The 55,807-nt window shown below is 67.4% G+C and carries 54 protein-coding genes and 1 pseudogene (2 of these 55 only partly in view); 28 read left to right on the top strand and 27 right to left on the bottom strand.

Features of this window, described 5'->3' with window-relative positions; translation table 11 throughout:
• Together lysA and RNZ50_19920 are read left to right on the top strand one after the other, a co-directional pair.
• Window positions 1-1,111: the 3' portion of a diaminopimelate decarboxylase gene (gene lysA / locus RNZ50_19915; GenBank protein MDT8857259.1), read on the top strand. Its footprint begins 155 nt before the window's first position; the window shows 1,111 of its 1,266 coding nt (coding positions 156-1,266); its start codon lies off the left edge, out of view; the stop codon is at window positions 1,109-1,111.
• Between the two features lie 31 nt (window positions 1,112-1,142).
• Complete coding sequence (locus tag RNZ50_19920; protein ID MDT8857260.1) at window positions 1,143-3,671, top strand: TIGR02302 family protein; 2,529 nt, start codon at window positions 1,143-1,145, stop codon at window positions 3,669-3,671.
• 18 nt (window positions 3,672-3,689) lie between these two features.
• Here RNZ50_19920 and RNZ50_19925 read toward each other — a convergent pair whose 3' ends face one another.
• Window positions 3,690-4,511 carry a zinc-ribbon domain-containing protein gene (locus RNZ50_19925; protein ID MDT8857261.1) on the bottom strand — a complete coding sequence of 274 codons (822 nt, stop codon included), beginning with the start codon at window positions 4,509-4,511 and terminating at the stop codon, window positions 3,690-3,692.
• Window positions 4,512-4,658: 147 nt separating this feature from the next.
• On the opposite strand from RNZ50_19925, the gene RNZ50_19930 reads away from it, so the two are divergent.
• The 4 genes from RNZ50_19930 to RNZ50_19945 are packed head-to-tail and all read left to right on the top strand — an operon-like array spanning window position 4,659 to window position 7,289.
• Entirely contained in the window at window positions 4,659-5,330 is a 672-nt protein-coding gene (locus RNZ50_19930; protein ID MDT8857262.1) for an ATP-binding cassette domain-containing protein, read from the top strand.
• 23 nt (window positions 5,331-5,353) lie between these two features.
• Complete coding sequence (locus RNZ50_19935; protein MDT8857263.1) at window positions 5,354-6,226, top strand: cell division protein FtsX; 873 nt, start codon at window positions 5,354-5,356, stop codon at window positions 6,224-6,226.
• Window positions 6,227-6,955 (top strand): lysophospholipid acyltransferase family protein, encoded by a 729-nt coding sequence (locus RNZ50_19940; protein ID MDT8857264.1) that lies wholly within the window; start codon window positions 6,227-6,229, stop codon window positions 6,953-6,955. It abuts the gene before it with no gap.
• A 4-nt stretch (window positions 6,956-6,959) separates the two neighbouring features.
• Window positions 6,960-7,289, top strand: coding sequence for a TfoX/Sxy family protein (locus RNZ50_19945; protein MDT8857265.1), 330 nt, complete (start codon window positions 6,960-6,962; stop codon window positions 7,287-7,289).
• A gap of 4 nt (window positions 7,290-7,293) precedes the next feature.
• Here RNZ50_19945 and sugE read toward each other — a convergent pair whose 3' ends face one another.
• The 3 genes from sugE to RNZ50_19960 form a co-directional block, all read right to left on the bottom strand.
• Window positions 7,294-7,611, bottom strand: a complete 318-nt coding sequence (sugE, locus tag RNZ50_19950) for a quaternary ammonium compound efflux SMR transporter SugE (GenBank protein ID MDT8857266.1) — start codon at window positions 7,609-7,611, stop codon at window positions 7,294-7,296.
• Window position 7,612: 1 nt separating this feature from the next.
• Entirely contained in the window at window positions 7,613-8,572 is a 960-nt protein-coding gene (locus RNZ50_19955; protein ID MDT8857267.1) for an acetyl-CoA carboxylase carboxyltransferase subunit alpha, read from the bottom strand.
• 289 nt (window positions 8,573-8,861) lie between these two features.
• Window positions 8,862-9,821, bottom strand: coding sequence for an L-malyl-CoA/beta-methylmalyl-CoA lyase (locus RNZ50_19960; GenBank protein MDT8857268.1), 960 nt, complete (start codon window positions 9,819-9,821; stop codon window positions 8,862-8,864).
• Between the two features lie 262 nt (window positions 9,822-10,083).
• On the opposite strand from RNZ50_19960, the gene dgcN reads away from it, so the two are divergent.
• From dgcN to RNZ50_19980, 4 genes are all read left to right on the top strand, one after another.
• Window positions 10,084-11,085, top strand: coding sequence for an N-acetyltransferase DgcN (dgcN, locus tag RNZ50_19965; protein MDT8857269.1), 1,002 nt, complete (start codon window positions 10,084-10,086; stop codon window positions 11,083-11,085).
• Window positions 11,086-11,238: 153 nt separating this feature from the next.
• Window positions 11,239-11,793, top strand: a complete 555-nt coding sequence (locus RNZ50_19970) for an RNA ligase family protein (GenBank protein ID MDT8857270.1) — start codon at window positions 11,239-11,241, stop codon at window positions 11,791-11,793.
• An 80-nt stretch (window positions 11,794-11,873) separates the two neighbouring features.
• On the top strand, window positions 11,874-12,836 hold the full coding sequence (gene dgcA, locus RNZ50_19975) for an N-acetyl-D-Glu racemase DgcA (protein MDT8857271.1): 963 nt from the start codon (window positions 11,874-11,876) through the stop codon (window positions 12,834-12,836).
• Window positions 12,837-12,838: 2 nt separating this feature from the next.
• The gene (locus tag RNZ50_19980) at window positions 12,839-13,702 is read left to right on the top strand and encodes a D-amino-acid transaminase (GenBank protein ID MDT8857272.1); all 864 of its coding nucleotides are present in this window, start codon (window positions 12,839-12,841) and stop codon (window positions 13,700-13,702) included.
• Window positions 13,703-13,830: 128 nt separating this feature from the next.
• Here RNZ50_19980 and RNZ50_19985 read toward each other — a convergent pair whose 3' ends face one another.
• Window positions 13,831-14,661 carry a calcium-binding protein gene (locus RNZ50_19985; GenBank protein MDT8857273.1) on the bottom strand — a complete coding sequence of 277 codons (831 nt, stop codon included), beginning with the start codon at window positions 14,659-14,661 and terminating at the stop codon, window positions 13,831-13,833.
• 168 nt (window positions 14,662-14,829) lie between these two features.
• Window positions 14,830-15,573: an N-formylglutamate amidohydrolase gene (locus RNZ50_19990; protein ID MDT8857274.1), complete on the bottom strand. Its 744-nt coding sequence runs from the start codon at window positions 15,571-15,573 to the stop codon at window positions 14,830-14,832.
• 230 nt (window positions 15,574-15,803) lie between these two features.
• Between RNZ50_19990 and pyk the strand changes: the two genes are divergently transcribed.
• The 4 genes from pyk (at window position 15,804) to rplT (ending at window position 18,201) form a co-directional block, all read left to right on the top strand.
• Window positions 15,804-17,249, top strand: a complete 1,446-nt coding sequence (pyk, locus tag RNZ50_19995) for a pyruvate kinase (GenBank protein MDT8857275.1) — start codon at window positions 15,804-15,806, stop codon at window positions 17,247-17,249.
• A 26-nt stretch (window positions 17,250-17,275) separates the two neighbouring features.
• Window positions 17,276-17,500 carry a hypothetical protein gene (locus RNZ50_20000; protein ID MDT8857276.1) on the top strand — a complete coding sequence of 75 codons (225 nt, stop codon included), beginning with the start codon at window positions 17,276-17,278 and terminating at the stop codon, window positions 17,498-17,500.
• A gap of 116 nt (window positions 17,501-17,616) precedes the next feature.
• Complete coding sequence (gene rpmI / locus RNZ50_20005) at window positions 17,617-17,817, top strand: 50S ribosomal protein L35 (GenBank protein MDT8857277.1); 201 nt, start codon at window positions 17,617-17,619, stop codon at window positions 17,815-17,817.
• A 12-nt stretch (window positions 17,818-17,829) separates the two neighbouring features.
• On the top strand, window positions 17,830-18,201 hold the full coding sequence (gene rplT / locus RNZ50_20010) for a 50S ribosomal protein L20 (GenBank protein ID MDT8857278.1): 372 nt from the start codon (window positions 17,830-17,832) through the stop codon (window positions 18,199-18,201).
• A 65-nt stretch (window positions 18,202-18,266) separates the two neighbouring features.
• Here rplT and RNZ50_20015 read toward each other — a convergent pair whose 3' ends face one another.
• Window positions 18,267-18,815, bottom strand: coding sequence for a hypothetical protein (locus tag RNZ50_20015; protein MDT8857279.1), 549 nt, complete (start codon window positions 18,813-18,815; stop codon window positions 18,267-18,269).
• Window positions 18,816-19,102: 287 nt separating this feature from the next.
• Here RNZ50_20015 and RNZ50_20020 point away from each other — a divergent pair, with 287 nt between their 5' ends.
• The 5 genes from RNZ50_20020 (at window position 19,103) to RNZ50_20040 (ending at window position 26,901) form a co-directional block, all read left to right on the top strand.
• Window positions 19,103-20,527: a sodium:alanine symporter family protein gene (locus RNZ50_20020; GenBank protein ID MDT8857280.1), complete on the top strand. Its 1,425-nt coding sequence runs from the start codon at window positions 19,103-19,105 to the stop codon at window positions 20,525-20,527.
• Between the two features lie 189 nt (window positions 20,528-20,716).
• Window positions 20,717-21,283, top strand: a complete 567-nt coding sequence (locus RNZ50_20025; GenBank protein ID MDT8857281.1) for a hypothetical protein — start codon at window positions 20,717-20,719, stop codon at window positions 21,281-21,283.
• A gap of 64 nt (window positions 21,284-21,347) precedes the next feature.
• On the top strand, window positions 21,348-22,430 hold the full coding sequence (gene pheS, locus RNZ50_20030) for a phenylalanine--tRNA ligase subunit alpha (GenBank protein ID MDT8857282.1): 1,083 nt from the start codon (window positions 21,348-21,350) through the stop codon (window positions 22,428-22,430).
• A 287-nt stretch (window positions 22,431-22,717) separates the two neighbouring features.
• The gene (gene pheT, locus RNZ50_20035; protein ID MDT8857283.1) at window positions 22,718-25,135 is read left to right on the top strand and encodes a phenylalanine--tRNA ligase subunit beta; all 2,418 of its coding nucleotides are present in this window, start codon (window positions 22,718-22,720) and stop codon (window positions 25,133-25,135) included.
• A 176-nt stretch (window positions 25,136-25,311) separates the two neighbouring features.
• Complete coding sequence (locus RNZ50_20040; GenBank protein MDT8857284.1) at window positions 25,312-26,901, top strand: GMC family oxidoreductase N-terminal domain-containing protein; 1,590 nt, start codon at window positions 25,312-25,314, stop codon at window positions 26,899-26,901.
• An 80-nt stretch (window positions 26,902-26,981) separates the two neighbouring features.
• Here the strand turns inward: RNZ50_20040 and RNZ50_20045 are convergent, their stop codons facing one another.
• The 8 genes from RNZ50_20045 to RNZ50_20080 form a co-directional block, all read right to left on the bottom strand.
• Window positions 26,982-27,659, bottom strand: coding sequence for a DUF1523 family protein (locus RNZ50_20045; GenBank protein ID MDT8857285.1), 678 nt, complete (start codon window positions 27,657-27,659; stop codon window positions 26,982-26,984).
• An 11-nt stretch (window positions 27,660-27,670) separates the two neighbouring features.
• Window positions 27,671-27,937, bottom strand: coding sequence for a hypothetical protein (locus tag RNZ50_20050; GenBank protein ID MDT8857286.1), 267 nt, complete (start codon window positions 27,935-27,937; stop codon window positions 27,671-27,673).
• A complete protein-coding gene (locus RNZ50_20055; protein ID MDT8857287.1) occupies window positions 27,934-29,295 on the bottom strand; it encodes a DUF6638 family protein in 1,362 nt (453 codons plus the stop codon). The genes RNZ50_20050 and RNZ50_20055 overlap by 4 nt, the downstream gene beginning before the upstream one ends.
• Window positions 29,296-29,578: 283 nt before the next feature.
• Window positions 29,579-29,884, bottom strand: a complete 306-nt coding sequence (locus tag RNZ50_20060) for a hypothetical protein (GenBank protein MDT8857288.1) — start codon at window positions 29,882-29,884, stop codon at window positions 29,579-29,581.
• A complete protein-coding gene (locus RNZ50_20065; GenBank protein ID MDT8857289.1) occupies window positions 29,881-31,809 on the bottom strand; it encodes an ATP-binding protein in 1,929 nt (642 codons plus the stop codon). The genes RNZ50_20060 and RNZ50_20065 overlap by 4 nt, the downstream gene beginning before the upstream one ends.
• Window positions 31,810-31,823: 14 nt before the next feature.
• Window positions 31,824-32,039, bottom strand: a complete 216-nt coding sequence (locus tag RNZ50_20070; GenBank protein MDT8857290.1) for a hypothetical protein — start codon at window positions 32,037-32,039, stop codon at window positions 31,824-31,826.
• A 9-nt stretch (window positions 32,040-32,048) separates the two neighbouring features.
• Complete coding sequence (locus RNZ50_20075; protein ID MDT8857291.1) at window positions 32,049-33,179, bottom strand: hypothetical protein; 1,131 nt, start codon at window positions 33,177-33,179, stop codon at window positions 32,049-32,051.
• Window positions 33,180-33,188: 9 nt separating this feature from the next.
• On the bottom strand, window positions 33,189-34,262 hold the full coding sequence (locus tag RNZ50_20080) for a hypothetical protein (protein ID MDT8857292.1): 1,074 nt from the start codon (window positions 34,260-34,262) through the stop codon (window positions 33,189-33,191).
• A gap of 126 nt (window positions 34,263-34,388) precedes the next feature.
• Between RNZ50_20080 and RNZ50_20085 the strand changes: the two genes are divergently transcribed.
• Complete coding sequence (locus RNZ50_20085) at window positions 34,389-35,675, top strand: acetylornithine deacetylase/succinyl-diaminopimelate desuccinylase family protein (GenBank protein MDT8857293.1); 1,287 nt, start codon at window positions 34,389-34,391, stop codon at window positions 35,673-35,675.
• Window positions 35,676-35,785: 110 nt separating this feature from the next.
• Here the strand turns inward: RNZ50_20085 and panC are convergent, their stop codons facing one another.
• Together panC and panB are read right to left on the bottom strand one after the other, a co-directional pair.
• Window positions 35,786-36,640: a pantoate--beta-alanine ligase gene (panC, locus tag RNZ50_20090; protein MDT8857294.1), complete on the bottom strand. Its 855-nt coding sequence runs from the start codon at window positions 36,638-36,640 to the stop codon at window positions 35,786-35,788.
• Window positions 36,637-37,473: a 3-methyl-2-oxobutanoate hydroxymethyltransferase gene (gene panB / locus RNZ50_20095; protein ID MDT8857295.1), complete on the bottom strand. Its 837-nt coding sequence runs from the start codon at window positions 37,471-37,473 to the stop codon at window positions 36,637-36,639. Before panB ends, panC begins: the two co-directional genes overlap by 4 nt.
• Before the next feature lie 163 nt (window positions 37,474-37,636).
• Here panB and RNZ50_20100 point away from each other — a divergent pair, with 163 nt between their 5' ends.
• The gene (locus tag RNZ50_20100) at window positions 37,637-37,978 is read left to right on the top strand and encodes a cupin domain-containing protein (protein ID MDT8857296.1); all 342 of its coding nucleotides are present in this window, start codon (window positions 37,637-37,639) and stop codon (window positions 37,976-37,978) included.
• Window positions 37,979-38,206: 228 nt separating this feature from the next.
• Here RNZ50_20100 and RNZ50_20105 read toward each other — a convergent pair whose 3' ends face one another.
• From RNZ50_20105 to RNZ50_20115, 3 genes are all read right to left on the bottom strand, one after another.
• Window positions 38,207-38,896 (bottom strand): L,D-transpeptidase, encoded by a 690-nt coding sequence (locus RNZ50_20105; protein ID MDT8857297.1) that lies wholly within the window; start codon window positions 38,894-38,896, stop codon window positions 38,207-38,209.
• Between the two features lie 145 nt (window positions 38,897-39,041).
• Window positions 39,042-41,225, bottom strand: a complete 2,184-nt coding sequence (locus tag RNZ50_20110) for an esterase-like activity of phytase family protein (GenBank protein MDT8857298.1) — start codon at window positions 41,223-41,225, stop codon at window positions 39,042-39,044.
• A 91-nt stretch (window positions 41,226-41,316) separates the two neighbouring features.
• Window positions 41,317-42,522 carry a M24 family metallopeptidase gene (locus RNZ50_20115; GenBank protein ID MDT8857299.1) on the bottom strand — a complete coding sequence of 402 codons (1,206 nt, stop codon included), beginning with the start codon at window positions 42,520-42,522 and terminating at the stop codon, window positions 41,317-41,319.
• 404 nt (window positions 42,523-42,926) lie between these two features.
• On the opposite strand from RNZ50_20115, the pseudogene RNZ50_20120 reads away from it, so the two are divergent.
• Window positions 42,927-43,923, top strand: a pseudogene (locus RNZ50_20120) (P1 family peptidase).
• On the opposite strand, the gene RNZ50_20125 reads toward RNZ50_20120, so the two are convergent.
• Genes RNZ50_20125 through pgsA form a run of 3 tightly spaced genes read right to left on the bottom strand, consistent with a single transcriptional unit; the run spans window position 43,910 to window position 45,265 of the window.
• Window positions 43,910-44,353, bottom strand: coding sequence for a molybdenum cofactor biosynthesis protein MoaE (locus tag RNZ50_20125; GenBank protein ID MDT8857300.1), 444 nt, complete (start codon window positions 44,351-44,353; stop codon window positions 43,910-43,912). The pseudogene RNZ50_20120 and the gene RNZ50_20125 overlap by 14 nt on opposite strands.
• Before the next feature lies 1 nt (window position 44,354).
• On the bottom strand, window positions 44,355-44,603 hold the full coding sequence (moaD, locus tag RNZ50_20130; GenBank protein ID MDT8857301.1) for a molybdopterin converting factor subunit 1: 249 nt from the start codon (window positions 44,601-44,603) through the stop codon (window positions 44,355-44,357).
• Complete coding sequence (pgsA, locus tag RNZ50_20135) at window positions 44,600-45,265, bottom strand: CDP-diacylglycerol--glycerol-3-phosphate 3-phosphatidyltransferase (protein MDT8857302.1); 666 nt, start codon at window positions 45,263-45,265, stop codon at window positions 44,600-44,602. Before pgsA ends, moaD begins: the two co-directional genes overlap by 4 nt.
• Window positions 45,266-46,083: 818 nt before the next feature.
• Between pgsA and RNZ50_20140 the strand changes: the two genes are divergently transcribed.
• The gene (locus tag RNZ50_20140; GenBank protein ID MDT8857303.1) at window positions 46,084-46,539 is read left to right on the top strand and encodes a cytochrome c; all 456 of its coding nucleotides are present in this window, start codon (window positions 46,084-46,086) and stop codon (window positions 46,537-46,539) included.
• A gap of 3 nt (window positions 46,540-46,542) precedes the next feature.
• A complete protein-coding gene (locus tag RNZ50_20145) occupies window positions 46,543-47,202 on the top strand; it encodes a cytochrome b/b6 domain-containing protein (protein MDT8857304.1) in 660 nt (219 codons plus the stop codon).
• Here the strand turns inward: RNZ50_20145 and uvrC are convergent.
• The 4 genes from uvrC to RNZ50_20165 all read right to left on the bottom strand — a co-directional run bounded on the left by uvrC (window position 47,186) and on the right by RNZ50_20165 (window position 51,169).
• A complete protein-coding gene (gene uvrC / locus RNZ50_20150) occupies window positions 47,186-49,069 on the bottom strand; it encodes an excinuclease ABC subunit UvrC (GenBank protein ID MDT8857305.1) in 1,884 nt (627 codons plus the stop codon). The two genes, RNZ50_20145 and uvrC, sit on opposite strands and share 17 nt — an antisense overlap.
• Window positions 49,070-49,381: 312 nt before the next feature.
• Window positions 49,382-50,170: an SDR family oxidoreductase gene (locus RNZ50_20155; GenBank protein ID MDT8857306.1), complete on the bottom strand. Its 789-nt coding sequence runs from the start codon at window positions 50,168-50,170 to the stop codon at window positions 49,382-49,384.
• A gap of 5 nt (window positions 50,171-50,175) precedes the next feature.
• Complete coding sequence (locus RNZ50_20160) at window positions 50,176-50,364, bottom strand: hypothetical protein (GenBank protein MDT8857307.1); 189 nt, start codon at window positions 50,362-50,364, stop codon at window positions 50,176-50,178.
• Between the two features lies 1 nt (window position 50,365).
• Complete coding sequence (locus RNZ50_20165; GenBank protein MDT8857308.1) at window positions 50,366-51,169, bottom strand: S49 family peptidase; 804 nt, start codon at window positions 51,167-51,169, stop codon at window positions 50,366-50,368.
• An 88-nt stretch (window positions 51,170-51,257) separates the two neighbouring features.
• On the opposite strand from RNZ50_20165, the gene RNZ50_20170 reads away from it, so the two are divergent.
• The 4 genes from RNZ50_20170 to fdhF all read left to right on the top strand — a co-directional run.
• On the top strand, window positions 51,258-52,142 hold the full coding sequence (locus RNZ50_20170) for a LysR family transcriptional regulator (GenBank protein MDT8857309.1): 885 nt from the start codon (window positions 51,258-51,260) through the stop codon (window positions 52,140-52,142).
• Between the two features lie 92 nt (window positions 52,143-52,234).
• Window positions 52,235-52,708 (top strand): formate dehydrogenase subunit gamma, encoded by a 474-nt coding sequence (locus RNZ50_20175; protein MDT8857310.1) that lies wholly within the window; start codon window positions 52,235-52,237, stop codon window positions 52,706-52,708.
• On the top strand, window positions 52,705-54,234 hold the full coding sequence (locus tag RNZ50_20180) for an NADH-ubiquinone oxidoreductase-F iron-sulfur binding region domain-containing protein (protein ID MDT8857311.1): 1,530 nt from the start codon (window positions 52,705-52,707) through the stop codon (window positions 54,232-54,234). The genes RNZ50_20175 and RNZ50_20180 overlap by 4 nt, the downstream gene beginning before the upstream one ends.
• On the top strand, window positions 54,231-55,807 hold the 5' portion of the coding sequence (gene fdhF / locus RNZ50_20185) for a formate dehydrogenase subunit alpha (protein ID MDT8857312.1). The gene runs 1,300 nt beyond the window's last position; the window shows 1,577 of its 2,877 coding nt (coding positions 1-1,577); it begins with the start codon at window positions 54,231-54,233; the stop codon falls past the right edge of the window. Before RNZ50_20180 ends, fdhF begins: the two co-directional genes overlap by 4 nt.

A 55,807-nucleotide genomic window follows, 5' to 3' on the forward strand; every position in this document is an offset into this window, starting at 1 on the left:
GCATCTGGTCTGCTTCGCCATCAAGTCACTGTCCAACATCGCGGTGCTCAAGACGCTGGGCGACCTTGGCGCCGGGATGGACGTGGTTTCGGGCGGCGAATACCTGCGGGCCAGGGCGGCGGGCGTGCCGGGCGACCGCATCGTGTTTTCCGGCGTCGGCAAGACCCGTGCCGAAATGCGGCTGGCGCTGGAAGGCGGCATCCGCCAGTTCAACGTCGAAAGCGAACCCGAACTCCGCGCGCTGTCCGAGGTCGCCACGTCCATGGGCACCACCGCGCCCATCGCGCTCCGCGTCAACCCCGATGTCGATGCGAAAACCCACGCCAAGATCGCCACCGGCCGCAAGGAAGACAAGTTCGGCATCCCGATTGGCCACGCCCCCGCCGTCTACGCCGAGGCCGCCCGCCTGCCGGGGATCGAGGTCGTCGGCATCGACGTTCACATCGGCAGCCAGCTGACCGAGCTTGCCCCGTTCGAGCAGGCCTTCGCCAAGATCGCAGACCTGACCGCCCTCCTGCGCGCCCAGGGACACGACATCCGCAGGCTGGATCTCGGCGGTGGCCTCGGCATCCCCTACACCCGCTCGAACGAGGCGCCGCCGCTGCCGCTCGACTACGGCGCGCTGATCAAGCGCACGCTGGGCCATCTGGATTGCGAGATCGAGATCGAGCCGGGTCGCCTGATTTCCGGCAATGCGGGCATCCTCGTCGCCTCGGTGATCTACCTCAAGCATGGCGAAGGGCAGGATTTCCTGATCCTCGATGCCGCGATGAACGATCTGGTCCGCCCCTCGATGTATGACGCGCATCACGACATCATCCCGGTCACCGAACCTGCGCCGGGGCAGGAGATGCAGCCCTTCGACGTGGTCGGCCCGGTCTGCGAGACCGGCGACACCTTCGCCCGCGCCCGCCCGCTGCCCCCCTTGGGCGAAGGCGACCTGCTGGCCTTCCGTTCCGCCGGAGCCTACGGCGCGGTCATGGCCTCGGAATACAATTCCCGGCCGCTGATCCCCGAGGTGCTGGTGAAGGGTGATCACTTCGCTGTCATAAGGGCGCGACCGACGTTTGACGAAATCCTGAACCGCGATACCATTCCCGAATGGCTGTGATCCGGACACGGCCCGCAACCGGGCGAGGCGCATGACCCAGACCGACCTCCCGACGGCGCTGCGCCGCCTGATCTGGCCGTTGCGCCTGACGCGTGCGGGGATGTGGGCCGAACGGCTGACGCGTGCCTTCTGGCCGCTGTGGACGGTGCTGATCGCCCTCTTGGCCGCGCTGTCTTTCGGGGTGCAGGACCACTTGCCGCTGGAGGCGGCGTGGGTCGGCCTCGTGCTGGCCTCGCTCGGGGCCGTCTGGGCGCTGGTCGCGGGTTTCCGCGGCTTTCATGCGCCCACCCGCACCGAGGCGCTGGCCCGGCTCGATGCCGCGATGCCCGGCCGCCCGATTTCCGCGCTGACCGACATGCAGGCGATCGGCGTCACCGATGCCGCCTCGCGCGCGGTGTGGCTGGCGCATCAGGGCCGCATGGCGGCGCGCGCCGCCGCCGCCCGCGCGGTCGCGCCCGACTTGCGGCTGGCCCGCCGCGACCCCTATGCGCTGCGCTATCTGGCGCTGACCGCCCTGGTGATGGCGCTGCTGTTCGGCTCGATCTGGCGGGCGGGGTCGGTGGTGGGCCTTGCCCCCGGCGGGGCGGCCGCGCTGGCCATGGGGCCGACGTGGGAAGGCTGGGCCCAGCCCCCGGCCCATACCGGCAAGCCCGCGCTCTACCTCAACGACATCGAGGCGGCGGCGCTCGATCTGCCCGCAGGCACCCGCTTCGAGATCCGCTTCTACGGCGAGGTCGGCGCGCTGACGCTGGCCGAAACCGTCTCGGCCCGCACCGAACCGCCGCCCGCCTCGGACCCGGCGCAGACCTTCGATCTGGTGCAGTCGGGCGAGGTTGCCATCGGCGGCCCCGGCGGGCGCAGCTGGCAGGTCATGGCGCTGGCCGACGCGCCCCCCACCGTCACCTCGACCGGCGAGGTGGAACGCGAGGCCGACGGTCAGATGAAACTGCCGTTCTCTGCGAAAGACGACTACGGCGTGACCGGCGGCACCGCGCTGATCGCGCTCGACCTGCCCGCCGTGGACCGCCGCTACGGCCTTGCCGCCGAGCCCGAACCGCGCGAGCCGGTGACGCTCGATCTGCCGCTGCCGATCTCGGGCAGCCGCGCCGATTTCAGCGAAACGCTGGTTGATGATCTGTCAAAGCATCCCTTCGCCAACCTGCCCGTCAGCGTGACCCTGACCGCCACCGATGCCACCGGCCAGACCGGCACCGCCGCCCCGCTGCACATCACCCTGCCCGGCAAGCGGTTCTTCGACCCGCTCGCCGCCGCGCTGATCGAGATGCGCCGCGACCTCTTGTGGGCCCGCAGCACCGCGCCAAATACGGTTCAGGTGCTCAAGGCCGTCAGCAACCGCCCCGAAGGCTTCATCCGCAACGAACGCGCCTACCTGCGCCTGCGCGTCGTGATGCGGCGGCTGGAGGCCGAGGCCGCCACCCTCACGCCCGAGGTCCGCGACGAACTGGCCGAAGCCCTGTGGGAAATTGCCCTGCTGGTCGAGGAGGGCGACCTCGCCTCGGCGCTGGCCGCGCTGCGCCGGGCGCAGGACCGGCTTGACGAGGCGATCCGCAACGGCGCCGACCCGTCGGAAATCGAAGACCTGATGGCCGAAATGCGCGACGCGCTGAACAAGTATCTGCAGGAACTGGCCGAAGAGGCGCAGCGCAACCCCGACCAGCAGATGTCCGAAAACATGCAGGGCATGGAAATGTCGGGCGACCAGTTGCAGCAGATGCTGGACGAGTTGCAGAAGCTGATGGAAGAAGGCCGCATGGCCGAGGCCGCCGAGCTGATGGAAATGCTGCGGCAGCTGATGGAAAACATGCAGGTCACGCAAGGCGAGGGCGGTCAGGGCGGCGGCAGCCCCGGCCAGCAGGCGATGCGCGATCTGGCCGAGACCCTGCGCGACCAGCAAGACCTGTCCGACGACGCCTTCCGCGAGCTGCAGGATGGCCAGCCGGGCCAGAATCCGGGCCAGAATCCGGGCGAACAGCCGGGCGAACAGGGCCAGCCCGGGCAACCCGGCCAGCAGCCCGGCCAGCAGCCCGGCAGCGGCGGCCAGGGCCTGGCAGAACGCCAGCAGGAACTGCGCGACCGTCTGGGCCAGCTGAACGACGACGCCCTGCCGGGGCAGGGCAGCGAGGCGGGCGAGGCCGGGCGGCAGGCGCTCGACGAGGCCGGGCGCGCGATGGACGAGGCCGAACGCGCGCTGCGGGACGGCGACATGTCGGGTGCCCTCGACCGTCAGGCCGAAGCCATGGAAGCCATGCGCGACGGCCTGCGCAATCTGGGCGAGGCCCTGGCCGAAGACCAGCAGCGCGAAGGCGACGCGGCGCAGGGCGAGGCGTTCGGACGCGCCGACCCCAACAGCAGCCGCGACCCGCTGGGCCGCGAGCCCGGCGATTCCGCGCGCATCGGGTCAGACCGCAACCTGTTGCAGGGGGAAGATGTCTATCGCCGCGCGCAGGATCTGCTGGACGAGATCCGCCGCCGCTCGGGCGACCAACTGCGCCCGGAAGTCGAACGCGACTACCTCAAGCGGCTGCTTGACCTGTTCTGACCCCGCGCCGCCCGGGCGTCAGCCCTCGGACCCGCTGAGCCCGCGCACCGTGCCGGTCGCCTGCTGCATCACCCCGTCAAGCCACAGCCGCGCCGCATCGACCGCCGCCACATAGCCGTCAAGCGTCGGCGCGCTGGCCGGAAGCTGGGCGCTGATGCGCGGGGCCATGGCATAGGTCAGCGACAGCACCACCGCAACGATCATCATCAGCACGAAGCCGCTGCGAAAGCCGCCGCGCCCCGGCTGGGGTTCCGGCGGCAGGCTGTCGCCGTCGCGCCGCCGTTCGTTGCTGGCGCGCAGGGTGGAGTTGATTTCCTCGATGTCGGGCAAGAGGTCGCGCCGCGTCGCGGGGCGGGCGGCGGCAGGCGGCAGGATGTCGGGATCGACGCCCTTCATCTGGGCGATGCGCCGCCGGGCCACCGATGCCGCCGTATCCGGTTCGGGTTCGGCAAGGCCAAGGTCGGCCTGGGTCTCGACCGGGCGCGGGTCTTCCGCACGCCGCACCGCGACCTCGCGTTCCGCCTCTTCGCGCAGCACGGCCAGCAGGCTTTCGTCCAGCGCGCGGCGCGGTGCGGCGGCAGGGGCGGGCGGTTCGGGGTCCGGTTCCGCCACGACAGGGGGCGGGGGCGGCGGGGCGGCCAGTGCCGCCGTCACCGCGGGCGCCGGAAACTCGGCGGTGCCGAACAGCTCTTCCTCGGCGGTGCGGGCGGCTTCTTCCTCGGGGGCGATCTGGAACCAGGCATGTCCGCAATTGGAACATTGCACGTCCCGGCCCTCGTCCGGTATCGCGCCGTCATCAACTTCGTATTGTGCATCGCAATTCGGGCAGATCAGCCGCATTCGTCCCCACCCCGGCAATTCCCTCGCCGTCTTGTAGCAACGAAACCGCGCATATCCAAGTGTTTGTGCTAGACAGGCCCGTCAGCCGATTGAAACTGCCGCGTCACTGGGCGAGACTGCCCGAAACCGTCCCCGGGGAGTCCGCCATTGATCGCTTTCGACAACGTCGCCTACAGCTACGGCGGGGGGGAACTGCTGTCCGAGGTATCGCTGCGTCTGGCGCCCGGGTCGTTCCACTTCCTGACCGGGCCGTCGGGGGCGGGCAAATCGACCTTCCTCAAGCTGTGCTACGCCGAACTGCTGCCGTCCGCGGGCCGCGTCACGCTGTTCGACCGCGAGGTGCGCAGCGTTGACCGCGACGAAGTGGCGCGGATGCGCCGCCGGATCGGCGTGGTGCATCAGGATTGCCAGTTTCTCGACCACCTGCCGCTGGCCGCCAACGTCACCCTGCCGCTGACCGTCTCGGGGCGCGAGGGCGAGGCGCGCGATCTGGGCGACCTGCTGACCTGGGTCGGGCTGGCGCAGCTTGCCGATGCCCTGCCGCCGCAGCTTTCGGGCGGAGAGCGGCAAAGGGCCGCGGTCGCCCGCGCCGTGATCATGTCGCCCGACGTGATCCTGGCCGACGAGCCGACCGGCAACCTTGACTGGGAAATGTCGCTCCGCCTGCTGACGCTGCTGGTCGAACTGAACAAGATGGGCAAGACCATCCTGATCGCCACCCACGATCTGAACCTGATCCGCACCGCCAAGGCGCAGGTGGCGGCGCGGGTGCTGCGCATCAAGAACCGCCGCATCCAGCTTGCGGGGGCCGACCTGTGATCCGCGGCATCCTCGACGACCTGATGAAACCCGACCGCCACGCCGACCGGGTGGTGCCGCCCGCAGGCCCCACCGCCTGGCTGACCGGATTCACCGCCGGCACCATGACCTTCCTAGCGGTGTTCGCGCTGGCGCAGGCGCTGGCCTCGGGGCGGCTGGCCGACCGCTGGTCGGATGCGCTGGCCCGCACCGCCACCATCCGCGTTGCAGCCGCCCCCGACCAGATCGACCGCCAGACCCGCGCCGTGCTGGATGTGCTGGGCACCACGCCCGGCATCGCCGCTGCCCGCGCCCTGACCGACGCCGAACAGCGCGCCCTGCTGGAACCCTGGTTCGGCCCCGACCTGCCGGTGGATGCCCTGCCAATTCCCCGCCTGATCGAACTGACCGAGGAAGGCGACGGCTACGACGCCGAGGGTTTGCGCCAACGCCTCGCCGCCGAGGCCCCCGGCGCGGTGCTGGACGATCACACCCGCTGGCGCCTGCCGCTGGCGGTGGCCGCCAGCCGGTTGCGCCTGCTGGGCGGGGTTTCCATCGTGCTGATCCTCGCCACCATGGCGGCGATGATCACGCTGGCGGCCAATGCCAGCCTTGCCGCCAATGCGCAGGTGATCCGCGTGCTGCGGCTGGTGGGGGCGCGCGACGCGTTCATCGCCCGCGCCTTCGTGCGCCGCTTCACCCTGCGGGCACTGTCGGGCTCGGCTGCCGGGGCGGCGGCGGGGATGCTGGGCATGGCCTTCCTGCCCTCGGCCGATGCGGCGGGCGGCTTTCTGACCGGGCTCGGCTTTCAGGGCGCGGGTTGGCTTTTGCCGCTGCTTCTGCCAGTGCTGGCGGCAATCGTGGCGTTCTTCGCCACCCGAACCGCCGCCTTCCGCAAGCTGAGGGAGCTTCACTGAATGCGCTACGCCCTGCAATGGATCCGGTCGCTGGTATTCCAGATCCAGCTTTACATCGTGATGTTCTTCATGACGGTCGGTTACGCCCTGCCCGCGCTGATCTGGCCCGCCGCCTCGCTGGGCTGGATGCAGCATTTCGGCCGCTATGCCCGCTGGTCGGCCGGCTGGATGGTCGGCCTGCGCACCGAGGTGCGGGGGCCGCTTCCGACCGGGGGGGTGCTGATCGCCTCGAAGCACCAGTCGTTCCTCGACTCCATCACGCTGGTCGCCATTCTGGACACGCCGCGCTTTGTCATGAAGAACCAGCTCGCCAAGGTGCCGATCATGGGCTGGCACGCGCTGCGTGCGGGCTTCGTCGCGGTTGACCGCGGCAAGCGCGGCTCGGCCATCAAGAAGATGACGGCCGATGTCGCCGCCGGGGCGCAGACCCCCGGCCAGTTGATCATCTACCCGCAGGGCACCCGCGTCGCCCCCGGCGTGCAGCTGCCCTACAAGCTTGGCACCGCCGTGCTCTATCACCAGCTTGGCCAGACCTGCATTCCGGTCGCGACCAACGTCGGGGCCTTCTGGCCGCGCCGGGGCATCTACCGCAAGCCCGGGGTGGCGGTGGTCGAGTTCCTGCCGCCGATCCCGCCGGGCCTGCCGGGGCACGAGTTCATGACCGAACTGGAACGGCGGATCGAAACCGCCTCCGACCGCCTGCTGGCCGAGGCCGGCTGGAAGGGCTGACCCGATGGCGACGCATCCCGACACCATGACCTACATCTGCGACCAGTTGCAGGGCGCGGGCAGGATCCGCGCGGTCAGGATGTTCGGCGAATACGCGGTCTGTTGCGACGACAAGGTGGTGGCGCTGATCTGCGACAACACGCTGTTCCTGAAGGCCACACCGGGGGCACGGGCGCTGATTCCGGACGCCGATCTGGCCCCGCCCTACCCCGGGGCCAAGCCCTGCCTGCGGGTGGACGACGCGATCAACGACGCAGCACTGCTGGCCCGAACCATCGCGGCCATCATGGCCGACCTGCCGCCCCCCAAACCGAAGAAGCCCAAGGCGCGCTGACCGCTCAGGCCAGCTTCAGCGCCACGATCCCGGCCACGATAAGCCCGATTCCCGCCAGCCGCAGCAGCGTCACCGGCTCGCCGAACAGCACCACGGCCAGCGTCGCGGTGCCCAGCGTGCCGATCCCGGTCCACACCGCATAGGCGGTGCCGACCGGCAGCGTCTTCATCGCCTCCGCCAGCAGCACGAAGCTGATCACCGCCCCCACCAGCGTCAGCACGCTCGGCCACAGCCGGGTGAACCCGTCGGTGTATTTCAGCCCGATGGCCCAGCCCATCTCGAACACGCCCGCCAAAGCCAGGATGACCCAGGGGTTGCCCACCTCAGGCCGCCAGACCCTTGGAGCCCATGTCGATGAACTTCTGCCGCCGGTCCTTGATCAGAAAGTCGGGCTTTCGGCCCATCAGCTCGCGCAGCATGATCTCGATGGCGCGGCCCACGGCCTCGATGGTCTCGCGCGGGGCGCGTTGCGCGCCGCCCATCGGCTCCTTGATGATCCGGTCGATCACTCCCAGCTTCTGCAGGTCCTGCGCTGTCAGGCGCAGCGCCTCGGCGGCCTCGCGCATCTTCTCGGCATCCTTCCACAGGATCGAGGCGCAGCCTTCCGGGCTGATCACCGAATAGATCGAATGTTCCAGCATGGCGATGCGGTTTGCCGTGGCAAAGGCCACCGCCCCGCCCGATCCGCCCTCGCCGATCACCACCGCAATCAGCGGCACGCCGATTTCGAGGCACTTCTGCGTGCTGCGTGCGATGGCTTCGGCCTGCCCGCGTTCCTCGGCGCCCTTGCCGGGATAGGCGCCGGGGGTATCGACCAGCGCGATCACCGGCAGCCGGAACCGGTCGGCCATGTCCATCAGCCGGATCGCCTTGCGATACCCCTCGGGTCGCGCCATGCCGAAATTGCGCTCGATCCGGCTTTTGGTGTCATTGCCCTTCTCATGGCCGATCACCATCACCGGAATGTCGTTGATCCGCGCCAGCCCCCCCATCACCGCATGGTCATCGGCAAAGTTCCGGTCACCCGCCAGCGGCGTGAATTCCTGGAACAGTGCGTCGATGTAGTCCTTGCAATGCGGCCGGTCGGGGTGACGCGCCACCAGGCATTTCCGCCAGGGGGTCAGTTCCTTGTAAAGGTCCTTCAGCAGCGTCTCGGCCTTGCGGTCCAGCGCCGCCGCCTCTTTCTCGACATCCATCTCGCGGTTGGCCCGCGCCATGGCGCGTAGTTCCTCGGCCTTGCCTTCGATTTCGGCAAGGGGCTTTTCAAATTCGAGGTAGTTCATGGGGCGCGCTCCGCGTGACGACAGGGCGTATATGCCCTCGGAGGGGGGATTTTGCAACTCCGCAAGATTTGCGCTGACGCCGCATGATGGGTATCGGGCCGCAGGATGGGGGAAGGCCCCGCCGGGCCGCACCGAATTTTCGTAGAAAATTCGCCCTCCCGCAGGAAACCCGAATTTTCCACGAAACTTCCCCCCTCCCGGAACGGCAACGCCCCAAGGCAAGCCTTGGGGCGCGCGTCCTCCCGAGGGTGCGGCATGGGGCCTCCTCTCCCCTTGCCGCGCGGGTATCTCAATGGCTGGCGATCATCTCTGCCTGCCGCACGATCACTTCTGCCTGCTTGATCGACGCTATGTCAACGAGTCGTCCCTTGAACACCGTCGCGCCTTCGCCGCGCGCCTTGGCGGCATCCATCGCGGCCAGGATCTCGCGCGCCTCGGCCACCGCGGAATCGGACGGGGTGAAGACCTCGTTCGCCAGCGCGACCTGCCTGGGATGAATGGCCCATTTCCCCACCATGCCCAGCGTGGCCGACCGCCGCGCCTGCGCCCGGAAGCCCTCGTCGTCGGAAAAGTCGCCGAACGGCCCGTCGACCGGCAGCACGCCATGCGTCCGGCAGGCCGCAACGATCGCCGCCTGCGCCCAGTGCCACGGGTCCGGCCAGTGCTTCACGCCCTCGCGGATCATGTAGTAGTTTTCCTGCGTGCCGCCGATGCCGGTGGTCTGCATCCCCATGCTGGCCGCGAAATCCGCAGCGCCAAGGCTCATCGCCTGCAGCCGCGGGCTCGATGCCGCAATCTCCTCGACATGCGCGATCCCGGCCGCCGATTCGATGATCACCTCGAAGCTGATCGGCTTGGTGCGCCCCTTGGCCCGCTCCACCGCCGTGACCAGCGCATCGACCGCGTAAACATCGGCCGCGCAGCCGACCTTGGGGATCATGATCTGGTCCAGCCGGTCGCCCGCCTGTTCCAGCAGGTCGACCACATCGCGATACCACCACGGCGTGTCCAGCCCGTTGATCCGCACCGACAGGGTCTTGTTGCCCCAGTCAATCTCGGAAATCGCCGCGATAACCTGCGCCCGCGCCTGATCCTTGTCGGTCGGCGCCACCGAATCTTCCAGATCAAGGTTGATCACATCCGCCGCCGAGGTCGCCATCTTGGGAAACAGCGCCGGGCGCGACCCGGGGCCGAACAACTGGCAGCGGTTCGGGCGGGCGGGCGGGGCGGGTTGCAGGCGAAAGCTCATGTCAGGAATCCGGGCAATGATGTTTCGTGATTTACACGCATTGCGATAGATTGTTGCGTGCGCCATTTCAAGCCCCGTTTTGCACCGCAGCAACCGGCGCGGCATTGCGGCGAAACCCTGCACGACTGCGCCCGTTTCTTCGGCAATTCTTGACAGCGGCCGCAGATTCTTGCGCCGAACCCGGCAAACCGCGCACATAAACCCAAGACTTCCCCGCCAACCTGACGCATCCTGCGCCGATACCCAACATCCGGAGCGCGCCATGATCCCGACCCCCTACCTGCTGTTTCTCGGCGATGCCCCCGACGCGCTGGCCGCCAAGGTGGCGCAGGGCATCAAGGACTGGCGCCCCGAATACGCCGTGGGCCAGTTCCGCATGGAGGGCTGCCGCGCCGACCTCGGCCTGCCCGACCTGACGCTGGCCGAGGCCAGGGCCGCCGGGGTGAAGACCCTGGTGATCGGCGTTGCCAACCGGGGCGGCGTCATCAGTCAGGCGTGGAAAAAGGTGCTGGTCGCGGCGCTGGAGGAGGGCTTCGACCTCGCCTCGGGCCTGCACAACCTGTTGCGCGACGAGCCCGACCTTGCCGCCGTCGCCACCGCTTGCGGGCGCACCCTGCATGACGTGCGGGTGCCGACCGTCGATTACCCGATCGCCAACGGCCAGAAGCGCAGCGGCAAGCGCATGCTCGCCGTCGGCACCGACTGTTCGATCGGCAAGATGTATACCGCGCTCTGCATGGATGCCGAGATGCGCCGCCGCGGCCTGAAGGCCACCTTCCGCGCCACCGGCCAGACCGGCATCCTGATCACCGGCGACGGCGTGCCGCTCGACGCGGTGATCGCCGATTTCATGGCAGGCTCGGTCGAATGGCTGACCCCCGACAACGACCCCGACCACTGGGATCTGATCGAGGGCCAGGGCAGCCTGTTCCACGTCTCCTATTCCGGCGTCACGCTGGCGCTGATCCACGGCGGCCAGCCCGACGCGCTGGTGATCTGCCACGAGCCGACCCGCACCCACATGCGCGGCCTGCCCGGCTACACCCTGCCATCCATCGAGGCGGTGCGCGACATGGCGCTGGCCCTGGCCCGCGTCGCCAACCCCGCCTGCGTCGCCATCGGCTGCGCCATCAACACCCAGGCCATGCCCGAAGCCGAGGCGCTGGCCTACCTGGCCGAGGTCGAAGCCCGCACCGACCTGCCCGCCACCGACCCCTTCCGCTTCGGCGCGGGCAAACTGGTGGATGCGATGATGGCGGTGTGAGGCGGGGGCTCTGGCTGTGGCTGCTAGTCTTGGTGGTCTGTCAAGAGCCCATAGCTGCCCTTCCGACAGTTGTGCTATCGCTTCCATATGAAAAAATACGGACGCACCTTTCACCTTCCCATTTCACCCGGCGCGACGAGTGACGACAAAATTATGCCCTCCCTCAGCGGGCTGATGGTGGATGATCTCGTAGTGACCGAGAAGATGGATGGGGAGAACACGACCATCCATCGAGCCGGATCACACGCGCGAAGCCCCGATAGCCGCTATCACCCTTCCCGCGATTGGCTCAAGGCGTTCGCGGCAGGCATCGCGCCTTACTTGACCGAGGTCGAGCGCATCGTGGGGGAAAATCTCTATGCCCGTCACTCTGTCGCCTACGACACGCTGCCCTCATACTTTCTCGGCTTTGCATGGATTATCGGTGACGAAGTGCAGGCATGGGATTTGACCTTGGCTCGGTTTGAGGAACTGGGCATCCGTCCCGTCCCCACATTATATCGCGGCCCCTACCGGAATGGTCTGTTTGATGATCTTGCGAAGTCGCTCGACCTAAGCAGCCAAGAGGGTTTCGTTGCTCGGATAGCTGGTGCATTTGTGGAATCGGCAATGCCAGAAAGAATGGGCAAATACGTCAGGGAGGGGCATGTCCAATCGGACGTTCACTGGATGAAGGCCGAACTCATCCCGAACCGACTAGCAGATTGAGCGGCAGCTTCGTCCGCACATCAGACGAAGACAGCCTGAAACACGCGCAGAAACGATGCCCCCCCCCGAAAGGCCCGCCCATGATAACCGTCACCCCCGACACCTTCCGCCTCGCGCAGGTCTTCACCATCTCGCGCGGCAGCCGCACCGAGGCTCGGGTGCTGACCGTCCGCATCACCCGGGGCGGCGTCACCGGCTGGGGGGAATGCGTGCCCTACCTGCGCTATGACGAGACGCCGGAAAGCGTCACACAGCAGATCGCGGCGCTTGACCCCGGCATCACGCGCGAGGCGTTGCAGGAGGCCCTGCCCGCAGGGGCTGCCCGCAACGCGGTCGATTGCGCGCTGTGGGATCTGGCGGCGAAGCAGGCGGGCTGCCGGGTCTGGCAACTGGCGGGCCTGCCCGAACCCGTGCCGCAGATCACCGCCTACACCCTGTCGCTCGATACGCCCGAGGCGATGCGCGCGGCCGCAGCAAAGCACGCCCACCGCCCGATCCTCAAGATCAAGCTCGGCACCCCCGACGACATGCCCCGGCTGGAGGCGGTGCGGGCCGGCGCGCCGCAGACGAAGATCATCATCGACGCCAACGAGGGCTGGACGGCCGAGATCTACGCCGACCTCGCCCCGCACCTCCTGCGGCTTGGCGTGGCGCTGGTGGAACAGCCGCTGCCCGCCGGGGCCGACGACATGCTGGCCGAGATTGCCCGCCCCCTGCCGGTCTGCGCCGACGAATCCTGCCACGACCGCCATTCCCTGCCCGCGCTGAAGGGCAAGTACGACATGGTGAACCTCAAGCTCGACAAGACCGGCGGGCTGACCGAAGGGCTGGCGCTGAAGGCCGCCGCATTGGCCGAAGGCTACGGGCTGATGGTCGGCTGCATGGTCGGATCATCGCTGGCGATGGCCCCGGCAACGCTTCTGGCGCAGGGTGCGGCCTACACGGACCTTGACGGCCCGCTGCTTCTGGCCGAAGACCGCGAACACCCGCTGGCCTTCGACGCGGCCGGTGTCCACCCTCCAACCGCAGCACTCTGGGGATAAGCATGAGCCGCACCGTCTATGTGAACGGGACCTATTTGCCCGAAGAAGACGCCACGATCTCGATCTTCGACCGTGGCTTCCTGATGGCCGATGGCGTCTACGAGGTGACCTCGGTGCTGGATGGCAAGCTGATCGACTTCGCGGGCCATGCCCTGCGGCTGGCGCGCAGCCTGAAGGAACTGGACATGGCCGCCCCGGTCGGCGACGACGACCTGCTGGCGATCCACCGCGAACTGGTGGCGCGCAACGGTATCACCGAGGGGCTGGTTTACCTGCAGGTCACCCGCGGCAGCCCCGGCGACCGCGACTTCGCCTTCCCCGACCCGGCCACCACGCCCTCGACTCTGGTGATGTTCACCCAGTCCAAGCCCGGGCTGGCCGACAACCCGGTGGCGCGCAAGGGCATGAAGGTGATCTCGATCCCCGACATCCGCTGGGGGCGGCGCGACATCAAGACGGTGCAACTGCTGTATCCGTCGATGGGCAGGATGATGGCCAAGCACGCGGGCGTCGATGATGCCTGGATGGTCGAGGACGGTTTCGTGACCGAAGGCACCTCGAACAACACCTACATCGTCAAGGGCAACCGCATCGTCACCCGCAACCTGTCGAACGACATCCTGCACGGCATCACCCGCGCCGCCGTGCTGCGCTTTGCCGCCGAGGCGCAGATGGAGGTCGAGGAACGCCCCTTCACCATCGACGAGGCGAAAGATGCCGACGAGGCGTTCATCACCTCGGCCTCGGCCTTCGTGATGCCGGTGGTCGAGATCGACGGCGCGCCCCTGGGCAGCGGCACCCCCGGACCGGTCGCCACCCGCCTGCGCGAGATCTACCTCGACGAGGTCCGCAAGGCCGCCGTCTGACGGCACCGGGGCGGGCACCCCCGCCCGGTTGCGTCCTCACGCGGTGACCGGCTCCGGCGTGACCCGCAGGGCGGCGGGATCCGCGCCGACGCCCCGCAACGACGGCGCGGCCCTGACCGCGACGGCCGCTACTGCGGCCGCAGCACCATCAGCCCCGGGTCGAAGGTCTGCGTGTTGGCCAGCACGGCCACCAGCTGATCCTTGACGAACAGGCTCAGGGTGTCGGCCTCCGGATCGGCTTCATGACGCAGGTCGGCCTCGGTCACTGTGCCCAGTTCCCCGGTGTCATAGTAAAGGTACAGAATGTCCGCCGCCGGATCGAAATCCTCGATCAGCACGGCCGCGTCGTCGGGCTGGTTGGTCCAGACCCCGAACTGGTCCGCCCCGATCCCGCCGTTCATCGTGTCGCCATCATCGCCGAACAGGCTGTCGTTCCCGTTGCCGCCTGCAATCTCGTCGGGCGCGAACACCGACGCGTCGATATCCTCGGCCACCAGCAGATCGTTGCCGGATCCGCCGGAAATCTGGTTCTGCCCGAGGAAATCAAGGATTGCGTCGTTGCCGTCGCCGCCGCGGATGGTGTCATTGCCCGCATCCGGATCGGTCGCAAGGTCGGCCCGCGGGTCGTAGATGTCATCGCCGCCTTCAAGGTTGACCACATCGTCGCCCGGCCCGCCGGTGACCCGATCATTGCCCTCGCCGCCCCACAGCGTGTCGTTGCCGTCGCCGCCGGTGGCACGGTCGTTGCCGTCGCCCATGAAGATCAGGTCCGCGCCGCCGCTGCCGTTTGCAAGGTCGTCGCCGCCTTGTGCCTCGATCCGGTCGTCGCCATTGGTGCCGGTCAGATCGTCCATCCCATCGGTTCCCTCGATCCGCCGCCCGGCCCCATCCTCGGACGTGTCATCGTTGCTTTCAGTGATGAGCAGCGCCAATGGCACCAGGCACAGCAGAAGAAGCATTCCCACAATCCGTCTCCCTGCAAAGTCGAGCCTGTCAGGCCCGGAAAGAATCAACACGCTTTCGTCACAACCTTGTTTCAAATCACTCTTCTGTCAAACGTCCCGCCACATTGTCGCCGCAATGGCGGCAATCCACGGCGGCGGACGGAATTGTCTGCAGCGGCCGGTTCAGTCCTGAAGGCCGTCCAGCACCCCGGTCAGAATCGGTGCCAGCCGGGCGGCCCAGGCTTCCTGCGCGGCAGGGTCCGCGATCAGGTCGTTGCGCAGCTCGATCAGGGTGTTGTGCCGCCCGGGCTGCAGGGCGTGGCGGTCGATGGCATCGCCCGGCAGATGCCCGGCATAGGGTTCGTTGTCACCGATGCAAAGATCGGCCTCGGCCGCCAGCCGCGCGATCAGCGGGCGCGACAGCCGGTCGTCCAGATGCGAATACAGCACGCCCACATGCCACGGCCGCACCCCGCGACCGCGCAGGCACGGCGTGAAGGAATGCACCGCCAGTATAACCGTATCGGCCTGCCTTGCTGCCAGCCGGGCATAGGCCGCGTGATAGGGGCGATACAGCGTCTCCAGCCGCCGCTCCACCTCGGCAGCGTCGATGCCGCGGTTGGCGGGAATGATGGTGCCGTCGTAAAGCTGCATCACCAGCGTCGGGTCCAGCTCGCCCCGGTTCGGGTCGATCACCAGACGGCTGAAATCCGACAGGATCGCCGGGGCATCAAGATGTTCGGCCAGCGCCCGCGTCAACCCGGCCGCCCCCACGTCCCAGGCGATGTGGCGCGCCATGTCGGCGGCGCCGATGCCCAGCGAGCCGCCGCCGACATCGTCGGGCACCCGGTTGCTGGCATGATCGCAGGTCACCAGCCAGCGCGAGGGCCGGTCTTCGCCAAGTATCTCGAACGGGGGTCGGGTCACGCTGTCACACCTCTGTCACCGGGTCGCTGCATCCCTGTGTAGCCGCTCGCCCGGCCGAGGGGAATCGCCCGCCACCCCGGCAGCCGCGCATTTTCGCGCACGGCCGCGATTTTTCTACGAAAAATCCCGCTCCCCACCCCGGCACTCCCGCAGTTGCCCCTCACGGTCTTTTCCGCCATAAAACCAGCGGCCCACCACGACACCCGAAACAACAAAGGAAACGAGGCAGCATGAGACGCCTTCGGAATGTAAAGATCGTGGCCACCCTGGGCCCGTCCTCCCGCGATTACGCTACCATCCGCGCCCTGTTCGAGGCGGGCGCCGACGTGTTCCGGCTCAACATGAGCCACGGCACGCATGACGACATCCGCGCCCGCCACGCCATCATCCGCCAGATCGAGGCCGACACCGGCCGCCCGATCGCGATCCTGGCCGACCTGCAGGGGCCGAAGCTGCGGGTCGGCACCTTTGCAGGAGAGTCGGAAGAGCTGATCCCCCATGCCGCCTTCCGCATGGACCTTGACCCCGCGCCGGGCGATGCAACCCGGGTCAACCTGCCCCATCCCGAGATCTTCGCCGCCCTCGAACCCGGCGCCTCGCTGCTGGTCAACGATGGCAAGATCCGCCTGCGGGTCGAAAGCTGCGGCCCGGATTTCGCCAATTGCAGCGTCGAGGTCGGCGGCACGATTTCCAACCGCAAGGGCGTGAATGTGCCCGACGTGGTGCTGCCGCTGGCCGCACTGTCGGAAAAGGACCGCAAGGATCTGGAGTTCGCCTGCGAGCTTGGCATCGACTGGCTGGCGCTGTCTTTCGTGCAGCGCCCCGAAGACGTGACCGAGGCGCGCGCGCTGGTCAACGGCCGTGCCGCCATCCTGTCGAAGATCGAGAAACCCGCCGCCGTCAAGGCTTATGACGCGATTCTGGCCGTATCGGACGGCATCATGGTGGCGCGCGGCGATCTGGGGGTGGAACTGCCGGTGCAGGCGGTGCCGCCGATCCAGAAGCGGCTGATCCGGGGCGCCCGCGCTGCCGCCAAGCCGGTGATCGTCGCCACCCAGATGCTGGAATCGATGATCGAATCGCCGGTGCCGACCCGGGCCGAGGTGTCCGATGTCGCCACCGCGATCTACGAGGGCGCCGATGCCATAATGCTCTCGGCCGAATCCGCCGCCGGTTCCTATCCGGTCGAGGCGGTGACCACGATGCACAATGTCGCCATCTCGGTCGAAGGCGATGCCACCTACCGCGAGGTGATCGAGGCGTCCCGCAAGGTGGTGCGCACCACGGTCGCCCACGCCATCGTCTCGGCCGCGCGCGAGATTGCCGAGTCCACCAACATCAAGGCGATCTGCTGCTTCACCCAGTCCGGCAACACGGTCAGCCTGGTGGCCCGCGAACGGCCGCGCGTGCCGATCCTGGCGCTGACCCCGCTGGTCGGCACCGCCCGCCGCCTGTGCCTGACCTGGGGCGCGCATTGCGTGATGACCGAGGAGCAGGACCGCTTCAAGGGCGCGGTGATCTCGGCGGCGCGGGCGGCGCGCAACGGCGGCTTCGCGATGTCGGACGAGTTCATCGTGGTGATCGCCGGCGTGCCGTTCAACGTGCAGGGCACCACCAACATCCTGCGTGTCGCACCCGGTGACGAGCGGTTGATTTCCCGGTCCGATCCGGAATAATCGCGCCAGATCCTGCGGAGGGGCCGATGGACACCGATCTCATGCTTGTCGTCGGCCTTTTCGTCGGGGTGCTGGCGGTGCCGTCGATCGCCTCGGCCTTCTCCGAAGGGCGCGCGCCACGGGCCGGGGCGGTGCTGGTGCTGATTTCGGGCACGCTGATCGTGCTTGCCCTGTCGCGCAAACCCGGCGGCTACACGGTGGACGAGATTCCGAAAACCATCTACAGCGTCATCGGCCGCCTGCTGAACTGACGCCTTTTCCCTTGCCTCTGCGGCCGCGCCTGCCTATACGGCACGCTCGATCCCCGCGCGACCGGCCATTGTGGCATGCCGAGTCGCGCCAGAACCACTCGAATGAGGAGATGGAAATGCCCAAGATGAAGACCAAGTCCGCCGCGAAGAAGCGCTTCAGCTTCACCGCAACCGGGCGCGTCAAGGCCGGCCCGGCCGGCAAGCGCCACGGCATGATCAAACGCTCGACGAAATTCATCCGCGACGTGACCGGGACGATGATCCTGTCGCCCAGCGATGCGAAGATCGTCAAGAAATACATGCCCTACGACCGGTAAGGAGAAGCTCAGATGTCCCGCGTCAAATCCGGTGTGGTCACCCACGCCCGCCACCGCAAGGTGATCAAGGCTGCCAAGGGCTATTACGCCGCGCGCAGCACCAACTTCCGCACCGCGACCCAGGCCGTCGACAAGGCCAACCAGTACGCGACCCGCGACCGCAAGACCCGCAAGCGCAACTTCCGCGCCCTGTGGATCCAGCGGATCAACGCCGCCGTGCGCCTGTTCGACCCGGCCTTCACCTACTCGCGCTTCATCAACGGTCTGGCTCTGGCTGGCATCGAGGTTGACCGCAAGGTTCTGGCCGATCTCGCCGTGCACGAGCCCGAGGCGTTCAACGCCATCGCGGCGCAGGCCAAGGCGGCAATGCCCGCCGCCGCCTGATCGCTGGCCCATCGCAACGACCCCGAACCCCGCGTGTCCGCCACGCGGGGTTTTACTTTGCGCCGTCACACCCCGTCGTATTCGTCAATCTCCGAATGGCGCAGCCGGTATATGCGATGCCCGCTGATCGTGCTCAGCAGGGCAGCCACATCGGCCTCGTCAAGCCGGGGCCTGGTCAGTGCCAGCTGGCTGACCGGCCAGGCCGCGGCCAGGATCGGGTCGCCAAAGGTCGGGGCCGCCCCGGCGTCGATGGCGGCCTGATTGCGGAAATAGAAGAACTGGCACTGCGCGATATAGGCCGCCGCCTCCGACACCTTGACCTGCATCGGCGAGATCATCACGTCAAAGGCGGCATGAACCGATTCATGCACCACCAGCGCCTCGCGGTCGGGGTCGCCCAGCGCCACCGTGAAGCTGAACGTGAAGCGGTTGCGCTTGTAGTTGTAAACGGCCCGGTTGCCGCCGCCCGTGACGGTGACGATCGATATCTTCGAGGCCGCCAGCGCATTCACCACCAGCGGAAACGATGTCGGGCCGATCAGCACAGAGCCGAAGCCGAAGGCGATCCGGGCCACTTCCGGCAGCCGCAGAACGTCCGTCACAAGGTCGGTCATCGCAATATCTCCCACAATGGGCATTCAGCGTGAAATGCGGGTCGCGCCAGGTCTGCGCGCGGCCGCGACCCTAGCACGGCGACCCCGATTCCTGCCAGACAACGCAGCGCCACCCGCCGGGCGACCCGGCGCAGCCCTGCAAGGCAGCCGCCTTCTGCCCATGCATCGGGCAAATAGTCCCCCGCGCCCGGGCACAACCGCAAATACCTGTTGCCGAAAACCCGATCGCTCTGCAGCCTGTGCCGCAGGGCCATCAAAAAAGGCCGGGAACCGGAACTGGGGACAATATGACAGCAACCATCGACTTCATGAACACGATCTTCTGGGGCTACGTCCTGATTTACGGCCTGCTGGCGGTCGGCGTCTATTTCACCATCCGCCTGCGCTTCCAGCAGATCCTGAAATTCGGCGAGATGTTCCGCGTCGTCACGCAGGCCTCGTCCACCGACAAGGAAGGCATCACCCCCTTCCAGTCGCTGTGCACCAGCCTTGCCAGCCGGGTCGGCACCGGCAACATCGCGGGCGTCGCCGTGGCGCTGACGCTCGGCGGCCCCGGCGCGATCTTCTGGATGTGGATGGTCGCGCTGGTCGGCATGGCCACGGCCTATGCCGAATCCACCCTTGCGCAGCTTTACAAGGTGCATGACCGCAGCGACGACACCTCGTCGGTCTATCGCGGCGGCCCGGCGTTCTACATCGCGCGCGGGCTGGGAATGCCGTGGCTCGGCGGGGTGTTCTCGGTCTGCCTGATCCTGTCGTTTGGGCTGGTGTTCAACGCGGTGCAGGCCAATTCCATCGCCGATGCGATGATCGGCGCCTTCGGCATCCCCAAGCTGGTGACCGGCCTCGTGCTGGCGGGCCTGACCGCCATCGTGATCTTCGGCGGCATCCGCAAGATCGCCGCGGTGGCGGAATATGTCGTGCCGTTCATGGCGGGCGCCTACCTTCTGGTCGCGCTGTATGTCGTGGTCACAAACCTGACGCTGATCCCGGGCATGTTCGGCCTGATCCTGACCAACGCCTTCGGTCTTGACGAGGCGGTGGGCGGCATCACCGGCGGCATTGCCGCCGCCATGCTGAACGGCGTGAAACGCGGCCTGTTCTCCAACGAGGCGGGCATGGGTTCTGCGCCCAACATCGCCGCCGCCGCCCGGCCCAACCCGCACCACCCCGCCAGTCAGGGGCTGGTGCAGGCGCTTGGCGTGTTCATCGACACGCTGGTGATCTGCACCTGCACCGCGATGATGATCCTTCTGTCGGATGTCTACATCCCCGGCGGCGAACTGACCGGCACGCAGCTGACGCAGGCCGCCCTTGCCACCCATGTCGGCGCGTTCGGCCCCTACTTCATCGCCATCGCGATCTTCTTCTTCGCCTTCACCTCGATCATCGGCAACTACGCCTATTCCGAAATGGCAATGTCGTTCCTTGGAATCGGCAATCGCACCGGGCTGATGGCCCTGCGCGGCATCGTGCTGGTGATGGTGGTCTGGGGGGCGTTGCAGGCGGTGGCGACGGTGTTCAACCTTGCCGACGCCTCGATGGGCATGATGGCCACGATCAACCTGATCGCGATTGTCGCCCTGTCCGGCACGGTGGTGCTGCTGACGCGGAACTACTTCGCCCAGCGCGAGGCCGGGCTGGAACCCAAGTTCCACATCTCCGACCACCCGCAGATTGCCAGGGGCGTCGATGCCGACATCTGGAAGTGACCCCCACCCCCGCGCGGCGCGCCCGCGCGGGGTCCGGCTGCTGCCTTTGCCTGCATTTCTGCGGCACCCGCCCGCACGGACCTGTTGCCGGAAATCGGCGCCTTGCCACACTCGCCTCCGGCGTGTGCACGGGCCAGCCGACAGGATGCGGCCGCCCTCACCGACAACCATTTCAGAAGGGAAATCCGCGTGTTCAACAAGACCCAGATGATTGCCGCCCTGAATGCCCTTGCCAGCCCCGCGACCCTGCAGACCGCGATTGCCGGTCTGCAGATGTATCATGCGCCAAACCATCTGGAGGTGACGCATGTCCGCCCGCCCAATCAGGGCTACGGATCGTCGTTCTTCATGAAGCGCAAGATGGTGACCACGGTCGAGATGCGCCCGAACGTCTGGACCAAGGTGCCGGCGCCAACCAACGTCACCTCGCCCGACATGTCGTTCGGCGCGCTGGAACCGACCACCCGCGCCGACGAGGCCAGGATCATCGGTCACCTCAAGACCTGCGATTCCGGGGCAGTGGCAGCCGACCGCGATGATTTCGTGTTCTTCACCGACGTGCCCGAACCCTATGTCGGCTTCGACTTCCCCGCCGGTGCCAGCCTGCCGGTCGAGGCGGGCTATCTGTGCTTCGTGATCGGCCGCGCCGGGCCGAACCTGAAACTGCGCTCGGTCTATTCCTGCACGCAGACGCGCTATCTGTCCAAGGCCGCCAGCGTGATCCGGCGCGCGGGCAACGGCATCTGGTCCGCCTGACGCCCGTCCACTTGCATTCGCCGGCCGGGCTGGGTAGCACAGGCCCGACAGTGCGGAGATGACCATGGACGCTTTCGACACCCTGCGGGGCAAGTATCTGACCGCCGTCGGCGCGGCCACGGACGAGGCCGCGCTGGAGGAGGTGCGTCTGGCCGCCCTTGGCAAGAAGGGCGAGATCAGCCTGAAGATGCGCGAGCTTGGCCAGATGTCGCCCGAGGACCGCCAGGCCGCCGGCGCCGCCCTGAACCGCCTGAAGGACGAGATCGACGCCGCCCTGCGCGCCGCCCGCGCCGCCCTGGCCGATGCCGCCCTGAACGAACGCCTGCGCGCCGAATGGCTCGACGTCACCCTGCCCGGCCGCCCGCGCCGCATGGGCACCATCCACCCGGTTTCCCAGGTCATGGAGGAGTTGACCGCTATCTTCGCCGACATGGGCTTCGCCGTGGCCGAAGGCCCGCAGGTCGAATCCGACTGGTTCAACTTCGACGCGCTGAACATCCCGCCCGAGCATCCCGCCCGACAGGAACACGACACCTTCTTCATGCACCGCGCCCCCGGCGACACCCGCCCGCCGCATGTGCTGCGCACCCACACCAGCCCGGTGCAGATCCGCGCGATGGCCGAGCAGGGCGCGCCCATCCGCGTCATCGCCCCCGGCCGCGTCTACCGGATGGACATGGACCAGACCCACACGCCCATGTTCCACCAGGTCGAGGGGCTGGCGATCGACCGCGACATTTCCATGGCCAACCTGAAATGGACGCTGGAAGAATTCTGCCGCGCCTTCTTCGAGGTGCCTTCGGTCGAACTTCGTTTCCGCGCCAGCCACTTCCCCTTCACCGAACCCTCGGCCGAGGTCGACATCCGCTGTTCCTGGGAAAACGGCCAGCTCAAGATCGGCCAAGGCGACAAGTGGATGGAGATTCTGGGCTCCGGCATGGTGCACCCCAAGGTGCTGTCGGCGGCGGGGGTCGACCCCGCCGAATGGCAAGGCTTTGCCTTCGGCATGGGCATCGACCGCATCGCCATGCTGAAATACGGCATCCCCGACCTGCGCGCGTTCTTTGAATCCGACCTGCGCTGGCTGCGCCATTACGGCTTTGCCGCGCTCGACATGCCCGATCTTGCAGGCGGCCTCAGCCGCTGACCCGGCCCCGGAAGCTGCCCTCAGGCCGATCCGCCCACCAGCACCAGGAACACCAGCCCGGTCAGCCCGAGAATCAGGCACAGACGCAACACGCGCTGGGGCTTTCGGCCCTCGGGTATCCTCAACCAGTCATTCATCTGATCAGCTTACCCCAAACCGCCCCGCGAGATAAGGCCGCCGCCCGGCATTCCGGCCATCAGGCTGTTTCTCGGCAGGAAACCGCCACCCTTTCCCTTTGCGCCCGTTTGCGCTAAGCCCGGGCCAGATTTTTCCACAAGGGCCCGCCGATGAAATTCACCCTGTCCTGGCTGCGCGATCACCTTGAAACCTCGGCCCCGCTCGATGACATCCTCTTTGCCCTGACCGACCTTGGCCACGAGGTCGAAGGCGTTGAAAACCCTGAAACAACGCTTGGCGCCTTCCGCATCTGCCGGGTGGTCGAGGCCCAGCCCCACCCCAATGCCGACCGTCTGCGCCTGTGCCGCGTCGAAACCTGGCCCCACGGCCCCGAGGCGCCTTCGGAACTGGTGCAGGTGGTCTGCGGCGCCCCCAACGCCCGCACCGGCCTGATCGGCGTCTTTGCACCCGTGGGCACCCATGTGCCCGGCACCGGCGTCGATCTGAAACCCGGCGTGATCCGTGGCGTCGAATCGAACGGGATGCTCTGTTCCGAACGCGAACTGATGCTGTCCGACAATCACGACGGCATCATCGACCTGCCCGCCGATGCGCCCTTGGGCGTGCGCTTCATCGACTATCGCGGCATCAACGACCCGATGATCAACGTCAAGATCACCCCCAACCGCCCCGATGCGCTGGGCGTGCGCGGCCTTGCCCGCGATCTGGCGGCGCGCGGCGTGGGCACCCTGAAACCGCTGCCGATCCCCGAAATCAGGGGCGGCTTCCCCAGCCCCGTCACCGTCAGCATCGCGCCGGAGCTGAAGGCCAAAGGCTGCCCGCTGTTCGCCGGGCGCACCATCCGCGGCGTGACCAACGGCCCCTCGCCCGACTGGCTGGCCGCGCGGCTCAAGGCGGTCGGCCTGCGCCCGATCTCGGCGCTGGTCGATATCACCAACTTCTTCACCTTCGGCCTGAACCGGCCCCTGCATGTGTTCGACGTGGCCAAGGTCCACGGCCCCCTGCGCATCCACCCCGCGACGGGGGGCGAAACCCTGCTCGCGCTGGATGGCAAGACCTACACGCTGCGCCCCGGCATGATGGTCATCTCCGACGACAACGGCCCGGAGTCGCTGGCCGGCATCATGGGCGGCGAGCCATCGGGCTGCACGCCCGAAACCACCGAGGTTTTCCTTGAATCGGCCTGGTGGGACCCGATCACCATTGCCACCACCGGGCGCGCGCTGCGCATCAACTCCGATGCGCGCTACCGCTTCGAACGCGGCGTCGATCCGGCCTTCACCCTGCCCGGGCTCGACCTTGCAACGCAGATGATCCTCGACATCTGCGGCGGTCAGGCGTCCGATCTGGCGATGGATGGCGCGGTGCCCGAAACCACGCGCGCCTACCGCTTCGATCCGGCCCGCGTCGGCAGCCTCGTCGGGATGGAAATCCCCGAATCCGATCAGCGCGCCACCCTGACCGCACTGGGCTTCACGCTGGATGGCGACATGGCGACCCCGCCGACCTGGCGCCCCGACGTGCTGGGCGAGGCCGATCTGGTGGAAGAGATTGCCCGCGTCGCCTCGCTGTCCAAACTGCAAGGCAAGCCGCTGCGCCGCGCCGTGCAGGGCGTGCCGCGCCCGATCCTGACGCCGCTGCAAACCCGCGAACGCGCAGCCCGCCGGATGCTGGCGGGGCTGGGCTACAACGAATGCGTCACCTACAGCTTCATCGACGCCACCGCCGCCACCCTGTTCGGCGGCGGGTCCGATGCGGTGCGGGTCGAAAACCCGATCTCTTCCGAAATGACCCACCTGCGCCCCGACCTGCTGCCCGGCCTGCTGCGCGCCGCCGCCCGCAATCAGGCGCGCGGCTTCATGGATCTGGCATTGTTCGAGGTCGGCCCGGTGTTCCACGGCGGCGAACCCGGCGAACAGCAGGTGCAGGCCACCGGCCTCCTGGTCGGCAGCAGCGCCGCGCGCGACACCTTCGCCTCGCGCCGCGCCTTCGATCTTTACGACGCCAAGGCCGATGCCGAAGCGGTGCTGGCGACCCTTGGCGCCCCCGCCCGGGCGCAGATCAGCCGCAAGGTCCCCGGCTGGTATCATCCCGGCCGATCCGGCGTGATCGGGCTTGGCCCCAACACGCTTGCCACCTTCGGCGAGTTGCACCCCCGCGTGCTTCAGGCATTGGATGTCAAAGGCCCCGCACTGGCCTTCACCATCATGGTCGCCGCCGTGCCCGCCGCCAAGGTCAAGACCCCGCTGCGCCCGGCGCTGGCGATCCGCGACCTACAGGCGGTTGACCGCGATTTCGCCTTCGTGGTCGATCGCGGGGTCGAGGCGCTGACGCTGGTCAACGCCGCACAGGGCGCCGACAAGGTGCTGATCGAAAGCGTGCGCGTCTTCGACCAGTTCACCGGCGACAAGGCCGAGGCGCAGATGGGCCCCGGCAAGAAATCGCTGGCGATCACCGTGCGCCTGCAACCGCAAGACAAGACCCTGACCGAAGCCGAGATCGAGGCCGTTTCCGCCCGCATCATCGACAAGGTCGCGCGTGCCACCGGCGGCACCCTGCGCGCCTGACCAGACGCCCCCGCCCGGCATGGCGGGGGAACCATTTCCAATTCGTTAACACGGGAAGTTTTCCCGTTTCATTTCAGTCTTTTGCTACGATTTTCACGCGTGAAAACCGCGCTGCCACGTCACGATTGCCCCCCGCCCCGGCCTTCGCCTAAGCTGCCCCCGAAAGGGGCCCTCCCATGGAATTCGACTACGTCATCGCGGGCGGCGGCTCGGCCGGCTCCGTCCTCGCCGCCCGCCTGTCGGAAGACCCCGGCATTTCGGTCTGCCTGATCGAATCCGGCGGCCCCGGCCAGAGCCTCTTGATCCGCGCCCCCGCCCTCGTCGCCGCGATGGTCTCGGGCCGGCCAAAGCTGCACAACTGGGCCTTCCACACCCCCCCCCAGCCCGGCCTGAACAACCGCCGCGGCTTCCAGCCCCGCGGCCGCGCCCTGGGCGGCAGTTCCGCCATCAATGCCATGCTCTACGTCCGCGGCCACCCGTCCGACTACGACGGCTGGGCCGACCTCGGCGCCACCGGTTGGGACTGGCAGTCCGTCCTGCCGTGGTTCATTCACTCCGAAAACAACGCCCGCGGCCCCGACCCGCTGCACGGCTCCGCAGGCCCGCTTCACGTCGCCGATCAAAGCGCCCCCCGCGCCATCTCGCGCGCCTTCGTCGCGGCCTGCGAAAGCCTGCAGATCCCGGTGAACCCCGACTTCAACGGCGCAGACCAGACCGGCGCCGGCCTCTACCAGGTCACCCAGTTCCACAGCGGCCCGCGCCGGGGCGAGCGTTGCTCCGCCGCCGCCGCCTGGCTGCACCCGGTTCTGTCGCGCCCCAACCTGACCGTCCTCACCCGCACCTGCGTCGAGCGGATCATCCTGCAAGACGGCCGCGCCACCGGCCTGATCCTCCGCCGCCGCACCGTCACCGCCCGGCGCGAGGTAATCCTGTCGGCCGGCGCCTTCGGCTCACCCCAGCTTCTGCTCCTGTCCGGCATCGGCCCCGAGGACGAGTTGCGCGCCCATGGCATCCCCGTCGCCCACGCCCTGCCCGGCGTCGGGCAGAACCTGCAGGATCACCTCGACTACACCCTGTCGCACCGATCGCTGCGCCGTGATGTCGTCGGCCTCAACCCCCGCGGCCTCGCCCGTCTTGCCAAGGCCGGCCTGCGCTGGCGGAGAACCGGTGCGGGCCTGTTCGCCTCGCCGATGGCCGAGGGCGGCGCGTTCCTCGCCTCGCACCCCGGCCAGCCACGCCCCGACCTGCAACTGCATTTCGTGATCGGCATCGTCGACGACCACATGCGCCGCCTGCACCTGGCGGACGGGTTCTCGGCCCATGTCTGCGCGCTGCGGCCCCACAGCCGCGGCACCGTCGGCCTGCAGGACGACAATCCCGCCAGCCCGCCCCGCATCGACCCCGGCTTCCTGTCCGACCCGCGCGACCTTGAAACGCTGCGGGCCGGCGCCCGGATCACCGAAGCGGTTCTCGCCGCCCCTGCCCTCGCCCCGTGGCGCGGCGCCAGCCTTTACCCCCACGACGGGTCGGATGCTGCCCTCGACGCCGACATCCGGGCCCGCGCCGACACCATCTATCACCCGGTCGGCACCTGCCGGATGGGGCTGGACGAGATGGCGGTGGTCGACCCGGCACTGCGGGTCCATGGCCTTCAGGGCCTGCGCGTCATAGATGCCAGCGTTATGCCCCGCCTGATCGGCGGCAACACCAACGCCGCCACCCTGATGATCGCCGAACGTGCCGCCGCGTTGATCCGCGGCGGCTGACCCCCGCATTCACCTTTGCCCATATATCCCCGTCGGAGGCTCCTGCGGCGGGGCAAGCCCGGCGTGGCAGATCGGCGGCGTCAGCGCCGCGTCGGCCCGCCCCAGCTGCGCAGCCAGGCCCGGAACCGCCCGGCATTGGTGCGCGCGCCCTTGCGGGCGGCATCGGCACGATCTTCGACCGCATCGAAGGCGTCGCCCATTTCCTCAAGCGCGGGGTCGATGGTGCGTTCGCGGAACTGCATCCACATCCGCCGCAGCATGAACAGCGCGATGGCGAGACAGGTCAGAACGAGGATGCTGACCCAGTTGACCAAGGTCACATCCGGCCCTTCGACCGGCTTCACCTTGACCGCATTGGGATAGATCGACAGCCAGGCCACCCGCCAGCCGTAATGCGTCACCGCCACCCATTCCGGCGCATCCTTGGTCGATTGCAGGTTCGACGCTTCGGCCTGAAGGTTCGAGCTGTCGTATTTGAAATAGGGCGGCCAGATCCAGCCGGTGTCCTCGTTGCGATAGACCATCACCTTGTCGTCCGGGCCGACCGTCTCGATGAAACGGACATCCCGCGTCGAAGACGATTCGGCGGTGCCCGCGTCGGGGGTGGCAAAGAACATCCAGTTCTCGCCCACCGTGGTCACGCGGTTGTAGGTGTTGGTGATCCGCATCACGTCGCGCTGTGGCAGGGTGTAGTGCAGGAAACCCCCGACGATCAGCAGCAGGGTGATCCGGAAACCCCATTTGATGTAGACCCACATGAGCCGCACTCCTATTTATAATTCACCAGATATATGGTGACGCACACAACCACCGTCGGAATGACGTAGACGAGCCAGATCAGCTGCTTGCGCAGGCCCCGTTCATAGTCCCTCATGCCTGCGGCGATATAGGCATCCCGGTCGCCTTCCACACCCCCGTCGTCGAACTCATTTTCCAGCTTTTCCCGCCGGACGGACCTCGAATAGACCGAAATCAGCAGGTAAACCACTGTCAGCCCCAGAAACCCGAACACCACCAACTGGATGATCCCGATCATCTTTTTGCCTTTCGTACGCCCCCCCACGGCCCGACCAGATCCACCATTCGGGGGGCTGGTTTCAGGTCGGGGCGGTCGGCCTCGTCCATGCCCGGCTCGGGCCCGAACAGGGCGGCGCGGGCTCCCTGCTTGTCTACCTGATATTCCCGCGCGAGAAAATCGGCCACATAGCCGCGCTTTCGGTCGGACCATGCCGCATAGCTTGCGTAGAACAGTTCCTTGTGCGTGATGAACATCTGCCGCACGTCCAGCGGCGAAAGCTCGGCCAGCAGCATGTTCACCAGATCGCGGTCGGCGTGGGGCCTTGAGCGCAGCGTGTAGAAATACGCCGGATGTTCCGAGGTGATGCGCGGCCAGTCACCGCCGCCTTCCACCCAGCGCAAGAGCGACGCCAGCCCCAGAAACTCCTCGGGCAGCGCCGATCCCAGCCGGTGCGCGATCTTGCGCAGGTCGGCCCGCGTCGCCGCCCCCAGATCGAGGTTCAGCGCGTCGGCGGCATCGACCAGGATGAAATCCATCTTCTGGCGCAGCACCGCCGCCGAATCCATGCCGCGCACCTGCACGATGGGTTCGACCAGTTCGGAGCGCGCCAGCCAGTCGGCAATCTGGTTGCGCTGCGCCAGATCCATCACCGGCGAGATCGGCACCGCGCCAAGGCTGGCGCGCGGCAGGGTGGAAATCACGCCGGGAAAGCGGGCAGCGCGGAAGATGTAGACCCCGCCGAAATGGCTGGTCCAGAAATTGGCCTGCTCGAAGCTCATCACCGGCAGGGCAATCGGCACCCGCGTCACGTCGCCGGTCTTTTTCGCCAGACCGATCATCTCGGCAATCAGCAGGTCGTCGCGCCAGCCGTCGGGCTCGGCGCGGAAGCGGTCGATCAGCCCGGCCAGCTTCTGCGCATCGCGGACATGCGCGCCGATGGTGTCGGCCTCGATGGTGATCTTGCGGATGTCGAACAGCCGTGCGGGGGTGGAGACCTCGTAGACCGAATTCGCCAGTTCGCCCGCCACCGCATCGCGCGCCGTCAGGGCGAAAAGCTGCGCCTCGTTGGTTTCGATGAACTGCCGAAGGATGCCGCGCGAGGTCGAGAACTTGACGTTCAACAGCGGCGCCGCCTTCTGCGCCGTGGTCAGCAGGATGAACTGCCGGTTGCAGCCGTTGGGGTTCAGGTAAAGGTCATCACCGAATTCGTCGCCGATCTCGGGGGAATAGCCGGAAATGTCGATGTGGAAATCGGTCTGCGTGGTGGTCTTGCCGGTCAAGTGCTTCAACGCGCGGTTGTAGCGTTCGACCAGCGCCGGGGAGGACACCTCGATCAGGTTGCCAAACATCAGGCCTGCGGAGATGAGGCGTTTCATGGGGTCTCACTTGGCGTTTTTTTGCTTTTCCGAAGCCTTAAGACCAAAAGCAAAGTTAAGGGAGGGCCACTGTAGTAAACCCAATATAGCGCAACTCGCTCTCGACGAAACGGAAGGTAGCCACTGGCAGAAAAAAACCACAGCAGTAAAAAAAGGCAGAGTTCTATAAGAAGCATCTGCGTGAACGCTTGCTGAAAGCGGGCAAGCAATTCGTTCCGAGATGGCATTACTCCGGAAAGTAAAAACAGGAGCAGCATGGCGGCCCACAAGACAAACATTTTCGCTAACCCTCTTGAGATGGTTGACCTTTGAATCTATGCATCATGCTTCCCAAAAGGAAAATCAGGAAAAGGTATGGCCCATTGTTAAAAATTGTTATCATTGCGGCAAGCACTGAAATGGTAGGGCCAATCTCCAACTCAGGAGCTGACGGAAAGACAAGTTTGCTGCACAAAAACAGAACTGCCGCACCTAAGACGAACCCAGCCGCACGTTTCCAAGAAATGGCCAGTTTGCTTGAGGCATAAAATCGTTTGAAGTAGACTGCGCCAAGCAGAATTATGAGCCAAAGTATGGCTTTGATCGTCAACCCTTCCCCTCCAGATACCGCCGCTTCGCCTCTTCCTGCCGCCCGAAGTCGCGGACCATCCCCGCAATCGCCGCCTCGTCCGACTTGTCGGCGTAGCGGAATTCGCTGTCGGCGTAGCGGTTGATTTCCTGCACCACCATCTCGACGGTGATCGGACGCGCCAGCGCGCGGATCATCGCCAGTTTCTCGTCATAGGGCTTGAACAGGAACAGGTCGGGGCTTTCCATCCAATCGTCGGGCAGTTCGAAATCCATCGCGCGCACCTTCACTGCGTCGGTGATGTTCTTGATGGCGCGGCCCGTAAAACGGTCGTCGGCAAGGTGGATCGCTTTCAGGTAGGCCCCCAGCCGGGCAATGGTGTCGAGCGGGCCGACCTCGCGCGCCACCTGATCCCAGACGCGCAGCAACCCGTCTTCTTTCGGGCGGGCGTGCGATTCGAAGCTGGCGGCGACGGCCCGCTTGATCTCCTGACTGGCGTAAAGCTCGTGCTCGCCCAGCGGGATCGCGTGGTTGCGGCCCAGCAGCAGCGCCAGGATGTCGATGTAATCCTCTCGGGAAATCGGGCCGTCGACGAGAAACCGCGCCCCCGCCCGTTGGCGCAGCGCATCGTCGACGTTTTCGGGGAAGTTGGAGAACATGCCGAAGGTGCAGTTGCCGCGCACCACGGTGTTGGCGCCGGCGAAAGCCTCCATGAACACCGCCGTCACCTCTTGCTGGCCGGCCGAGGATTGCCGGTCGCCGCGCTTGCCCGCGATCTGGTCGATGTCGTCGATGGTGCCGAAGCCGATCACCGCAGGGTCAAGCACGTTGGTGATGAAGGCCTTCGCGTTCTGTCCCGACTTGCCCTGATAGCTGTCGATCTGGTCGATGCCGAAGTTCTGGTAGCGGAAGGGATAGCCCGCGCCCTTGCAGTAATCGTTCAGCAAGCCGGCCATCATCTGGATCAGCGTCGTCTTGCCGGTGCCGGGCTTGCCGTCGCCCATGAAGGTGAAGATGAAGCCGCCGAGTTCGGCAAAGGGGTTCAGCTTGCGCTCGAAATCATAGGCCATCAGCATCTTGGCCAGCCGCATCGACTGATACTTGGCGATGTGGTTGCCGATCACCTCGGTCGGTTTCTTGAAGGCCATCGTCAGGGGGGTGCCCCGGGCGGCGCGGGCGGGCTTGAACCCGGCGAGCGTCAACTGGTCGGCCTCGACGCGCCAGCTTGCCGCCGCAAAGCCGCCCAGACGCGGTGCGGTTTCGGCGCGGGCGGCGACCTTGGCCATCAGCGCCTCGGCAAAAGCGGCGACGGTCGCCACCAGACGGGGTTCGTCGGCGGCATGGGCCGCGATGTCCTGATCCAGTTCCCACAGCACGCCCTGCAGGGCGAGGGGGGCGTTGTCGGTCAGCACCTCGTCCACCGTGCCGATCTCGACCGTGGTTTCGCCCAGATGCGGGGCCAGCAGAAAGGCCGTGGCATTTGCCAGCACATGCAGGCAGACCAGCGCCTCGGCCGCCAGCAGCTCGGAAAACTCGGCCTTGCGGGCATCGGGCAGGCGGCTTTCGAGATTGGCCTTCTTCAGCTCGGCCAGCCCCGCGCCTTGCGCAAAGGTTTCGCCCATCGCCAGCGCGATTGCCAGCGCCCGGCGCAGGGCGTGCAGCACCTGCGCCTGCAGGGGCGAAACCAGCCCGTCGCCCGTCGCCTCGACCCGCTCGACCAGTCGCACGCCGCCAGGGCGGGTGGTGGGGCGGGTGACAAGCCCGGGCGTAGTGGAGCGGAAGCCGCGCCGCGCCCCGATGCCGGGAGAGCGTTCGGGGGCCGCGCTGTCCACCGCCTTGCCCAGCCGGGGTGCATGGTCGAAGCCCGACAGCAGCCCCAGCGCGGCGTCATAATGCGCGCGGATGCTGGCCTCGCGCAGTTCCATCGTGTCGCGTGTGCCGGTCATCGTTCCCCCCTGTGTCAGATGGCGTCAGGGCCGCCCGGAATCAGGCATTTCGGCACCAGACCGCCACAGGTCAGCGGCTTGCCAGAGCCGCGCGGCGCGGGGCTTTGCGTGGGGTGGGCGCAGAACGGCACGGCAATGCGCTGCGGGGCCACCTCGCGCGCGCCGGGGCGGAAGGCGTTGGCCCGGGTGACCTTGTATTCGGTGCGGTGGTAGGTGCAGCGTTCGTTCATGGCTTGTCCTTAGCGTTGCGAGATCACACGGCCGCCGCTGCCGACCACGAATTTGCGCACATCATGGAACCCGGCGGGGTTCCGTTCGGCCAGCACCTGAAACGGACGTTCCGGCAATATGACCATGCGTTCGGTTTTCGTCGCCCCGGTCTCCGCGCCGCGCCCCGCGAAAGGGTCCAGCGCGAAGATCTGGCGTTCGACCGTGCCGAACCAGCCGAACTTCTGCGCCTCTGCGCGCTCGGATACAAGGTCTTCCACCGTCCAGACCAGCGCCCAGTCCTCGCCCACCGGGGCGGCGGCACTGGCCAGCACCTCGGAAATGGGCCCCGATTGCAGGGTGAAGCTGTGCGAATACATCGGCCCGATGTGGATGCGCCGCAGCCGCTTGGGGTGCAGGTCGGTGAAATCGGCGTCAAAGCCCTGCGCGATGGTCACAAGCTTCAGCCCGCCCAGCGATTGCGCCATCAGATGCGCCTGCGCCTCGGGCCAGCGCCGCACGTCCTTGGGCAGCGCGGTGCGGGCGGTATCCTCGACTTCCAGCAGGTAGATCACCGGCAGGTTGATCTGGCTGTCATAGACCGCCCAGTGGATCAGGTAGCGCCGCCGCCCGCCCTCCTCGCCCAGCCATTGCAGGTCGGGGTCGTTGCGCGCCCAGAACAACCCGCCCGCCTGCAACGCCTGATAATAGAGCCGCTGTGACAGCGCGAATTGCAGCCTGGTCGGGATGGTCAGGTCACCGACGATCTGCCGGATCATCCGGTCCTTCAGTTCCGTCTCAGACGCCATGCCCGCCAGATGCCGTTCGGCCTGCTGCGCGTCATTGGCCATCACCATCAGTTCCTGCGCAACAGGAAAGCCGCTTTCGTGCCGATCAAAGGTCAGCCGCCCCGGCAGCGGCCCCTCGATCCGCCCGGTCATCATGTATTTCAGGCTCAGCGCGCGGAAGGTCGCCGCCACCTGCGCCAGATAGACGCCCAAGAGCCGCGCCTCCAGCCGGGTCAGCCGCCCTTCGACCTCAAGCTCGGCCGCGACGCGGGCCAGATGGCCGGTGATCCGCTCGAACTTGGCAAAGTAGCGCCGCGCCACGGCGGTGTCGTAAAGCTGGGCGTGATCCTGCGTCAGCGCCGCCCTGGCATCCACTTCGGCCACTTATTCCCCATACTGGTTCTTGTCGTGCTTTTCGACGATGGCGGCAAAGCGCCGGTTGAAGCGTTCATCGGCCTTGGCCTTCTGTTCCAGCACCTTGCGGGCAAAGACCATGTGATCCTCGTGCGCTTCCAGCATGTCGGCCATGCGCTGGTTGGTGGCAGCACCAATGCCCGCCATGGCGGCCTGCGCCTCCTGATCGGTCTTGACGCCGATCTCGTTGATGCGGTGCGCCACGTCCTGCTGCTGCGCGGTCTTGAGGCTGGAGGTCAGCGCGTCATACAGAACCACCCGCTGCCTGGTGTCGGTTTGCAGCTTGTTGATCAGCACCATCTGCGTTGCGGCCTGGTTCTGCAGGCTGTCGACCCAGGTCTTGCCCTTCTCGATATAGCGTTCCAGCGTCTGGCTTTTCGCAAGCTGCACCTGCTCGTCCTGCACCAGCGCGTTGTAGCGGGTGTTCAACCCCGCCAGTTCGGTTTCCAGCTTGGTGCGGGCGGCGGCGTCCTGTTCGACGCTGATGCGGTTTTCCAGATCTATGATGGTCGGGTCCATCGCCGCAATCTGGGCGCGCACCCCTTCCAACTGGCCCACCGTCGCCTCGCGCTCGTCCAGCGTGGCGGTCAGGTTGGCCTCGACCCGGGATTTCTGCTCGTTCAGCAGGTCAAGCTGGCCCTGCAGCAGCTTCACGATCACATCCGACTTGGCGATCAGATCCTGCAGCTTGTCGTCGATGCTGGCGGTGCGCAGCCGCTCCTGCCGCATCGATTCCGCCTTGCCGCGCGCGAAGATGCCGACAAAGCTCTCCATCCCGGTCTTGGACCGCATCTCGTCGAAGTCCTTCGAGAACCCCGCCGTCACGTCATCCAGCCCCATGATCAGTTCGGCGATGTTGGCGTTCATCAGGTTGGTGTGCTGGTGCACATCCTCCAGCGTGGCGTTCTCGATGTCGATCGACGCTTCGGCGGTGCCGATCTTGGTGCGCGCCGCCTCAATCCGGCTGGTGATGTCGGAGATTTTCGCCTGTGCCCTGGCAACCTGATCCTGGCTTTCCCGGATCTGCGCGTCGAAATCGGCCATGGTGCCCTCCATTGGACTGGTCTGACAATCAATTTGGGAAAGTAATGCCAGTTTACAGCCCCCCCGTCATCCGAAAAGCGGCGGTTTGCCGTTGCGGGCAAGGCGTTGCCCCGGCAGACTGCGCCTATGCCCGACAGCGCCCTTCTGCACGCCATCGACCGCCGCCGCGAGGATCTGATCGCCCTGACGCAGGCGCTGATCCGGATTCCCACGCTCAACCCGCCGGGCCTGCACTACCGCGAGATCTGCGACCTGCTGGCCGAGCGGCTGGCCGCCTCGGGCTTCACGGTGAGGCTGATCCGCGCAACCGGCGCGCCGGGCGACAGCGACGCCCACCCGCGCTGGAACCTGATTGCCCGGCGCGAGGGGGCGGCACCCGGCGACTGCGTGCATTTCAACAGCCATCACGATGTGGTCGAGGTCGGCCACGGCTGGACGCGCGACCCCTTCGCGGCCACGCTCGAAGGCGACCGCATCTATGGCCGGGGTGCCTGCGACATGAAGGGCGGCCTCGCCGCCTCGATCATCGCCGCCGAGGCGTTCCTTGCCCTGCACCCCGATTTCGCGGGCAGCCTGGAAATCTCGGCCACGGCGGATGAGGAATCGGGGGGCTTCGGCGGCGTGGCCTACCTCGCAGAGCAGGGGCATTTCTCCCATGTCGATCACGTCATCATCCCCGAACCGCTGCACAAGGATCGAATCTGCCTGGGCCATCGCGGCGTCTGGTGGGCGGAACTTGAAACCCACGGCCGCATCGCCCACGGCTCGATGCCGTTTCTGGGCGATTCCGCCATCCGCCACATGGGCGCGGTGCTGGCCGAGATTGAAGACAGGCTTTACCCCGCACTGGCCACCCGGCAGACCGCAATGCCGGTCGTGCCCGAGGGCGCGCGGCAATCGACGCTGAACATCAACTCGATCCACGGCGGCGAGGCCGAGCCCGAGCCCGGCTACACCGGCCTTCCCGCCCCCTGCGTCGCCGACCGCTGCCGCATCATCCTCGACCGGCGCTACCTGATCGAGGAGGACATCACGGCCGTGAAGGCCGAGATCACCGACCTGCTCGCCCGCGTGCAGGCAAGCCGACCAACCTTCCACGCCGAACTGCGCGACCTCTTTCAGGTCCAGCCGGTAATGACCGACCGCAACGCCCCGATCGTGCGCGCCACCGCCACGGCGATCGGCCGCGTGCTCGACCGCGCCCCCGATTATGTCGTCTCGCCCGGCACCTACGACCAGAAGCACATCGACCGCATCGGCCGCCTGCACAATTGCATCGCCTACGGGCCGGGCCTCTTGCACCTTGCCCACCAGCCCGACGAATGGGTCGGCGTGCAGGACATGATCGACAGCGCCAAGGTCATGGCGCTGGTGCTGGCCGACCTGCTCGCGCCCGGACGGAATCGCAGCTGAACGCGCGGAAATCCGCACCTTCTTTCCCCATTCACCTTTGCCCAAATATCCTCGGGGGGTCTGGGGGGCAGACAGCCCCCCGGCGTCGGCCGCGCCCCCGCCGCCGGTCGCTACACCGGAATGTTGTCGATCAGCCGCACGCCGCCGACCGAGGCCGCCGCCAGCAGCCGCGCGGGGCGGTCCAGCACCGCCATCGGTTCCAGCAGATCGGCGCTGCGCAACTCGATGTAATCGACCTCGGAGAAGCCCGCCTCCAGCACCTCGCCCACCGCCCCGGTCAGCGCCACTTCCACCGCCACCCCGTCGCGCAGTGCCGCCGCCGCCCGGGCCATCGCGGCAGGCAGGGCCGCCGCCACCGCCCGCGCGTCGGGCGAAAGCCGGGCGTTGCGCGACGACATCGCCAGCCCGTCGGCCTCGCGCACCGTCTCGCAGCCAACGATCACGGTCGCCATGTTCAGGTCGCGCACGAGCCCGCGCACCACCTGCAACTGCTGCCAGTCCTTCTCGCCAAAGAAGGCGCGGTCGGCCTGGGTCATGCCGAACAGCTTGGCCACCACCGTCGCCACCCCGTCGAAATGCCCCGGCCGGTGCGCCCCTTCCAGATCGGCGCTGACCCCGGCCACCGAGACCGTGGTGGCAAAGCCGTCGGGGTAAACCTCGCCCAGCGGCGGCGCGAAGATCGCGTCGACCCCGGCGCTTGCCAGAAGGGCGGCATCCTCGGCCTCGGTGCGCGGGTATTTCGCCAGATCGGCCGGGTTGTTGAACTGCATCGGGTTGACGAAGATCGTCACGATCACCCGGTCGGTGCCGCCCGCCGCCACCCCGGCCTTCGCGGCCCGCACCAGGCTCAGGTGCCCGTCATGCAGCGCGCCCATGGTCGGCACCACGCCCACCAGATCGCCCGCAGCCTTCCACCGCGCCACCAGCGCGCGCAGCTCGGAAACCTGCCGCAGGATCGGCGTCACGCCTTGCCGCCCTTCGGCAGCACATCGGGGAAGCTGTGTTCCGGCGCGGGAAAGCGGCGGCCGCGCACCTCGGCGGCATAGTCGGCAATCGCGTCGGATGCGCCCTTGCCCAGTTCGGCGTAGCGTTTCACGAACTTCGGGCGGAAGTCGGTGAACAGGCCCAGCATGTCGTCCACCACCAGGATCTGCCCGTCGCAGCGCAGCCCGGCACCAATGCCGATGGTCGGGATCGCGATGGCCTGCGTGATCCGCGATGCCAGCCCTTCGGGCACCTTTTCCAGCACGACCGAGAAAGCCCCGGCCGCCGCCACCGCCTCGGCGTCGGCCATCACCCGCGCTCCGTCCGCGTCGCGGCCCTGCACCTTGTAGCCGCCCAGCGTGTTGACCGCCTGCGGCGTCAGCCCGACATGAGCCATCACCGGCACGCCGCGCGCCACCAGAAAGGCGATGGTCTCGGCCATGTGCTGCCCGCCTTCAAGCTTGACGGCCGCCGCCCCGGTTTCCGCCATCAGCCGCGCGGCATTGCGGAACGCCTGCGCCGGGCCTTCCTCGTAGGACCCGAACGGCATGTCGATCACCAGCATCGCATGGCTCAGCCCGCGCGCCACGGCGCGGCCGTGCAGGATCATCATCTCCATCGTCACCCCAAGGGTCGAGGGCAGGCCGTGCAGCACCATGCCAAGGCTGTCGCCGACCAGCGCGATGTCGCAATGCGGATCGACCAGCCGGGCCACCGGCGTGGTATAGGCGGTCAGGCAGACCAGCGGTTCGCCGCCCTTGCGGGCCAGGATGTCGGTGGGCAGCACGGGGCGGACGGGGGTCGAGGCGCTCATGGTCAGGTCTCCCTCAAGCGGACAGGTAGGGCAGGGTATATCGGCGCAGGCAGGCGCCTGCCAGTGCAACTTCGGCGCCGGGGCGGCCGGGCCCGTGGCACCTTCCTCTTGACCACCGGCCTGCGCTGATGCCCCATCGCCGCGAAAACCACCGGAGCCCGCCATGACCAACCTCGTCCGCCTGACCCGCGACAGCATCCCCGCCGAAATCACCCGCCCGGCCCCCGACCTGCTGGTGGCGGGCGATCCGGTCCACTCCACATGGAACCTCGAAGACCGCGACGGCCTTTACTGCGGCCTGTGGCAATCCACTCCCGGCTGCTGGCGGGTGAACTACACCGAATGGGAATATGTCCACATCCACGAAGGCGTCTCGATCCTGACCGACACCGCAGGCAACGCCGTCACGCTGAAGGCGGGCGACAGCTGGGTGATACGTCCGGGCTTCGCGGGCACCTGGCAAGTGGTCGAGACCACGCTGAAGGATTACGTCATCCTGGCGTGAGCGCGCACCGCCCCGGATTGGCACCCGGCCAGGCCGGCGGAGCCTCCGGCGGGGATATTTTTGCCAAGATGAATGGGCTGGCGGGTTGAGCGTCGCGGCTGGTCCGGCATCAGGATCAGCTGGCCACACAGACGGAGCGTTTTCCGGGCGCGCCCCTCCCGGCCCGGCCAGGGGTGGCCGGGCGTTCGGCGCTGAAAACGCTCCACCGGAGCGTTTTCCGGGCGCGCCTCACCCCTGCAGGGCGGGGATGGCGCGGCCGTGTTCGTCGTCCATCATCGGGCCTTCAAGCTCCAGCGATTCCTGGGCGGTTCGCACCCTGACCAGCGTGCCGAGATCCACCTGGTTGAACAGGTGGATCGCATCCTGGTTGAACAGCCGGATGCAGCCCGCCGAGGTCGCCCGCCCGATCGAGGCGTTGTCAACCGTGCCATGAATGCGGAAATAGGTGTCGCGGCCGCCGCGATAGAGGTAGAGCGCCCTCGCCCCCAGCGGGTTTTCCAGCCCGCCCGGCAGGCCGCCCGCATATTGCGCATAGGTTTCCGGCTGGGTGCGGATCATGTTGCGCGTCGGCGTCCAGGACGGCCAGTGTTCCTTGCGGCTGACAGTGGAACTGCCGCGAATGGTCAGACCCTCGCGCCCGACCGCGATGGCATAGCGCGTGGCCCGACCGCCGTCCTGCACATGGTAAAGCTTGCGCGCGAAGGTATCGATCACGATGGTGCCCGGCGCCTCGGGCCCCGGATAGTCCACCTCGGCGCGCGGTTGCGTGCCTTGCAGGAAGGACGGGTCGACCGGCTCGATGAAGAAGGCGCCATCCTGCACCCCGGCATATTCCTCCGGGGTTTCGGTGACGATGGGCTGGCCGCTGCAGGCAGCCAGAAACAGGATCGCCGCAAGGGCGAAAAGGCGGGAAAGGATGGGGGTCACGGCGGTCCCTGCTGCATGTGTTCGGTCGGCAAACATGCGCCACGACGCCGGACCAAGGTCAAGCCCCCCCGCCTCGAATGGAAAAGAAAAGCCCCCGGACGATGCGCCCGGGGGACGATTCGGGCCGCGGAACGGCCTATTGCACCGCGCCGACCGACCAGAACAGCGTTTCGCCCGAACTGTCGTCAACCCCGTCGTTGTCGGTGACGACATAGCCGGTGCCTGCCGCGTCGATGGCGAAGCCCTCGACCTTGTCGACGATGTAGCCGTTCAGCACCGTCAGATCGGGCAGCAGGTCGCGCACCAGTTCCTTGGTCATCACCGGCAGCGTGCCGCCGAGTTCGGCAGGAACCATCTGCGAGGCCGCGACGCGGTAGATCTTCTTGGTCGCCGCAACCCCGGCAATCTGGTTGTCGCGCTCGACGATGTAGACCCAGTCGCCGTGCAGCGTGATTTCCGAAAGCCCCATCCAGGCCCCGTCGGTCGGCGCATCGAGCGGGTAATGCACGGCACCCCAGGTTTCGGTATCGGTGTTGTAGGCCACCAGCTTGACCATGCCTTTCGGGTCGTCCTTCCATTCGCGCTGCATCGCCATCCACAGCACGTCGCCGGCCACCGTAATGCCCTCGAACCCGAACCGGATTTCATGTGCCAGCAGGTCGGTCGGCAACGCGATTTCCTGCTTGATCTCGCCCTTGGCGTTGACGTTGTAGATCGCGTGCGGGATCAGCCGGTCGCTGCGCCCTTCCGAGGCCAGCCAGAAGCCGCCCTTGCCATCCAGCGCCACGCCTTCGATGTCGAGCTTCTGCGCCGCCTGCCCGAACCGCCTGACCAGCAGCGCCTCGGTGATCCGCGCCGGTTTCTGCGTGGCATCAATGGTATAGATGGTCGGCGCCATGCCATAGACGCTATCGGACACGGCATAAAGCTTGCCCGGCACCGCAGCATCCGCCACCAGCCCCGACAGCGCACCCCAGCCGATCGGCCCTTCGGACCCGGCCGAGGTGATCATCGGATAGGCCGGCGCACCCTCGCCCAGCGCGTAGATCATCACATGCGCCGGGGCGAGGCCGTCCTCGCGCAGATCGACCTCGTTGGCGGTCACGAACAGGCCGCGTTCGGGAATGGCGACCATGCCTTCGGGTGACACGCCCGAGGGCAGAAGCTGCTTCAGCACCGGGGCCGCCGGGTCGGTCAGGTCATAGACCCCGACCACCGAACCGCGTTCCGAGGCAACGAACCCCATCGGCACGCCGTCGAACGTGGCGATTTCCACCGATTCAAGCTCCACGCCCTTGGAATGCGAGCGGTGCTCGGGGTAATGCCCGATCTCGGCAATCGCCCGCTCCAGCTTTCCCGCGTCCTCATAGACCACCGACCCGTCGCGCGCGAAGATCGTCCAGCCGCGCGACCCGCCTTTCCAGTCGCCCTCGTTGGCGACCGCAATATGGTCGTTGCCCAGCCATTTCATCCCGTCCGGCTCGCGCAGGCGCGCCTGCTGGTTCTGGTCGAAGGCCATCCGCCCGTCGCGGGCGGTGTCGATGCCCGCCAGATCCACCGACCCGGCGCTGAAATGCCCGGACACCGTGCCATCGGCCCCGATGATGACGATGTGGTTGTTTTCCTGCAGGGTCACGGCAATCTCGCCCGCGTCGTTGATCGCCACGAATTCGGGTTCGGCATCCTCGGGGGCGATTTCGGCAAGGCCGGTGACCTCGATCTTCAGTAGCCCAGCGCAATCGGCCACGCCATCCGCGACCGGAACCTTGACCACATAGCCCGAGGGCAGTTGCGGAATCGCGCCGTCATTGACATCCTCGTCGCGCTCGTTCTCGATGGCGATGGCGAGGAACGACCCGTCCTTGGCGCGCGCCACTGAATCGGGCTGCCCGCCCAGATCGCATTCCGCCTCGATTTCGCGCGACGCCAGATCGACCGTCACCAGCTTGCCCGAGGGATTGGTGAAGCTTTCCGAGGTGTTGACGGCGGTATACACCTTGCCGCCGATGATCTGCGCCGTGGTCGGCTCGCCGCCCATGTCGATGTTGCCGTGCGGCTTGGGTGCGGCCGGGTCGGTGATGTCGATCAGCCCGATCACGCCCAGCGGGCTGTCGGTGTAGACCAGCGTCATGCCATCCTCGCTGGCGGCGATGATTTCGGCGCTGGTCGGGCGGGCCAGGTCTTCGCCCGCCGCCATGTTCAGCGGCGTGGCAAAGCTGGCCACGCGGTTGAAGCTGGTTTCGGCCAGCGCCGGCAGCGCCGCCGTGATCGCCAGGGCCGAGGTCAGTCCGGCAAGCCTGCCGAGGGGGGTGAAGATCATGGGGCCATTCCTCTTGCGGATCGTTGTCCGGGCGAGGAATGGCCGCCGGGCATGACAGCCGGGTGACAGCAGCGCGACAGTTCTGCGACGGCTAGCCGACCACGTTGAACGCAGGGCCGTAGGGGTAGCCAGTGATGTTTTCCGGGCCGTCCTCGGTCACCACGAAGATGTCATGCTCGCGGTAGCCGCCCGCCCCCGGCTGGCCTTCGGGGATGGTCAGCATCGGTTCCATGCTGATCACCATGCCGGGCTCCAGCACGGTGTCGATGTCCTCGCGCAGTTCCAGCCCGGCCTCGCGGCCGTAGTAATGGCTCAGCACCCCGAAGCTGTGGCCATAGCCGAAGGTGCGGTATTGCAGCAGGTCGCGGTCGGCCAGGAAGGCGTTGATCTGCGCGGTGATGCCGGAACAACTGGCACCCGGTTGCAGCAGCGTCATGCCGTATTCATGCGCCGCCACATTCGCCTCCCAGATCTTCAGGCTGGCGTCATCGACCGCGCCCACGAACATCGTGCGCTCCAGCGCGGTGTAATAGCCCGAGATCATCGGGAAGCAGTTCAGGCTGAGGATGTCGCCGCGCTTCAGCTTACGGTTGGTCACCGGGTTGTGCGCGCCATCGGTGTTGATGCCCGACTGGAACCACACCCAGGTGTCGCGGTATTCGGCATCGGGGAAGCGCCGCGCGATCTCGCGTTCCATCGCGTCGCGCCCGGCGATGGCGACCTCCAGTTCGCTTACCCCTTCCCGCACCGCGTCGCGGATGGCGTGGCCGCCGGCATCGGCCACATTCGCCCCCTGCCGGATCAGCGCGATTTCGGCGGGCGATTTCATCATGCGCTGCGCCATGGTGGCGGGAGCGATATCCATGCCGCGCTTGGGTGCAAGGTAGGTGTTCAGCTTTTCCGAACGTTCCAGCGTCAGGTGGTCGGCCTCGCAGCCGATGGCCCGGCCGATGCCGGTGACCGAGGCCACCGCCCGCCACATGTTGCCGCGCTTCCAGTCGGTGTAGGTGATGTTGTCGCCGTGACAGCGCCGCCACGGCTGGCCCGCGTCGATGCCCGCGCTGATGGTCACGCAGTCGGTCGCCGTCACCACGCAGGCATAGGGCCGCCCGAAGCTGCAATAAAGGAACCCGGAATAGTAGGCGACATTGTGCATCGAGGTCAGCACCACGGCATCCAGCCCGTGCAGTTCCATGATGTCGCGCAGACCGGCAATCCGGTCTTCGTATTCCTCGGCCGCAAAAGGCAGCGGCGCCTTGGTGCCGTTGTGAAAGCGGTAATACTCCGGGCGTTGCAGCGTCATGTCCGACCTCGTGCAGGGGGTCGGCACTCGGCCTGGACCCCGAAAGATCCCGGCGTGCAGGACGGATGCAGGCAACCCTGCAAGCAACGGGGCTGTGCCCCTGCGGCGACGCCATCGCCACGGCTCGGGCCAAGAATACCGATGCCGACGCCCCGCACAAGACCTGATCGAAACGCCTCTGGTGATGAAACCGGACATGCCCTTTCATCTTGGCCCAAATATCCCCGCCGGAGGCATCCGCCGAACGGGCCAGGTGCCGCGCCGGGCAGTCACGCGCGGCCCGTGACCCCGACGCCGACATCTGGCAGGATGGCGGGGAAAAGGGGGGCTGTCTGCCCCCCTCGCCCGTGCCGGGCTCACCCCCCGAGGGTATTTGGACCAATGAGAAAGGGCGAAGGATGAGGGCGGGCGCGCGCAATCTGATCACCGATGTTGCGGGGCTGCGGGTGGGGAATGCCCATGACGCGGGGCTGCGCAGCGGGGCGACGGTGTTGCTGGGGGATGCGCCGTTCGTGGCGGCGGTGCAGGTGACGGGCGGCGCGCCCGGGACGCGCGAGACCGATCTGCTGGCGCCCGAACGGCTGGTGCAGCAGGTTGAACGCGCTGGTGCTTTCTGGCGGGTCGGCGTTCGGGCTGGACGCGGCCTCGGGCGTGGCGGACGGGTTGCGGGCGCTGGGGCGGGGGTTCGCGGTGGGGGACCAGCGGGTGCCAATCGTGCCGGGGGCCATCCTGTTCGATCTGCTGAACGGCGGCGCCAAGGATTGGGGCGAGAACCCTTACAAGGCTTTGGGGCGGGCGGCGCTGGCGGCAGCGGGGACGGAGTTCGCGCTGGGCACGGCGGGGGCCGGATATGGCGCGCTGACCGGGCGGTTGAAGGGCGGGCTCGGCTCGGCCTCGGCGGTGCTGGACAACGGGGTGACGGTGGGGGCGCTGGTGGCGATGAATGCGCTGGGGTCGGTGACGGTGGGCGACGGGCCGCAGTTCTGGGCCGCGCCGTGGGAGATCGGGGGCGAGTTCGGCGGGCTGGGGGTGGCGAGGCGGTTCGATCCGGGGCACGAGCCATTGCCGCGAAAGCGGATGGGCGAAGCGACCACCATTGCCATCGTGGCCACCGATGCCGCGCTGACCCGGGCGCAGGCGCTGCGGCTGGCGGTCGCGGCCCATGACGGCATGGCGCGGGCCATCGTGCCGTCGCATACGCTGCTCGACGGCGATCTGGTGTTTGCGGCGGCGACCGGGACGCGGGTGCTGGCCGACCCGGTGGCGGATGCCTTCGGGCTGGGCCATGCCGCTGCCTGCGTGCTGGCACGGGCGATAACGCGGGCGGTGTATCTGGCGACGCCCCTGCCGGGCGACGTGCAGCAGGCCTGGGCGGCGCGGTTCACCAGCGGGTGAGGGCGTCTTCGTCGCAGGCTTTCGCCGCGACCCAGGTGGCACCGGAGGCGGTGATCTCGCGCTTCCAGAAGGGCGCGCGGGATTTCAGGTAGTCCATCAGGAAGTCGGCAGCCGCGAACGCCTCGGCGCGGTGCGGGGCGGCCGTGGCGACCATCATGATCGGCGCGCCGGGGGGCAGGCGGCCGTGGCGGTGGATCACCAGGCAGTCGCGCAGCGACCAGCGGGTTGCGGCCTGCCCGGCGATGGCGGTGATGGCGCGTTCGGTCATGCCGGGGTAATGCTCGATCTCCATCGCCAGCAGGTCGCCGGTGGCGGTGTTGCGCACGATGCCGGTGAAGGTGACGATGGCCCCGACCCCGGTCACGCCAGCAGCGAAGGCGGCGGTTTCGGCACCGATGTCGAAGGCTTCGGCCTGCACGGCGATCCGCATCTCAGCCCCCGGTCATAGGCGGGAAGAAGGCGACCTCGCGCACCCCGGCGAGCGGGGCCGAGAAGTCGGCGAGTTCCTGGTCAAGCGCCACGCGCAGCGCAGCAAGGTCGGCGAAGGCCACGGCGTAGCGGTCCTCGCGGGCGGCCAGTTCGGCGACGAGATCGGCGACGGTGGCGGCTTCGGTCTCGATCCGTTCGCGCGGCAGGCCGATGCGTTCGCGGACCCAGGCGAAGTAGAGCACGTCGATCATGGCTCGTCCTTCAGGTAGGGCAGGGATTTGCGGAAGTAGTCGTAACCGGTGAGGAACGTCAGCCCCGCCGCGATCCAGATCAGCCAGAGGCCGACGAGCGTCGCCAGCGAGGAACAGCCGCGCGTGCCGCAGGAACGCAGCGGGTCGGCGATGCCGGCCGTCACCGCCTCGGCATACTGATCGACGGTCATGCCCTGGCGGGCGATGCCTTCGACGTGTTCCAGCCCGGTGCCGAGGAACAGCACCGCAATCGCCACCATCTGGGCCGTGGTCTTCCACTTGGCGAGGTTTGTCACCTTCAGCAGGCCCGCCTTCGCGCCGAGGAATTCGCGCAGGCCCGACACGAAGACCTCGCGGAACAGGATGATGGTGACGGGCAGGATCAGCCAGGGGTTCATCCCGGAGTAGCCGGTGATGATCACGAGGGCGATCACCACCATCGCCTTGTCGGCGATCGGGTCGAGCATGGCGCCGAAGCGGGATTCCTGTTTCCACAGCCGGGCGAGGTAGCCGTCGAAGAAATCGGTGATGGCGGCCAGCACGAACAGGGCCAGCGCGAACCAGTCGGCGTAGGGGCGGTGGAAATACAGGAACATGATCGCGACGCCGGGGGCTGCGATCAGACGGAGGAGCGTGAGGATGTTCGGAATGTTCCACGTCATGCCCGAGGAATAGCAGGGGAAAGGGTCGGGGGGAAAGGGGGGATTGCGGGGGTGAGGCGGCGGGCGGCCACGGGCGGGTTTTTCACGCGTGAAAATGGTTTCAAGCCATTGTTTTTATGATATTTATTATAATTTGTTAACGAACTTTCAACTTTCTGCCCGCGGCCGGACAGGTGCCTTCGGGGTGGCGGGCACCGCGGCGGCAGGGCTTCGGAGGGGTCACATTGGCGCCCGGGGGCACTGGGGGAGAGCCGTGCCGGGGCGTGACTCCGGGGTTTCGGAAGCCGCAGGTCCGGGGGTTCCGGGGCGCATCCGGGGGGCAAGGGCGGCAGTGCGTTGGGGGGCGGCCGGGGATTGGCGGGGCGCTCGGGGGTGGTGGTTGTCACATTGGCTCCTGTGGGCAAGGGGCCCGGAAGGGGGGTGGAGCCTTTGGGGCGCATGACCGATGGTTGGCCGGGCACCTCCGGGGTGGGTGGCGCAAGGGCCTTGGGGGTGTGGGAACGGGCGTCCGATGTGCGGGTTCATCCGGGATTGCGGGAGTGGCAAGGGAGCGTTTCGGCGCCTTGGGGGCGCGGGGGGCGGCGGGTGCCGGGGCGGGCATCCGGGTTTGCCGGGGCCGCAGGGGCCGCAGGGGCCGGGGTTCGGGGCACGGCTGGGGAGGCGGGGGCCTGGGCTGCATCCGGGGGGTTCGGCGGTGGCAGGCCGAGGGGGTGGGCGGGGTGCGGCACCCTGCCGCGTGTCGGGGGCGGACGGAAGTCGGCACGGAGAGCGTTAGAACCGGTGTCTGCCTCGGGCAGATGAAAGCAAAGGACAATCTCATGCGTCACTTCCTTCTTGCCGCACTTATCGTTGCCACCCCTGCCGTTGCGCTGGCCGACCCGGTCGAAGAGACCATCGCGGCCCGCCGCGGATACTTCAATCTGGTCGGGCTGGAGTTCAAGCCGATTGCCGCCATGGCCAAGGGTGACATGGCCTATGACGCCGAAGCGGTGAAGGCCCATGCCGCCGACCTGCTGACCCTGACGCAATACACCCAGGGCGACCTGATGATGCCGGGAACCTCGGTGGCCGAGGCCCCGGGCAAGACCCGTTCCAAGGCCGAGATCTGGACCGACATGCCGGGCTATCAGGCCAAGGGCACGGCCTTCGTCGAGGCGGTCATCGCGCTGAACGCGGCGGCGGCCGGGCCGCAGGCCGACCTTGGCGCGGCGGTCGCCAAGCTGGGCGGCACCTGCAAGGATTGCCACGATTCCTACCGCACCAAGGACTTCTGAGCCATGGGCAGCCCGGAAAAACCGACCGTCCCGCTTGAAACCGTGCGGCTGTGGGATCCGTTCCTGCGGCTGTTCCACTGGGCCCTGCTGGTGGCGGTTGTGGCCGCCTGGGGTCTTGGAAAGTTCGGTCCGAATGTGATGACCCTGCATTTCTGGCTGGGGTATGCGGTGGCCGGGCTGCTTGCCTTTCGCGTGGTCTGGGGCCTGATCGGGCCGCCAAGCGCGCGGTTCGGCAGCCTGTTCTACCGGCCTGCGACGATGCTGGGCTATCTACGCAAGCTTGCCCGCCGCAGCCCAAGCCACTGGCGCGGCCACAACCCGCTGGGCGGGCTGTTCGTGGCGGCGCTGCTGCTGGTGCTGCTGGCGCAGGTCGCGACCGGGCTGTTCGCCGACCCGGAGGATTACATGAACGCCGGGCCGCTGGCCGGATATGCGGGCATCGACATGGCGCGGACCGCGCTGGCCTGGCATGGCCTGCTGGGCACGGTGCTGCTGATCATGGTCGGCGTGCATGTCGCGGCGATAGTCGGATACAAGGTCTGGAAGCACGAGGATCTGATCCGCCCGATGATCACCGGGCGCAAGCGGGTCCGCACGCGGGCAGAGGTGACCCCGGCGGCCAAGGCGGCGGCCCCGGTTACGGGGGCTACTTCCGCTCGTTGAAGAAGTCGGCGATGGTGCGTGCCATGGTTTCGGAAATGCCCGGCACGGCCATCAGGTCGGGCACTCCCGCGCGCGCAACCGCCTTGGCGCTGCCGAAGTGCGCAAGCAGCGCGCGCTTGCGGGTGGCGCCGACCCCCGGCACGTCATCGAGCGGCGTGGCGCTGACCGCCTTGGCGCGCTTGGCGCGGTGGGCGCCGATCGCCCAGCGGTGCGCCTCGTCGCGCAGGCGCTGCACGAAATAGAGCACCGGGTCGTTCATCCGCAGCGCGAAGGGCGGCAGTCCGGTGCGGTGGAATTCCTCTTTCCCCGCGTCACGGTCCACCCCCTTGGCGACGCCGATCATCGCGATGTCGTCCACCCCCAGATCGGCCAGGATGCCCTGCACCGCCGACACCTGCCCCGCGCCGCCGTCGATCAGCAGAAGGTCGGGCCAGGCGTCGGACTTGCGTTCTGGGTCTTCCTTGATCAGGCGTTCGAAGCGGCGGGTCAGCACCTCTTTCATCATGCCGAAGTCGTCGCTGTTGGCGCCGGCCTCGGACTTGATGTTGAACTTGCGGTATTGCGATTTCAGGAAGCCTTCCGGCCCCGCGACGATCATGCCGCCGACCGCGTTGGTGCCCATGATGTGCGAGTTGTCGTAGACCTCGATGCGCTTCGGCGGGGCGTCGAGGTCGAACGCCTCGGCCAGACCGGCCAGCAGGCGGTTCTGCGAGGCGCCTTCGGCCTGCCTGCGGGCCAGGCTTTCGCGGGCGTTGCGGGCGGCGTTTTCGACCAGCTCGGCCTTTTCGCCGCGCTTGGGGATGGCGAGTTCGACCCGGCGCCCCGCCCGGTCGGACAGAAGCTGGGTCACGAGATCCTCGTTGTCGACCGGGTGCGACAGCAGGATCAGGCGTGGCGGTTCCTTGTCGTCGTAGAACTGGGCGAGGAACGCCTCCAGAATCTCGGGCTCTTCGGCGCCGGCCCCGGTGCGGGGGTAGAAATCGCGGTTGCCCCAGCTTTGATTGGCGCGGATGAAGAACACCTGCACGCAGGCCTGCCCGCCTTCGAGGTGCAGCGCGATCACGTCGGCCTCGGCCACCGACGCCGGGTTGATGCCTTGGGATGACTGCACCTGCGTCAGCGCCTTGATCCGGTCGCGCAGGGCGGCGGCGCGCTCGAACTCCATCGCCTCGGAGGCGGCGGCCATGTCGCGCGCCAGATCGGCCTGCACCGTGGTGGTCTTGCCTTCCAGAAAGCGGCGGGCATCGCTGACGAGGGTGTTGTAATCCTCGGCCGTGACCTTGCCGACGCAGGGGGCGGCGCAGCGCTTGATCTGGTAGAGCAGGCAGGGGCGGGTGCGGGACTCGAAACTGGCATCGGTGCAGGTGCGAAGCAGGAACACGCGCTGCAACTGGTTCAGGGTGCGGTTGACCGCCCCGGCCGAGGCGAAGGGGCCGAAATAGGCGCCCTTTTCCGACCGCTTGCCGCGGTGCTTCTTGATCTGCGGGAACGGGTGTTCGGCCGGGATCAGGATGTTGGGAAACGATTTGTCGTCGCGCAACAGCACGTTGTAGCGCGGCTTGAGCTGCTTGATCAGGTTCTGTTCCAGCAGCAGCGCCTCGGTCTCGGTGCGCGTTGTCAGGAACATCATCGAGGCGGTTTCGAAGATCATCCGGGCAATGCGGCCGGAATGGCCCGAGGGGCGGGCATAGTTCGACACCCGGGCGCGCAGATTGCGGGCCTTGCCGACGTAAAGCACCTCGGACGCCGCGTTCAGCATCCGGTAGACGCCGGGCGAGCCGTCGAGCGATTTCAGATAGGCCTGGATGACGGCATGTCCGGTGGCAGCCTGCCCGCCCTGCGTCGCCTGATCGGTGCCGTCGTTCATGCCGATTTCCATCTGTTCCGGAGTCATCGATTCCCCGTCGCCACTGCAATGATACCGCCATGGGGGCAAGAGGAAAGCTGTCCACGGAATCTGTGGATAACTCTGCGGAAAACATTCCGGAAGGGCGGAATTTTCCTTGTTTTCGGCCCGCTTCTTGGGGTTGCCCGTTTTTTAGGCATTTTCACAACCGCTTGAAAAAGCGAAATACTTTTTACGTTCTCACGCAAATCCCTGATAACGCAAGGATTTCGTAACGGGTTTGTGACCCGGCGGTAAAAAGTGGACAACTCGACGCGTGGCAATTGCGCGGCGTCACTCAAGCCCCAGCACATCTGTGGTTTTCCAGGCCAGGTGCTGACCGCCATCGACACAGAGCAGCTGGCCCGTCACGGCGGGCGCATCCAGGAAATACCCAAGCGCCGCAGTCACATCAGAAGCGTTTGCGCCGCGTTCCAGCAGGCAGGCGGCGCGCTGGCGGGCGAAGTGGTCGGCACTTTGGCGCTCGCCCTGCAGGGTCGGGCCGGGGCCGATGGCGTTGACGCGAATCCGGGGGGCGAGAGCCTGGGCAGCGGTTTGGGTAAGGGCCCAGAGGCCCATCTTGGCCAGTGTGTAGGTCATGAACTCGGGGGTCAGCTTCAGCACGCGCTGGTCGATCATGTTGACCACCAGCGCCTGCGCCACGGGCTCGCCGCCCGCGTCGGGCAGCGGGTCGGGGGCCTGAGCGGCGAAGCCCTGGGTCAGCACGAAGGGCGCACGCAGGTTGGAGCCGATGTGGCGATCCCAGCTTTGGCGGGTGGCGGTGGCGATGGAGTCATATTCGAAGATGGAGGCGTTGTTGACCAGCACGGTCAGTGGCCCCCCAAGACCCTGCGCTGAGCGGGCGATCAGCCCGGCGGTATCGTCCTCGTCCAGGAGGTCGGCCTGAAGGGCGATGGCGTGGCGGCCCATTGCGTCAATCTCGGCCACCACCTCGGCGGCCCCACTTTCCGAACCGGCATAGTGGACGGCCACGTCATGCCCGCGCCCGGCGAGATAGATCGCCATCGCCCGGCCCAGCCTTCTGCCTGCGCCGGTGACCAGCGCCCTCCCCTGCACCGCCATGCCGCCTAACCCTTCTTTGTCTCGCAGGCGCAGGCGCCCTTGCCGATCTGGAAGCGGCCGCACTTCTTGCAGGTGACCGGGCGCGCGGCGCGGCCGGGAAGACGGCGCTTCAGGCTGTCGGGAAAGCGCAGGCGGCCGAACATGGCCAGCACGGCCATGCCCAGAAGAAACAGCAGGACGATCTTCGACAGCATCCTACAGCCCGTATCGCGACCAGAGCGCGCGATCCTCAACTTCGGCCAGCACCGCCCCGGTCGCCTGTGCGCCAAGGCGCTGGAAGAAAGAGCGGCGCTGGCCGTAGCGCGCAAAGCGCACCTTTTCGCCGTAAAGCGCCTGCATCTTCGGCACCAGATGGCCGATGCCATCAACCAGACCCAGATCGACCGCCTGAGTGCCGACCCAGACATCGGCGTTGAAGAGGTCTGCCCCCTCGGCCAGCCGCGCGCCGCGCCGGGCCTTGACGTGGGCGATGAAAGCCTGATGGATCGGTTCCTGCAGCGCCTTCAGGCGGGCGACATCCTCGGGCTTTTCGGGCAGGAACGGGTCGGCCAGCGACTTGGACCGGCCTGCGGTATGGACGCGGCGTTCGATGCCGTTGCGCGCCAGAAGTTCGGGGAAGCCGAAGCTGGCGAAGATCACCCCGATGGAACCGACGATGGACGATTCATCGACCCAGATCCGGTCGGCGGCGCAGGCCAGCCAGTAGCCGCCCGAGGCCGCGACATCCTCGACAAAGGCGTGCACCTCGACACCCTTTTCCACCGCCAGACGGCGGACGCGGGCCGCGATCAGGCTGGACTGCACGGCTGACCCGCCGGGCGAATTGATGATAAGCGCCACCGCCGCCGGTTTGCCGCGCGAAAAGGCGCGGTCGATCAGCGGGGCGAGGGCGGCGTCGTTCAGGCCGCTGCCGACGCGGCTGCCGCTGGCGATGGTGCCTTGCAGGCGGACCACGGCGACAAGCGGGTGTTGTTTCAGGAACGGGATATATTGTCTCATGCCACTGGATGTAGACCGCCCCCTGCCCCGGAACAAGGCGCGCGTCACGGGAATTGCCCGGCGGGCGGAATGCTGCGATGACAGGGGAATGATCGACAAGCTGGAAATGTTCATCGCGCTGGCAGGCGAGCGCCATTTCGGCCGCGCCGCCGAGGTCTGCGGCGTGACACAGCCGACGCTGTCCTCCGCGATCCGGCAGCTGGAGGATCAGCTTGGCGTGCAGCTGGTGTTTCGCGGCTCGCGCTTTCAGGGTCTGACGCCGGAAGGGTTGCGGGTGCTCGACTGGGCGCGGCGCATCGTGGGCGACACCCGCGCGATGCGCGACGAGATGCGGGCGGTGCGGTCTGGCCTGTCGGGCAACCTGCGGCTGGGGGTGATACCGACCGCGCTGCCGATGGTGGCCGACCTGACCGAGCCGTTCATCGCGCGGCATCCGAATGTGCGGGTGCGGGTGCTGTCGCGCACCTCGGCCGAGATTCTGGCCGGGATCGAAAGCCTGGAGCTGGATGCGGGGATCACCTATCTTGACAACGAACCGCTGGGCCGGGTGGCGCAGGTGCCGCTTTATGCCGAGTTCTACCGCTTCCTGTGCGCCCCCGGCACCGCGCTGGCCGAGCGCGAGCGGGTCTGCTGGGCCGATCTGGCCGGGCAGCCGCTGTGCCTCTTGACCGGCGACATGCAGAACCGGCGGATCGTCAACCAGCATCTGGCAGAGGCCGGGGTGGCGGTGGACCCGTCGGTGGAATCGAATTCCACCATCGTGCTGGTGGCGCATGTGCTGACCGGGCGCTGGGCCTCGGTGGTGCCGAAAAAGCTGGCCGACGTGTTCACCGCGCAGGGCGGGTTGCGGGCGGTGCCGATCGTGGACCCCGAGGCCGAGCATCAGGTCGGGCTGATCGCCGCCGGGCGCGACCCGGTGACGCCGCTGGTCAAGGCGCTTCTGGACGAGGCGCAGCGATTGGTCCGGGATTGATAGGTTTGGTCTATCGACTGACGGCAAGTCTATATTGATTTGCCTATCGCCCTGAGGCATAAACGCACACGCAACTCTGGGGAGGGGACGCCATGACGCAGGGGAGCGCCGACATCGGCACGCGGGTGGCCGAGATCCTGACCGCGCATCGCGGGATGGAGGGGCCGTTGCTGCCGATCCTTCATGCCGTGCAGGCCGATTTCGGCCATGTGCCGCAGGATGCCCTGCCGGTGATTGCCAAGGGGCTGAACCTGTCGCGCGCCGAAGTGCATGGGGTGATGAGCTTCTATCACGATTTCCGGGTCGAACCGGCGGGGCGGCATGTGGTCAAGCTGTGCCGCGCCGAGGCCTGTCAGGCGATGGGGTCCGATGCGGTGGCCGATCATGCAATGGCGCGGCTGGGGATCGACTGGCACGGCACCACCGCCGATGGCGCGGTGACGCTGGAGCCGGTGTATTGTCTGGGCCTGTGCGCCTGCGCGCCGGCCGCGCTGGTCGATGGCCGGGTGGTCGGGCGGGTCGATGCTGCGCGGCTGGATACGCTGCTGGCTGAGGTGGGGGCATGAAGGTCTATGTCCCCCGCGACGCCGCCGCCAGGGCGCTGGGTGCCGATGCCGTTGCCGCGGCCGTGGCGGCAGAGGCTGCCCGGCGCGGGCTGGATTTGACCATCGTGCGCAACGGGTCGCGCGGCATGGTCTGGCTGGAGCCGCTGGTCGAGGTGGCGGGGCCGGGCGGGCGGATGGCCTTCGGGCCGGTGACTGCGGGCGACGTGGCGGGGCTGTTCGATGCGGGCTGGGGCGCGCATCCGCTGGCGCTGGGGCCGACCGAAGCCCTGCCGTGGATGCAGGGCCAGACCCGGCTGACCTTCGCGCGCTGCGGCGTGATCGACCCGTTGTCGATGGCCGATTATGCGGCCAATGGCGGTCTTGCCGGATTGCGGCGGGCGCTGGCGATGGACGCGGCGGGGATTGTGGCGGAAGTCACCGAATCCGGCCTGCGCGGGCGCGGCGGGGCAGGCTTTCCGACGGGCATCAAGTGGCGGACGGTCGCGGAAGCGCCAGCAGCGCAGAAATACATCGTGTGCAATGCCGACGAGGGCGACTCGGGCACCTTCGCTGACCGGATGCTGATGGAGGGCGACCCCTTCACCCTGATCGAGGGCATGGTGATCGCCGGGATCGGCGTGGGGGCGACCAGGGGCTACGTCTACATGCGGTCGGAATATCCCGATGCCATCGAGGTGATGGAACAGGCGGTTCTGGTGGCGCGGGCCGAGGGGATGCTGGGCGTCTCGGTGCTGGGGTCCGGCCATGCCTTCGACATGGAGATCCGCACGGGTGCCGGCGCCTATGTCTGCGGCGAGGAGACCAGCCTCTTGAACAGTCTGGAAGGCAAGCGCGGCGTGGTGCGGGCCAAGCCGCCGCTGCCTGCGCTGCAGGGCTTCCTCGGGCAGCCGACGGTGGTGAACAACGTCATCAGCCTGGCGACGGTGCCGGTGATCTTCCAGCGCGGGGCGGCGTTCTTCCGCGATTTCGGACTGGGGCGGTCGCGCGGCACGGTGCCGTTGCAGATCGCGGGCAACGTGCGCTTCGGCGGGCTGTTCGAGACCGGGTTCGGCCTGACGCTTGGCCAGGTGGTCGACGACATTGCCGGTGGCACGGCGACGGGTCGGCCGGTCCGGGCGGTGCAGGTCGGCGGGCCGCTGGGGGCCTATTTCCCGCGTGCGCTGTTCGGGGTGCCGTTCTGCTACGAAGAATTCGCCGGGGCCGAGGGGCTGGTGGGCCATGCGGGGCTCGTGGTGTTCGACGACACGGTGGACATGCTGAAACAGGCGCGTTTCGCGATGGAATTCTGCGCCATCGAATCCTGCGGCAAGTGCACCCCCTGCCGGGTCGGGGCGGTGCGCGGGGTGGAAACCATCGACCGGATCGCACGGGGCGATGCGGCGGCGGTGCCGCTGCTGGCCGACCTCTGCGACACGATGAAGGCGGGGTCGCTCTGTGCGCTGGGCGGGTTCACCCCCTATCCGGTGATGTCGGCGCTGACCCATTTTCCCGATGATTTCGCGCCGCTGAGGGAGGCCGCCGAATGAAGGACTTCGTGATCCCCGACCGTGATTTCGGCACCCCTGCGGCAAGATCGAAGGTGATGGTGACGCTGACGGTCGATGGCTTCGACGTGACGGTACCCGAGGGCACCAGCATCATGCGCGCGGCGGCCGAGGCGGGCATTTCGGTGCCCAAACTCTGCGCGACCGACAGTGTCGAGGCATTCGGGTCGTGCCGCCTCTGCCTGGTCGAGATCGAGGGGCGCAAGGGCACGCCATCGTCCTGCACCACGCCGGTCGCGGCGGGGATGCAGGTGCATACCCAGACGGCGCGGCTGAAGAAACTTCGGCGCGGGGTGATGGAGCTTTACATCTCCGATCACCCGCTGGATTGCCTGACCTGTGCCGCGAACGGCGATTGTGAATTGCAGGACATGGCGGGGGCGGTGGGCCTGCGCGATGTGCGCTACGAGGCGGTGGATACCCATTTCCGACCGCGCAGCAACGGCGGGGCCAACCCGCAATGGATGCCCAAGGACGACAGCAACCCCTATTTCACCTACGACCCGGCCAAGTGCATCGTCTGTTCGCGCTGCGTGCGCGCCTGCGAGGAAGTGCAGGGCACCTTTGCGCTGACGATTCAAGGCCGCGGCTTCGACAGCCGGGTGTCGGCGGGCATGGCGGGCGACGATTTCCTGACATCGGACTGCGTGTCCTGCGGCGCCTGCGTCGCCGCCTGCCCGACCGCAACCTTGCAGGAAAAAAGCGTGATCGAGATCGGCACGCCGGAACGCAGCATCATCACCACCTGCGCCTATTGCGGCGTGGGGTGCAGCTTCAAGGCCGAAATGCGCGGCGACGAGGTGGTGCGGATGGTGCCCTGGAAGCACGGCAAGGCCAACCGCGGCCATTCCTGCGTCAAGGGGCGCTTTGCCTATGGCTATGCCAGCCACAAGGACCGCATCCTGAACCCGATGATCCGTGACGCGATCACCGACCCGTGGCGCGAGGTGACGTGGCCCGAGGCGATGGCATTCGCCGCCGCCCGGATGCGCGGCATTCAGGAAAGGCACGGGCGCCACTCGGTCGGAGTCATCACCTCCAGCCGCTGCACCAATGAGGAAACCTATCTGGTGCAGAAGCTGACCCGCGCGGTGTTCCTGAACAACAATACCGATACCTGCGCCCGGGTCTGCCATTCACCCACCGGCTATGGGCTGGGGGCGACCTTCGGCACCTCGGCCGGCACGCAGGATTTCGACTCGGTCGAGCATACCGACGTGGTGATCGTGATCGGGGCCAACCCGACCGACGGGCATCCGGTCTTTGCCAGCCGGCTGAAGAAGCGGCTGCGGCAGGGGGCAAAGCTGATCGTGATCGACCCGCGCCGGATTGATATGGTGGACGGGCCGCATGTGAAGGCGGCGCACCATCTGGCGTTGCGGCCGGGAACCAACGTCGCGGTGGTGACGGCACTGGCGCATGTGATCGTGACCGAGGGGCTGTTCGACGAAACCTTCATCCGCACCCGCTGCGACTGGGACGAGTTTGCCGACTATGCCGAATTCGTGGCCGACCCCAAGCACGCGCCCGAGGCGACCGAACTGCTGACCGGGGT

It is taken from the genome of Paracoccaceae bacterium Fryx2 (assembly GCA_032334235.1).
In the GTDB taxonomy this organism is placed as follows: Bacteria; Pseudomonadota; Alphaproteobacteria; order Rhodobacterales; family Rhodobacteraceae; genus JAVSGI01.

What these genes read in the sequence shown, in the direction of transcription:
- RNZ50_19980 (MDT8857272.1), top strand. Translation starts at nt 12,839, where the DNA reads ATGAGCCGCACCGTCTATGTGAACGGGACCTATTTGCCCGAAGAAGAC.
- pyk (MDT8857275.1), top strand. Translation starts at nt 15,804, where the DNA reads ATGAGACGCCTTCGGAATGTAAAGATCGTGGCCACCCTGGGCCCGTCC.
- RNZ50_20055 (MDT8857287.1), bottom strand. Translation starts at nt 29,295, where the DNA reads ATGAAACGCCTCATCTCCGCAGGCCTGATGTTTGGCAACCTGATCGAG.
- RNZ50_19945 (MDT8857265.1), top strand. Translation starts at nt 6,960, where the DNA reads ATGGCGACGCATCCCGACACCATGACCTACATCTGCGACCAGTTGCAG.
- RNZ50_20040 (MDT8857284.1), top strand. Translation starts at nt 25,312, where the DNA reads ATGGAATTCGACTACGTCATCGCGGGCGGCGGCTCGGCCGGCTCCGTC.
- RNZ50_20085 (MDT8857293.1), top strand. Translation starts at nt 34,389, where the DNA reads ATGCCCGACAGCGCCCTTCTGCACGCCATCGACCGCCGCCGCGAGGAT.
- dgcN (MDT8857269.1), top strand. Translation starts at nt 10,084, where the DNA reads ATGATCCCGACCCCCTACCTGCTGTTTCTCGGCGATGCCCCCGACGCG.
- RNZ50_20125 (MDT8857300.1), bottom strand. Translation starts at nt 44,353, where the DNA reads ATGCGGATCGCCGTGCAGGCCGAAGCCTTCGACATCGGTGCCGAAACC.
- RNZ50_20140 (MDT8857303.1), top strand. Translation starts at nt 46,084, where the DNA reads ATGCGTCACTTCCTTCTTGCCGCACTTATCGTTGCCACCCCTGCCGTT.
- RNZ50_19935 (MDT8857263.1), top strand. Translation starts at nt 5,354, where the DNA reads ATGAAACCCGACCGCCACGCCGACCGGGTGGTGCCGCCCGCAGGCCCC.
- RNZ50_20170 (MDT8857309.1), top strand. Translation starts at nt 51,258, where the DNA reads ATGATCGACAAGCTGGAAATGTTCATCGCGCTGGCAGGCGAGCGCCAT.
- RNZ50_20045 (MDT8857285.1), bottom strand. Translation starts at nt 27,659, where the DNA reads ATGTGGGTCTACATCAAATGGGGTTTCCGGATCACCCTGCTGCTGATC.
- RNZ50_20100 (MDT8857296.1), top strand. Translation starts at nt 37,637, where the DNA reads ATGACCAACCTCGTCCGCCTGACCCGCGACAGCATCCCCGCCGAAATC.
- dgcA (MDT8857271.1), top strand. Translation starts at nt 11,874, where the DNA reads ATGATAACCGTCACCCCCGACACCTTCCGCCTCGCGCAGGTCTTCACC.
- RNZ50_20015 (MDT8857279.1), bottom strand. Translation starts at nt 18,815, where the DNA reads ATGACCGACCTTGTGACGGACGTTCTGCGGCTGCCGGAAGTGGCCCGG.
- RNZ50_20080 (MDT8857292.1), bottom strand. Translation starts at nt 34,262, where the DNA reads ATGGCCGATTTCGACGCGCAGATCCGGGAAAGCCAGGATCAGGTTGCC.
- rpmI (MDT8857277.1), top strand. Translation starts at nt 17,617, where the DNA reads ATGCCCAAGATGAAGACCAAGTCCGCCGCGAAGAAGCGCTTCAGCTTC.
- uvrC (MDT8857305.1), bottom strand. Translation starts at nt 49,069, where the DNA reads ATGAACGACGGCACCGATCAGGCGACGCAGGGCGGGCAGGCTGCCACC.
- RNZ50_20175 (MDT8857310.1), top strand. Translation starts at nt 52,235, where the DNA reads ATGACGCAGGGGAGCGCCGACATCGGCACGCGGGTGGCCGAGATCCTG.
- pgsA (MDT8857302.1), bottom strand. Translation starts at nt 45,265, where the DNA reads ATGACGTGGAACATTCCGAACATCCTCACGCTCCTCCGTCTGATCGCA.
- rplT (MDT8857278.1), top strand. Translation starts at nt 17,830, where the DNA reads ATGTCCCGCGTCAAATCCGGTGTGGTCACCCACGCCCGCCACCGCAAG.
- RNZ50_19985 (MDT8857273.1), bottom strand. Translation starts at nt 14,661, where the DNA reads ATGCTTCTTCTGCTGTGCCTGGTGCCATTGGCGCTGCTCATCACTGAA.
- RNZ50_19970 (MDT8857270.1), top strand. Translation starts at nt 11,239, where the DNA reads ATGCCCTCCCTCAGCGGGCTGATGGTGGATGATCTCGTAGTGACCGAG.
- RNZ50_20065 (MDT8857289.1), bottom strand. Translation starts at nt 31,809, where the DNA reads ATGACCGGCACACGCGACACGATGGAACTGCGCGAGGCCAGCATCCGC.
- pheT (MDT8857283.1), top strand. Translation starts at nt 22,718, where the DNA reads ATGAAATTCACCCTGTCCTGGCTGCGCGATCACCTTGAAACCTCGGCC.
- RNZ50_20180 (MDT8857311.1), top strand. Translation starts at nt 52,705, where the DNA reads ATGAAGGTCTATGTCCCCCGCGACGCCGCCGCCAGGGCGCTGGGTGCC.
- RNZ50_20155 (MDT8857306.1), bottom strand. Translation starts at nt 50,170, where the DNA reads ATGGCGGTGCAGGGGAGGGCGCTGGTCACCGGCGCAGGCAGAAGGCTG.
- RNZ50_20050 (MDT8857286.1), bottom strand. Translation starts at nt 27,937, where the DNA reads ATGATCGGGATCATCCAGTTGGTGGTGTTCGGGTTTCTGGGGCTGACA.
- moaD (MDT8857301.1), bottom strand. Translation starts at nt 44,603, where the DNA reads ATGATCGACGTGCTCTACTTCGCCTGGGTCCGCGAACGCATCGGCCTG.
- panB (MDT8857295.1), bottom strand. Translation starts at nt 37,473, where the DNA reads ATGAGCGCCTCGACCCCCGTCCGCCCCGTGCTGCCCACCGACATCCTG.
- RNZ50_19960 (MDT8857268.1), bottom strand. Translation starts at nt 9,821, where the DNA reads ATGAGCTTTCGCCTGCAACCCGCCCCGCCCGCCCGCCCGAACCGCTGC.
- RNZ50_19925 (MDT8857261.1), bottom strand. Translation starts at nt 4,511, where the DNA reads ATGCGGCTGATCTGCCCGAATTGCGATGCACAATACGAAGTTGATGAC.
- RNZ50_20145 (MDT8857304.1), top strand. Translation starts at nt 46,543, where the DNA reads ATGGGCAGCCCGGAAAAACCGACCGTCCCGCTTGAAACCGTGCGGCTG.
- RNZ50_20160 (MDT8857307.1), bottom strand. Translation starts at nt 50,364, where the DNA reads ATGCTGTCGAAGATCGTCCTGCTGTTTCTTCTGGGCATGGCCGTGCTG.
- RNZ50_20020 (MDT8857280.1), top strand. Translation starts at nt 19,103, where the DNA reads ATGACAGCAACCATCGACTTCATGAACACGATCTTCTGGGGCTACGTC.
- pheS (MDT8857282.1), top strand. Translation starts at nt 21,348, where the DNA reads ATGGACGCTTTCGACACCCTGCGGGGCAAGTATCTGACCGCCGTCGGC.
- RNZ50_19955 (MDT8857267.1), bottom strand. Translation starts at nt 8,572, where the DNA reads ATGAACTACCTCGAATTTGAAAAGCCCCTTGCCGAAATCGAAGGCAAG.
- RNZ50_20165 (MDT8857308.1), bottom strand. Translation starts at nt 51,169, where the DNA reads ATGAGACAATATATCCCGTTCCTGAAACAACACCCGCTTGTCGCCGTG.
- RNZ50_19940 (MDT8857264.1), top strand. Translation starts at nt 6,227, where the DNA reads ATGCGCTACGCCCTGCAATGGATCCGGTCGCTGGTATTCCAGATCCAG.
- RNZ50_20110 (MDT8857298.1), bottom strand. Translation starts at nt 41,225, where the DNA reads ATGATCTTCACCCCCCTCGGCAGGCTTGCCGGACTGACCTCGGCCCTG.
- RNZ50_20070 (MDT8857290.1), bottom strand. Translation starts at nt 32,039, where the DNA reads ATGAACGAACGCTGCACCTACCACCGCACCGAATACAAGGTCACCCGG.
- RNZ50_19920 (MDT8857260.1), top strand. Translation starts at nt 1,143, where the DNA reads ATGACCCAGACCGACCTCCCGACGGCGCTGCGCCGCCTGATCTGGCCG.
- RNZ50_20000 (MDT8857276.1), top strand. Translation starts at nt 17,276, where the DNA reads ATGGACACCGATCTCATGCTTGTCGTCGGCCTTTTCGTCGGGGTGCTG.